The organism is Streptomyces sp. NPDC045431 (assembly GCF_040646655.1).
GTDB lineage: Bacteria > Actinomycetota > Actinomycetes > Streptomycetales > Streptomycetaceae > Streptomyces.
Genome location: NZ_JBEZAQ010000023.1, coordinates 1 through 57,055, shown reverse-complemented (window position 1 = coordinate 57,055; position 57,055 = coordinate 1). Strand labels below are relative to the sequence as shown.

At 71.7% G+C, this 57,055-nt stretch carries 49 protein-coding genes (1 of these 49 cut by a window edge); 32 read left to right on the top strand and 17 right to left on the bottom strand.

The features are described from left to right. Window positions 1-648 carry the 3' portion of a hypothetical protein gene (locus AB0A69_RS30480; protein WP_361428729.1) on the top strand. The gene continues 330 nt to the left of window position 1, outside the view, so only the last 648 of its 978 coding nucleotides appear in the window; its start codon lies beyond the left edge, outside the window; it ends in the stop codon at window positions 646-648. Beyond that, the gene (locus AB0A69_RS30475) at window positions 645-1,496 is read left to right on the top strand and encodes a hypothetical protein (protein WP_361428727.1); all 852 of its coding nucleotides are present in this window, start codon (window positions 645-647) and stop codon (window positions 1,494-1,496) included. Before AB0A69_RS30480 ends, AB0A69_RS30475 begins: the two co-directional genes overlap by 4 nt. 114 nt (window positions 1,497-1,610) lie before the next feature. On the opposite strand, the gene AB0A69_RS30470 is transcribed toward AB0A69_RS30475, so the two are convergent. The 3 genes from AB0A69_RS30470 to AB0A69_RS30460 are packed head-to-tail and all read right to left on the bottom strand — an operon-like array spanning window position 1,611 to window position 4,130. Then, window positions 1,611-2,402 carry an ABC transporter permease gene (locus AB0A69_RS30470; protein WP_355362237.1) on the bottom strand — a complete coding sequence of 264 codons (792 nt, stop codon included), beginning with the start codon at window positions 2,400-2,402 and terminating at the stop codon, window positions 1,611-1,613. Then, the gene (locus AB0A69_RS30465) at window positions 2,399-3,397 is read right to left on the bottom strand and encodes an ATP-binding cassette domain-containing protein (protein WP_361428724.1); all 999 of its coding nucleotides are present in this window, start codon (window positions 3,395-3,397) and stop codon (window positions 2,399-2,401) included. Before AB0A69_RS30465 ends, AB0A69_RS30470 begins: the two co-directional genes overlap by 4 nt. Window positions 3,398-3,455: 58 nt before the next feature. Next, on the bottom strand, window positions 3,456-4,130 hold the full coding sequence (locus tag AB0A69_RS30460; protein WP_361428722.1) for a DUF4097 family beta strand repeat-containing protein: 675 nt from the start codon (window positions 4,128-4,130) through the stop codon (window positions 3,456-3,458). A gap of 228 nt (window positions 4,131-4,358) precedes the next feature. On the opposite strand from AB0A69_RS30460, the gene AB0A69_RS30455 reads away from it, so the two are divergent. The 8 genes from AB0A69_RS30455 to AB0A69_RS30420 all read left to right on the top strand — a co-directional run bounded on the left by AB0A69_RS30455 (window position 4,359) and on the right by AB0A69_RS30420 (window position 12,072). Then, complete coding sequence (locus AB0A69_RS30455) at window positions 4,359-5,102, top strand: helix-turn-helix domain-containing protein (protein WP_361428720.1); 744 nt, start codon at window positions 4,359-4,361, stop codon at window positions 5,100-5,102. Window positions 5,103-5,460: 358 nt separating this feature from the next. Further along, the gene (locus tag AB0A69_RS30450; protein WP_355362245.1) at window positions 5,461-5,751 is read left to right on the top strand and encodes a hypothetical protein; all 291 of its coding nucleotides are present in this window, start codon (window positions 5,461-5,463) and stop codon (window positions 5,749-5,751) included. A gap of 4 nt (window positions 5,752-5,755) precedes the next feature. Continuing rightward, window positions 5,756-6,112 (top strand): hypothetical protein, encoded by a 357-nt coding sequence (locus AB0A69_RS30445; protein ID WP_361428718.1) that lies wholly within the window; start codon window positions 5,756-5,758, stop codon window positions 6,110-6,112. 186 nt (window positions 6,113-6,298) lie between these two features. Next, window positions 6,299-6,592 (top strand): lactococcin 972 family bacteriocin, encoded by a 294-nt coding sequence (locus AB0A69_RS30440; RefSeq protein WP_355362249.1) that lies wholly within the window; start codon window positions 6,299-6,301, stop codon window positions 6,590-6,592. 122 nt (window positions 6,593-6,714) lie between these two features. Continuing rightward, a complete protein-coding gene (locus tag AB0A69_RS30435; RefSeq protein ID WP_361428716.1) occupies window positions 6,715-8,910 on the top strand; it encodes a hypothetical protein in 2,196 nt (731 codons plus the stop codon). Between the two features lie 55 nt (window positions 8,911-8,965). Beyond that, window positions 8,966-9,643, top strand: coding sequence for an ATP-binding cassette domain-containing protein (locus tag AB0A69_RS30430; RefSeq protein ID WP_361428714.1), 678 nt, complete (start codon window positions 8,966-8,968; stop codon window positions 9,641-9,643). After that, entirely contained in the window at window positions 9,640-11,106 is a 1,467-nt protein-coding gene (locus AB0A69_RS30425) for a glycosyltransferase family 39 protein (RefSeq protein ID WP_361428712.1), read from the top strand. The genes AB0A69_RS30430 and AB0A69_RS30425 overlap by 4 nt, the downstream gene beginning before the upstream one ends. Window positions 11,107-11,205: 99 nt before the next feature. After that, a complete protein-coding gene (locus AB0A69_RS30420; RefSeq protein WP_361428710.1) occupies window positions 11,206-12,072 on the top strand; it encodes a GNAT family N-acetyltransferase in 867 nt (288 codons plus the stop codon). Window positions 12,073-12,185: 113 nt separating this feature from the next. Here AB0A69_RS30420 and AB0A69_RS30415 read toward each other — a convergent pair whose 3' ends face one another. Both AB0A69_RS30415 and AB0A69_RS30410 read right to left on the bottom strand, forming a co-directional pair. Beyond that, window positions 12,186-13,058 (bottom strand): helix-turn-helix domain-containing protein, encoded by an 873-nt coding sequence (locus AB0A69_RS30415; protein WP_361428708.1) that lies wholly within the window; start codon window positions 13,056-13,058, stop codon window positions 12,186-12,188. Between the two features lie 281 nt (window positions 13,059-13,339). After that, the gene (locus tag AB0A69_RS30410) at window positions 13,340-13,780 is read right to left on the bottom strand and encodes an ATP-binding protein (RefSeq protein ID WP_361428706.1); all 441 of its coding nucleotides are present in this window, start codon (window positions 13,778-13,780) and stop codon (window positions 13,340-13,342) included. A 144-nt stretch (window positions 13,781-13,924) separates the two neighbouring features. Between AB0A69_RS30410 and AB0A69_RS30405 the strand changes: the two genes are divergently transcribed. From AB0A69_RS30405 to AB0A69_RS30395, 3 genes are read left to right on the top strand one after another with little or no spacing between them, the layout of a single operon-like run. After that, the gene (locus AB0A69_RS30405; RefSeq protein WP_361428704.1) at window positions 13,925-14,764 is read left to right on the top strand and encodes a helix-turn-helix transcriptional regulator; all 840 of its coding nucleotides are present in this window, start codon (window positions 13,925-13,927) and stop codon (window positions 14,762-14,764) included. Continuing rightward, on the top strand, window positions 14,761-14,967 hold the full coding sequence (locus AB0A69_RS30400) for a DUF397 domain-containing protein (protein ID WP_361428702.1): 207 nt from the start codon (window positions 14,761-14,763) through the stop codon (window positions 14,965-14,967). The genes AB0A69_RS30405 and AB0A69_RS30400 overlap by 4 nt, the downstream gene beginning before the upstream one ends. Window position 14,968: 1 nt before the next feature. Continuing rightward, window positions 14,969-15,148 (top strand): DUF397 domain-containing protein, encoded by a 180-nt coding sequence (locus AB0A69_RS30395; protein WP_361428700.1) that lies wholly within the window; start codon window positions 14,969-14,971, stop codon window positions 15,146-15,148. A 33-nt stretch (window positions 15,149-15,181) separates the two neighbouring features. Here the strand turns inward: AB0A69_RS30395 and AB0A69_RS30390 are convergent, their stop codons facing one another. Beyond that, window positions 15,182-16,477, bottom strand: a complete 1,296-nt coding sequence (locus tag AB0A69_RS30390; RefSeq protein ID WP_361428698.1) for an LCP family protein — start codon at window positions 16,475-16,477, stop codon at window positions 15,182-15,184. 118 nt (window positions 16,478-16,595) lie between these two features. Between AB0A69_RS30390 and AB0A69_RS30385 the strand changes: the two genes are divergently transcribed. After that, window positions 16,596-17,144, top strand: coding sequence for an acyl-CoA thioesterase (locus AB0A69_RS30385; protein WP_355362269.1), 549 nt, complete (start codon window positions 16,596-16,598; stop codon window positions 17,142-17,144). 56 nt (window positions 17,145-17,200) lie between these two features. On the opposite strand, the gene AB0A69_RS30380 is transcribed toward AB0A69_RS30385, so the two are convergent. Then, window positions 17,201-17,404, bottom strand: a complete 204-nt coding sequence (locus tag AB0A69_RS30380) for a hypothetical protein (protein ID WP_361428696.1) — start codon at window positions 17,402-17,404, stop codon at window positions 17,201-17,203. A gap of 410 nt (window positions 17,405-17,814) precedes the next feature. Here AB0A69_RS30380 and AB0A69_RS30375 point away from each other — a divergent pair, with 410 nt between their 5' ends. Both AB0A69_RS30375 and AB0A69_RS30370 read left to right on the top strand, forming a co-directional pair. Continuing rightward, on the top strand, window positions 17,815-21,279 hold the full coding sequence (locus AB0A69_RS30375; protein WP_361428694.1) for an RHS repeat-associated core domain-containing protein: 3,465 nt from the start codon (window positions 17,815-17,817) through the stop codon (window positions 21,277-21,279). 605 nt (window positions 21,280-21,884) lie between these two features. After that, on the top strand, window positions 21,885-22,028 hold the full coding sequence (locus tag AB0A69_RS30370; RefSeq protein ID WP_361428692.1) for a hypothetical protein: 144 nt from the start codon (window positions 21,885-21,887) through the stop codon (window positions 22,026-22,028). A 19-nt stretch (window positions 22,029-22,047) separates the two neighbouring features. Here the strand turns inward: AB0A69_RS30370 and AB0A69_RS30365 are convergent, their stop codons facing one another. Then, window positions 22,048-23,415 (bottom strand): LCP family protein, encoded by a 1,368-nt coding sequence (locus tag AB0A69_RS30365; protein WP_361428690.1) that lies wholly within the window; start codon window positions 23,413-23,415, stop codon window positions 22,048-22,050. Between the two features lie 236 nt (window positions 23,416-23,651). Between AB0A69_RS30365 and AB0A69_RS30360 the strand changes: the two genes are divergently transcribed. Beyond that, on the top strand, window positions 23,652-24,668 hold the full coding sequence (locus tag AB0A69_RS30360; RefSeq protein WP_361428688.1) for a glycosyltransferase family 2 protein: 1,017 nt from the start codon (window positions 23,652-23,654) through the stop codon (window positions 24,666-24,668). 72 nt (window positions 24,669-24,740) lie between these two features. Here the strand turns inward: AB0A69_RS30360 and AB0A69_RS30355 are convergent, their stop codons facing one another. The 4 genes from AB0A69_RS30355 to AB0A69_RS30340 form a co-directional block, all read right to left on the bottom strand. Beyond that, window positions 24,741-26,474 carry an LCP family protein gene (locus tag AB0A69_RS30355; protein ID WP_361428686.1) on the bottom strand — a complete coding sequence of 578 codons (1,734 nt, stop codon included), beginning with the start codon at window positions 26,472-26,474 and terminating at the stop codon, window positions 24,741-24,743. 30 nt (window positions 26,475-26,504) lie between these two features. Next, window positions 26,505-28,340: an LCP family protein gene (locus tag AB0A69_RS30350; protein ID WP_361428684.1), complete on the bottom strand. Its 1,836-nt coding sequence runs from the start codon at window positions 28,338-28,340 to the stop codon at window positions 26,505-26,507. A 199-nt stretch (window positions 28,341-28,539) separates the two neighbouring features. Further along, window positions 28,540-29,922, bottom strand: coding sequence for an LCP family protein (locus tag AB0A69_RS30345; protein WP_361428682.1), 1,383 nt, complete (start codon window positions 29,920-29,922; stop codon window positions 28,540-28,542). A gap of 213 nt (window positions 29,923-30,135) precedes the next feature. Then, complete coding sequence (locus tag AB0A69_RS30340) at window positions 30,136-30,888, bottom strand: TIGR03089 family protein (protein ID WP_361428680.1); 753 nt, start codon at window positions 30,886-30,888, stop codon at window positions 30,136-30,138. 138 nt (window positions 30,889-31,026) lie between these two features. Between AB0A69_RS30340 and AB0A69_RS30335 the strand changes: the two genes are divergently transcribed. The 3 genes from AB0A69_RS30335 to AB0A69_RS30325 all read left to right on the top strand — a co-directional run bounded on the left by AB0A69_RS30335 (window position 31,027) and on the right by AB0A69_RS30325 (window position 34,736). Further along, on the top strand, window positions 31,027-32,517 hold the full coding sequence (locus AB0A69_RS30335) for a peptidoglycan recognition protein (protein ID WP_361428678.1): 1,491 nt from the start codon (window positions 31,027-31,029) through the stop codon (window positions 32,515-32,517). Between the two features lie 110 nt (window positions 32,518-32,627). Continuing rightward, complete coding sequence (locus tag AB0A69_RS30330) at window positions 32,628-33,710, top strand: NDP-sugar synthase (protein ID WP_361428676.1); 1,083 nt, start codon at window positions 32,628-32,630, stop codon at window positions 33,708-33,710. A 54-nt stretch (window positions 33,711-33,764) separates the two neighbouring features. Beyond that, complete coding sequence (locus tag AB0A69_RS30325; protein WP_361428674.1) at window positions 33,765-34,736, top strand: DNA-3-methyladenine glycosylase 2 family protein; 972 nt, start codon at window positions 33,765-33,767, stop codon at window positions 34,734-34,736. 458 nt (window positions 34,737-35,194) lie between these two features. Here AB0A69_RS30325 and AB0A69_RS30320 read toward each other — a convergent pair whose 3' ends face one another. The 3 genes from AB0A69_RS30320 to AB0A69_RS30310 are packed head-to-tail and all read right to left on the bottom strand — an operon-like array spanning window position 35,195 to window position 38,056. Beyond that, a complete protein-coding gene (locus AB0A69_RS30320) occupies window positions 35,195-36,553 on the bottom strand; it encodes a coenzyme F420-0:L-glutamate ligase (RefSeq protein WP_361428783.1) in 1,359 nt (452 codons plus the stop codon). Window positions 36,554-36,555: 2 nt separating this feature from the next. Next, window positions 36,556-37,512, bottom strand: coding sequence for a 2-phospho-L-lactate transferase (cofD, locus tag AB0A69_RS30315; protein ID WP_361428672.1), 957 nt, complete (start codon window positions 37,510-37,512; stop codon window positions 36,556-36,558). Between the two features lie 13 nt (window positions 37,513-37,525). Further along, on the bottom strand, window positions 37,526-38,056 hold the full coding sequence (locus AB0A69_RS30310) for a cysteine dioxygenase family protein (RefSeq protein WP_361428670.1): 531 nt from the start codon (window positions 38,054-38,056) through the stop codon (window positions 37,526-37,528). 683 nt (window positions 38,057-38,739) lie between these two features. Here AB0A69_RS30310 and AB0A69_RS30305 point away from each other — a divergent pair. The 3 genes from AB0A69_RS30305 (at window position 38,740) to AB0A69_RS30295 (ending at window position 44,705) form a co-directional block, all read left to right on the top strand. Further along, complete coding sequence (locus tag AB0A69_RS30305; protein WP_023588371.1) at window positions 38,740-39,003, top strand: WhiB family transcriptional regulator; 264 nt, start codon at window positions 38,740-38,742, stop codon at window positions 39,001-39,003. A gap of 462 nt (window positions 39,004-39,465) precedes the next feature. After that, window positions 39,466-43,137, top strand: coding sequence for a glycosyltransferase family 2 protein (locus AB0A69_RS30300; protein ID WP_361428668.1), 3,672 nt, complete (start codon window positions 39,466-39,468; stop codon window positions 43,135-43,137). Next, complete coding sequence (locus tag AB0A69_RS30295) at window positions 43,134-44,705, top strand: DUF5719 family protein (RefSeq protein ID WP_361428666.1); 1,572 nt, start codon at window positions 43,134-43,136, stop codon at window positions 44,703-44,705. The genes AB0A69_RS30300 and AB0A69_RS30295 overlap by 4 nt, the downstream gene beginning before the upstream one ends. A 55-nt stretch (window positions 44,706-44,760) precedes the next feature. Here AB0A69_RS30295 and AB0A69_RS30290 read toward each other — a convergent pair whose 3' ends face one another. Continuing rightward, the gene (locus tag AB0A69_RS30290; protein ID WP_361428781.1) at window positions 44,761-45,168 is read right to left on the bottom strand and encodes a metallopeptidase family protein; all 408 of its coding nucleotides are present in this window, start codon (window positions 45,166-45,168) and stop codon (window positions 44,761-44,763) included. Between the two features lie 242 nt (window positions 45,169-45,410). Here AB0A69_RS30290 and AB0A69_RS30285 point away from each other — a divergent pair, with 242 nt between their 5' ends. The 8 genes from AB0A69_RS30285 to AB0A69_RS30250 all read left to right on the top strand — a co-directional run bounded on the left by AB0A69_RS30285 (window position 45,411) and on the right by AB0A69_RS30250 (window position 54,628). Next, the gene (locus tag AB0A69_RS30285; RefSeq protein WP_361428779.1) at window positions 45,411-45,851 is read left to right on the top strand and encodes a DUF3499 domain-containing protein; all 441 of its coding nucleotides are present in this window, start codon (window positions 45,411-45,413) and stop codon (window positions 45,849-45,851) included. Window positions 45,852-45,896: 45 nt separating this feature from the next. Further along, on the top strand, window positions 45,897-47,285 hold the full coding sequence (locus AB0A69_RS30280) for a phosphomannomutase/phosphoglucomutase (protein ID WP_361428664.1): 1,389 nt from the start codon (window positions 45,897-45,899) through the stop codon (window positions 47,283-47,285). Between the two features lie 813 nt (window positions 47,286-48,098). Further along, entirely contained in the window at window positions 48,099-48,281 is a 183-nt protein-coding gene (locus AB0A69_RS30275; protein ID WP_361428662.1) for a Trm112 family protein, read from the top strand. Window positions 48,282-48,374: 93 nt separating this feature from the next. Continuing rightward, the gene (locus AB0A69_RS30270) at window positions 48,375-49,511 is read left to right on the top strand and encodes an SIS domain-containing protein (RefSeq protein WP_361428660.1); all 1,137 of its coding nucleotides are present in this window, start codon (window positions 48,375-48,377) and stop codon (window positions 49,509-49,511) included. 200 nt (window positions 49,512-49,711) lie between these two features. Further along, entirely contained in the window at window positions 49,712-50,950 is a 1,239-nt protein-coding gene (manA, locus tag AB0A69_RS30265) for a mannose-6-phosphate isomerase, class I (RefSeq protein ID WP_361428658.1), read from the top strand. An 87-nt stretch (window positions 50,951-51,037) separates the two neighbouring features. Continuing rightward, a complete protein-coding gene (locus AB0A69_RS30260) occupies window positions 51,038-52,009 on the top strand; it encodes a cation transporter (RefSeq protein WP_361428656.1) in 972 nt (323 codons plus the stop codon). 328 nt (window positions 52,010-52,337) lie between these two features. Beyond that, the gene (gene ahcY / locus AB0A69_RS30255; RefSeq protein ID WP_361428654.1) at window positions 52,338-53,795 is read left to right on the top strand and encodes an adenosylhomocysteinase; all 1,458 of its coding nucleotides are present in this window, start codon (window positions 52,338-52,340) and stop codon (window positions 53,793-53,795) included. 218 nt (window positions 53,796-54,013) lie between these two features. After that, entirely contained in the window at window positions 54,014-54,628 is a 615-nt protein-coding gene (locus AB0A69_RS30250) for a hypothetical protein (RefSeq protein ID WP_361428652.1), read from the top strand. Between the two features lie 7 nt (window positions 54,629-54,635). Here AB0A69_RS30250 and AB0A69_RS30245 read toward each other — a convergent pair whose 3' ends face one another. Then, window positions 54,636-55,556 (bottom strand): RDD family protein, encoded by a 921-nt coding sequence (locus tag AB0A69_RS30245; RefSeq protein ID WP_361428650.1) that lies wholly within the window; start codon window positions 55,554-55,556, stop codon window positions 54,636-54,638. Window positions 55,557-55,686: 130 nt separating this feature from the next. Between AB0A69_RS30245 and AB0A69_RS30240 the strand changes: the two genes are divergently transcribed. Then, window positions 55,687-56,694: a stage II sporulation protein M gene (locus AB0A69_RS30240; protein ID WP_361428648.1), complete on the top strand. Its 1,008-nt coding sequence runs from the start codon at window positions 55,687-55,689 to the stop codon at window positions 56,692-56,694. Window positions 56,695-57,055: the final 361 nt, after the last annotated feature.

The following is a 57,055-nucleotide window of genomic DNA, read 5'->3' as shown; positions in this document are numbered from 1 at the left end:
GCCTTCGGGTGGGCGGCCCAGGCCCTCGGGACAGCCCCCGGGCTGGTCCTGATGCTGACGCTCGCCGCCGTACACACGGCAGGCGAATGGCGGCGGCGTACGGCGACGGGGCTTCTGCTGGCCGATCCCGACGTACGCCGTCACATCGCGGCCAAGACGCTCGCAGTCTGGTCGACGGTAGTCGCGACCCTGGTCGCCTCAGGCCTGAGCGTCTACGTCTTCGCGCTGCTGAAGGGCCGCAGGAGCTATCCGCTGCACGAGCTGTACCTGCCCCGAGGTGCGGCGTGGGTCGACGCCGCGAGCATGGTGGCCGGGGCTCTGGCCATCGCCGCGGTGTGGTCGCTGGCCGCCGTGTCTCTTGCCGTGGCAACGCGAAGCCGGGCCCGGACGCTCGTGTACGGAGGAGCGCTGCTGCTCGCGCTCACGTGGAGTTCCGCGCTGCCCGTCTGGTCGTGGCTGCCGGGCGGAGTCCTCGCCGAAGCCATGGACGTCTCGTCCGCGTGGGTGATGTGGAACGCCTGGTGGCCCGACCCGTCCCCTGACGCGGGGGCGCCGTTCGCGGTGCGAGCGGTGTTGGTGTCGGTTGCTGCCGGCCTCGCGTGCTGGTGGCTGGTCCGGCGCGCTCGTACCCGGGCGGAGGCGCTGTGACGGGGCGTGGGCGTGGGGGTGGGCGCGGCCTGGCCTGGCGGGCGGAGCTGACCAAAGCGCTGTCCCCGACCGTCGTCGTCACCATGGCCGTCGCGCTCGCGGTCGCCATGGCGATGGAATGGTACGGCTACCGCGAGGCCTACTCCCGCTTCCGTGACAGCGATCCCGTCACGGCACCGGGTACGGTCGCGGGGGCGCTGTGGGCGGCGTCGCAGCAGTCGGGCACCCTCCTCGGGCTCGTGGTCATCGCGGCGTTGGCCGCCGCCCTGTACGCCACGGAGTCCGAATCCGGCACGTGGCCCCTCCTTCTGGTGGCGCGCCCGGGGCTTGCTCGGCTCCTCGCACGGAAGCTCCTGTGCGCGCTGGCGGTGAGCATCGCGTTCACCGCGGCTGTCGCCCTCGCTCTCTTCGTATCCGCGTATGCCGCGGAGGCGGCGGCAGGGGATACGGGCGCCCTCGCCGGGCGGGCCAGTTGGGATCCGCAGAGCCGGACCACGTGGGGGGACGCGGTCGAGGGCTTCGCACGGTCCCTTGTCGTCCAGGCCGTGTTCGCGGTGGTCGCGTTCGCCATGGCCGCCGTGACGCGTGACACGGTGATGACCTTCGCCGCCACCCTCGCTCCCGTTCTGGTCGCGGCACCCCTCGTCGGCATAGCGGGCCTCACGGCGTTCCACCCGCAGGCCTGGGCCGCCACCTGGCTGCACCTGTCGGACGAGGCCCAGTACAGCCTGTACCTCTGGACCAGGGAGCCCGCCTCGACCGCGACTCCAGGACTGGGGGGCCTGCTCGGGCTGGCCGCGGCCTACGCCCTGGCGCTCGCCTACTGCAGCCGCCCGCAACGCCTCTGACGCCCCCACACACGCCAACAGGGCGGCGTACGCCGACACTCGCGTCGGTGTACGCCGCCCTCGGTACGGGTGGTGGGACGAGCTGCGGGCCGGGGGCCCGCGGGGGCATCGGGGTTACCTCGGGTCCTGCTGGAACTTCGAGGTCGACCAGACGTAGCCGAGTACCGCGAGGCCCAGGCACCACCCCACCGCGAGCCATCCGTTGTGGCCGATCTCGGTGCCGAGCAGCAGGCCGCGCAGGGTCTCGATGGCGGGCGTGAAGGGCTGGTACGCGGCGATCGGCTGGAACCAGCCGGGCATCGCGTCGAGCGGTACGAAGGCGCTGGAGAGCAGCGGCAGCAGGATCAGGGGCAGCGCGTTGTTGCTGGCCGCCTCGGCGTTGGGGCTGATGAGGCCCATGCCGACGGCGATCCAGGTGAGCGCCAGGGCGAAGAGCACGAGCAGTCCGAAGGCCGCCAGCCACTCCAGGGCGGTGGCGTCGGTGGAGCGGAAGCCGATGGCCACGCCGACGGCGCCGACGAGGACCACGCTGACGATCGCCTGCAGCACGCTGCCGATGACGTGCCCGACGAGCACCGAAGCGCGGTGGATCGCCATCGTGCGGAAGCGGGCGATGATGCCCTCGGTCATGTCGTTGGAGACGGAGACCGCGGTGCCGACCACCGTGCTGCCGATGGTCATCAGCAGCAGCCCCGGGACGATGTACGCGACGTACTGGGAGCGGTCCGGAACGCCGCCGCCTATGCCCGCGCTCATCGTGTCGCCGAAGACGTAGACGAAGAGCAGCAGCAGCATGATCGGCGTGAGCAGCAGGTTCAGCGTGAGGGACGGGTAGCGCCGGGCGTGCAGGAGGTTGCGGCGCAGCATCGTGGAGGAATCGCGTACGGCGAGGGCGAAGGAGCTCATCGGACAGCCTCCTTGGGCTGGTGCGGCTGGTGCGGCTGGTGCGGCTGGAGGGACTGCTGAGGGGAGACGCCGCCGCCCGTCAGGGCGAAGAACACGTCGTCGAGGTCGGGGGTGTGCACGGTCAGCTCGTCCGCCTCGACGGCGGCCGAGTCAAGCCGGTCGAGGAGGGAGCGCAGCGCGCGCTGGCTGCCGTCGCTCGGGATCTGCAGGGCGAGGGCCTCGTCGTCCGGGGCCGCCCCGCGCAGTGCGGAGGCGGCGCTCCGGTACGCGGCCGGGTCGGTGAAGCGGAGCCGGACGTGTCCGCCGGGGACGAGCCGCTTCAGCTCCTCGGCGGTGCCCTCGGCGGCGATCCCGCCGTCGTTGAGCACGGCGATCCGGTCGGCGAGTTCGTCGGCCTCCTCCAGGTACTGGGTGGTGAGGAAGACGGTGACGCCGCCCGTGACCAGCTCGCGGATGATCTGCCACATGTTGTGCCGGGAGCGGGGGTCGAGGCCGGTGGTCGGCTCGTCGAGGAAGATGATCCGCGGGTCGCCGACCAGGGTCATGGCGATGTCGAGGCGGCGCTTCATGCCGCCGGAGTAGGTGGAGGCGGGCTTCTTCGCCGCCGCGGTGAGGTCGAAGCGCTCCAGCAGCTCGGCGGCGACCCGGCGGCCCTTCCGCCGGGAGAGGTGGTGCAGGTCCGCCATGAGGAGCATGTTCTCCTCACCGGTGATCAGGCCGTCGACGGCGGAGAACTGCCCGGTGACGCCGATCGCCGCGCGCACGGCCTGCGGGTCGGCCGCGAGGTCGTGGCCGCCGATGCGGACCGCGCCGGAGCCGGCGTCCGCCGTGATGAGCGTGGAGAGGATCTTCACGGCGGTGGTCTTGCCGGCGCCGTTCGGACCGAGCAGGGAGAAGATCGTTCCTTCGGGTACGGACAGGTCGACACCGTCGAGGACGACCTTGTCGCCGTAGGACTTGCGCAGCCCGTGCGCTGCGATGGCCAGGTTGGTCATGGTGGGGTGCTCCCTCTCTGCGAGATCTGCGAGATCTGCGAGCTCTGTGAGCCGCGGCTCAGATGCTGCGGGCGGCGATGTCGCCGTACGCGGTGGTCGCGTGGATGCTCAGAGGCGCGTCGTCGCCGCCGTCGGTGTTCTTCAGCGCGTTGTGGATCCGGCCGTACCCGGTGCCGGCGTCCAGGGCGGCGGAGACTCCCCGGGCGGCGCCGACCGCGATGTCGCCGTGCTCGGTGCGGAGCGTGACCTCGCCGCGTACGGCCTCGGTGATGCGGAGGTCGCCCTTCTGGGTGCGGATCTCCGCGGCGTCGCCCAGGCGGCCGACCGTGATGTCGCCGGCCTGGAGGACGAGGCGGGCGCCCGCGGTCTCGTCGAGCTTGACCGTGCCGTGCGCGGCCTCGAAGGTGACGTCCCCGAGCCGCCCGACGCCGCGGAGTTCGGCGCTGGCCGCCTGCACCTCGACGCGGGAGCCGGCGGGCAGCTGGACCGTCACCTCGACGGACCCGGAGGAGCCGAACAGCTGGTTCTTCGCCTCCGGGGCCTCGATCCGCAGGACGCCGTCACCGTACGAGACCCGGGTCTGCTCCGCGGCCTTCACGTCGCGGCTCTTGGAGGCGTCCGCGGGCAGGACCTCGACGGTGGTGTCGGCCCGGTCGGCCGCGATGAACCGGATGTGCCCGGCCGGGATGTCCAGGACGGCGGAGACCGGGGCGGGGGTGGTGAACGTCTGCATCGTGCGCTCCTTGGTGTCGCTGCGTTGTTTCCGACGAGAGAAACGCTACGTTGCATTCGTGGAACCGGCAACGACAGCGTTGCGACGAAACAAGAAAAGCGCAGGTCAGAGTAGCGAAATCGTTGCAATGGTTGAGAAAGTAACGCAACGTCACACCTACTGCACGTTGCAATGGGCTGGAAGTGAACGCTATGCTGGAGACCTCAAGGACCACACAAGGAGGCCGCGATGCCGGGAGGCAGGCTCACCGAGCAGGAACGCCAGCAGATCGCGCTGGGGCTGGCCGACGGCCTCGCGTACGCGGAGATCGCCAGGCGCCTCGACCGCCCGACGTCGACCATCACGCGCGAGGTCATGCGTAACGGCGGCCCCACCGCCTACCGCGCCGACCTCGCCCACCGCGCCACCGAACGCCGCGCGCACCGCCGCAGGCCGGCCGCCCCCCGAGGGGCAGGGGCGCCCGAGCAGAGCCCCGGGCGGGATATCGATGCCGTGCGCGAGTACGAGGAGGGGTTCACCACGCTCCTCATGCAGCAGGGCGTACCGAAGATGATGGCCCGGGTGCTGACCTGCCTGTTCACCACCGACGCCGGAAGCCTCACCGCGTCCGAACTGGTCCAGCACCTCCAGGTCAGCCCGGCGTCCATCTCCAAGTCGGTCGCGTTCCTCGAGGCGCAGGGCCTCATCCGCCGGGAACGTGACGAGCGCCGCCGCGAGCGCTACTTCGTCGACGACGGGGTCTGGTACCAGTCGATGATCTCGGCCGCCCAGTCCAACGCGCAGCTCGCCGCGACGGCCCGGGAGGGCGTCGGCGTCCTCGGGTCCGGCACCCCGGCGGCCGTCCGCCTGGAGAACGTCGCCCGCTTCCTCGACTTCGTCTCCGAGAGCATCCTCCGTGCTGCCGACCAGGCCCGCGACGTCCTCTACGCGAAGCCCCCGGCGGCCTCGGAGGGTACGGAGAAGGCGCCTTAGCCACCCTGGCGGCCCCCGAACGTGATCGCGCGCATCCAGGACAGGGCGACAGGGCGACAGAACGACAAAACGCCCATGTTGTAGGTTCAACGTTCCATCCGCGCGCGGTGATCGTGTTCACGTCTTTCCGCCTGGCGGAAGATCGTCGGAGTGGCGTAAATTCGCCATGTCCACCCGGTCGGCTGACCTCCGAAGCGGGTGGCTCACGGGGGAAGGTGAGCGGCACGCGGATCGCCTCGGCCATACGGCCAGGACGTCATCCGGTGTTTCGCGGCGGTGGCGGGTGAATGCGAAGACGGCATCACCCGACCCGCCCACCCCCGGACAGAGGACGTATCGATCCCTGGGGGACCACTCAATGCGCAAGTTGCGGGCCGTCGGCCCTCTCCTCACCACCGCTGTCGCGGCGGCGCTTCTCTCCGCCGGCATCGCCGCTCCCGCGGAGGCGGCGGGGCGCGGATGGCATGCGCACGTGCAGTGCACCAAGATGCGCATCTCGGACGACACCGCCCATGGCTTCGTACAGGGCCACGGTATCTCCGAGACGAAGCCGAACGCGTGGAAGGCCGCCATCAAGAACGCCAACGACCAGATGCCCACCGGCTACCGTGCGAAGCACTGCACGAAGAAGTCGATCAAGAGGGCGTGAGTCGATGAGGACGCGCACACTGACGTTCGGTCTGTACGCGGACGAGCAGGGGCTGGCATGGGTCAGGCGACTCGTCCAGGAGGCCGCGGCCTCCCGCAGCGCCCGGATCGTCCGGGAGACCGTCGCGCACACGCTCCCCGGGAGCGAGCTGTCGACCGCTGACGTGTACGGCATGCTGGCGGAGCAGTGGGCCTGGGAGCACCCCGGCCAGAGCGGCGGCGCACGGGAACCGGTCGAGCTGCGCGTCCACGTGGTGTGCTCCCTGCGGACGTGGCGGGCGATCCGCAAGACGGTGATCAGGAACATGTGCCCTGAAGGCACGGCGCCCCACGTGTGCCGTGTCCCGTGGATCGCTGCCTGAACCGCAACCGCCCCGTTCACAGATTCAGCGACCGGCACACCACCGCACCCACACACCACCACACCAGTAAACCAACAGCCTGGTCACGTCCCACGAAGACGAACAGACCACCGGCTGTCGCTGCGCCGCGCCCTGAGACCGGTGCGTCGCCAGCTCCGTCATCCCACACAGGAAAGTGAGTCAACCATGACCATACGAAACGGACTCAAGGCCGTCGCCGCCGCCGGTGTCATCGTCATGGCCGCCACCGCTCCGGCGCTGGCCAAGTCGGTCGACGTCAGCGGCGGTAGGTGGAGCTACGACGTCGGCGCCAACTACGCCTACTCGAACTTCTACCACAAGGTCAACTGGCACTCCTCCTCCGTCCACGGCAGGAGCTGGGCCTACAGCGGCTGCACCGAGAACAAGAAGTGGTCCAAGGCCTCGGTGGAGAAGTCGAGCATCCACCCCAACACCGCGCACTACGACGCCTCCTGCTGACGAGGCATCGGTCACCATCGCCCCGGTCGCGGGAGAACTCCTCTCCCGCGGCCGGTGCCGTGCATTCCCCGCCAACGTCCGACGAGACACGCGCTCCCCGAGCGCCCGGAACCAGGTAGCCGATGCTCCACCGAGGTATCAAGTTCGTCCACGCCGCCGTGTTGGCCGTCTCCGCGGTCATGGCCTTCCTCTTCGTACGCGGCCTGGACGAGGAGCTGGTGCTGGGCAATTCGGCCCAGGTCTGGGTCTTCGACTCCGATGACGCGGTGAGCGGCGCCGACATCGCCCGCGCGATCGCCTCCTTCTCGGACGATCACGGGGTCACGGTCGCCCGCGAGCTGCCCGACCTGAAGAACCCCGACCGCCTGCGGCACCTGTATCTGGCCCCCGGCGGCCCCGGGTCCGAGGCGGCGTCCTGGCTGGACGAGGGATATCCCCGGTTCGGCAGGCAGGTCGAGACGGACGTGCACCCGATCGCCGAGGTCGGACAGCGCGACCCGCGCGGCTACTACTACGTCTTCGGCCCGCCCGAGGCGGCGGGCGCACTGGCGGACGAGCTCTCCGAACTCGGCCTCCGCGTGAGCGTGCAGCACCCTCTCGCACCCGCGAACCTGCCCCTCCTCTTCTCGGGCGGAGACCTCTTCGGCTCGTTCTGGGTGGTCGCCCTCGCCGCGGTGACGATGACGGGCGCGAGCGTGCTGCTCGGCGCGAGGGCCTACGGGGTGCTGCGCCTCCAGGGCAAGTCCTTCATGGACCTCCTCCTCCGGGACCTCCGACAGGTGGCGCTGTTCTGGTCGGTCGCGGCCGGTGCCGTGGCGGCGGCGGCGCTCGGCTTCCTCCACCTCTACAACGGCCTCGCCTGGCTGGGACTGTTCGCCGCGGTGACCGCGTGCCTCGCCGGCCTGCTCGTCCTGTTCGTCCTGGCCGCCCACGCGGCCGCGCTCGCCCTGACCTTCAGGGTCGACGTGCTGCGCGCGCTCAAGGGCCGCCTGCCCGCGCGGGCCGCGTTCGTCGGGACGTACCTGGTGCGTGTCCCGGCGTTGCTGCTCGCCCTCGGCGTCGCCATGGACGTGGCCCTGACGGGACAGCACGTGCTGGCGCGCCAGGAAAGCCAGGACACCTACGCCCGGGCGGGAGACGCCGTGACCCTCCGCCTCAACGGCAGCCTGGTGGGCGAGGAGAAGCGGATGATCACCCAGGTGGGCGGGTGGCTGCGCCGCGCCGACGCGGCGGGCCAGGTCATCGTCGCCGGGCGCCGGGACCTCCAAAGCGTCTCCTCCGACGCGCCCCTGCCGCCGGGCGAGATACTCGTCGTCAACGACGCCTTCCTCGCGGCACAGCCGGTCCTCGACCCGAAGGGACACCGGTACGCACCGGCGGCACCCCGGCCCACAGCGCAAGGCGCGCGCCCGCAAGCCGCGCACCCGCAAGCCGCTCACGCGCAAGCCGCTCATGCGCAAGCCGCGAAACCCTGTGCTGCAGCCTGTGCGGTCCGGCTCATCGTCCCCGAGTCCCTCTCCGCCCACGCCCCCGCCCTCAGCGCGGCGGTCCCCGGCGTCTTCGGCCGCCTGGATCCGGACCTCCGCCGACGGCTCACGGTCGAGACGCTCCCGGCCAAGAGCGGCCAGCGCCTCTTCGGCTACAACTCCGGCAGCCTCAGCCCCAACACCGCCCACACCCCGGACGACGACCGGTCCCTGGTACGCGACCCGGTGCTCGTGGTGGTCCCCAACGGCTCGAAGATCCTCACCGACGACACCTATACCGCGTTCGCCACCCAGGACGGCATCGTCTTCCCCGACCCCGACGACGCCCTGAACGCCCTCGCGGCCGACAAGGACGACCTGCACACGTACGTGACGGCCGTGCGCCCGGTCCGGCACAGCGCCGCCCTGGCGCTGAGGGAGGCCGTCAACGACTTCCGGCTTCGGCTCTTCAACCTCGTCGCGGCCGTGGCCGTCCTCCTCATCACCGGCGTCGGAGTCTGCGTCATCCACGCCCGCAAGCACGCCCAGGCCATCTTCGCGCAGCACATCAGCGGTTGGAGGTTCACCAGGATCCACCGCCAGGTCCTCGCCGTCGAGGCGCTCCTCGCGGTCTTCCTCGCCGCGTGGGTGCCCTTCCAGGTGTGGCAGCAGAACCAGGACCTCGCGGAGTTCACCTCCCAGGGCATCCCCGCACCCTTCCCGCCCGTCCGGATCACCGCCTTGGACACCGGCGTCATCGCCGGACTGGTCACCGCCGAGGTCTGCGCCGTGCTCCTCGCGCTCGCGGTGTTCCACCGGCGCGTCGTCAAGGAGGGGGTGGCCGGGACGTGAGCCCCGAGCCCGTACCGCTGTCGCCGTATCTTCTCCACCCCGCAGGAGCACTGTCGTGATCGATATCGTGAAGCTCTCGAAGTCCTTCGGCACCCGGACCCTGTGGTCCGACGTCACCGCCACCGTCAGCCGCGGCGAGATGCTCGCGCTCGTCGGTCCCAGCGGATCGGGGAAGTCCACCCTCCTCAACTGCCTCGGCCTCCTCGACAAGCCGACCTCGGGGGCGATCCGCCACGACGGCAAGGACATCACCCGGTTCGGCGGACGCGAGACGCGCCTGTACCGTCGCGACGTTCTCGGTTACCTCTTCCAGAACTACGCCCTGATCGAGGAGTCGACCGTCGCCGCCAACCTGGAGATCGCCATCAGGCCACAGCGGACCACCCGGGGCGATACCCGTGCCGTCATCGCCGACGCCCTCGACCGTGTCGGGCTGGCGGGGCGGGAGGCGGAGAGGATCCACCACCTCAGCGGCGGAGAGCAGCAGCGTGTGGCGCTCGCCCGGCTCATCGTCAAGCAACCGGCGCTCGTCCTGGCCGACGAACCCACCGGCGCCCTCGACCGCGCCCACACCACAGCGGTCATGGACATCCTCCGCGAGATGAGCGAGGGCGGATGCGCCGTCGTCATCGCCACCCATGACGAGTACGTCCGCGACCGCTGCGACGCGGTCCTCACCGTCGGTGAGGACGCCGCGCTCACCGCCACCTCCACCACCCGAATACCTTCATGACCTCCCACATAGCCCCTGCCGACAGCAGCAGCCGCCGCCGCCCGCCCCTCTGGGCCGTTCCCGTCCTGTGGACCCTCGCCCTCGGCGCCTGGGGGCTGTCCCGGCAGCACAGCGTGTGGCGGGACGAGGCCGCGACCTGGCAGGTGGCCCAGCGGTCCACCGGCGAGATCTGGCACATGCTGGGCCAGGTCGACGTCGTACACGGCCTGTACTACCTGCTGATGCACGGCCTCTTCGCCACCTTCGGCGCCGGCACCACGACCCTCCGGCTTCCCTCCGTGCTGGCCATGGCGGTGGCGGCGGGCTGTGTGACGGTCATCGGCCGCCGACTGGCCGGGCCCTGGGTGGGCCTCGGGGCGGGGCTGGCGCTCGGACTGCTGCCGGCCGTGCAGTTCTACCTCCAGGAGGGGCGCCCGTACGCGCTCGTCGCCGCCGGCGCCGGGATCGCGACGCTGCTGCTGGTGACGGCCCTGCAAGGGCGGGCCTCGGCGGCGCACTGGACGGCGTACGGCGGCGCCGTCCTGCTGTGCGCGCTGCTGAACTGGCTCTCGCTGCTGATGCTGCCCGCCCACGCGGCGACCCTCGCCTGGACCCGGGCCGGGCGCGGCACCTGGGCGCGCTGGGCGGCGGCCTCGTCGTTCGCCATGGCGGGGGCGCTGCCGCTGATCCTGTTCAGCCGGACCCAGTCGGGCCAGGTGTCCTGGATCCCGCCGCTGACCTGGCACATGCTGATCGGCCCGGCGGTCCTGCTCGCGATCGGCGCCCTCGGCGCCCTCGCGGACCGGCCCTCCCACCCGGGCGGCCGCCTGTCGGTGGCGGCCGTCGGACTGCCGTTGCTCGCGGTGCCACAACTCGGCCTGATCGGCCTGTCCCTGTTCCAGCCGCTCTTCCTCGACCGGTACGTGCTCTTCAGCATGCTGGGGCTGGCGCTGCTGATCGGTACGGCGCTGGGCGCGGCCGTCCGCGCGCTCACGCCCCGGTTCCCGCGCGCGTCGTCGTGGCTCGTCCCGGTCGCGGTCACGGTGGCGGTGGTGGCGCTGCTGCCGCAGTCGCTGAGCAAGCGGTCCCCGGCCAGCCGCGTGGACGACGTCCTGGCGGTGTCGGCCGACGTGCGGCGGCTCAAGCACCCCGGAGACGCGGTGCTCTTCGTCCCGGCGGCCCGCCGCGACACCGCGCTCGTCTCCCCGGACGACTTCGCCGGCCTGAGCGACATAGCGCTTGCGGCGACCCCGGTCGCCTCCGGCACCCTGAAGGGCGAGGAGGCCGACCCGGCCCGGATACGCACCGCGATGCTGGCCCAGCACCGGATACTCCTGGTCACGGACGCGGCCAAGGTGGCCCGGCCGGTCTCGGCGGAACGGGACAGGGTGAAGACGGCCGTGCTGAAGGAGCACTTCCGCGCCGTGTCGGACGAGCAGGTCCGGGGACGCCGGGTGACGGTGTACGAGCGGCGCTCCGGCTAGGGCGTGCGTGTCCTGTCGGTCTGACCGGCTGAGACCGGCTGAGACCGGCTGAGTAAAACCAGGTGCGGCCGGTCGCCGCGATGGTGTGCGATGCGGGACATGACGATCGTTCTGAACGAGCCCGGCGTCGACGGGCTGACCGGGGCCGTGGACGCCCTCCGCGCATGGCAGGACGACCGCACGCCGCTGCAACTCCATCCGGGAGACCTCGGCTGGGCCTGGGCGCTGGGCGCGGAGAGGCTGGCCGCGGCCGTCCGCACCTGGAGCGTGGACGGACGGATCATTGCCGTCGGATACCTGGACGCCCCTGATCTGCTGCGCCTGACGACCGCACCGGACCTGCGACAGGACGGTGATCTGGCGCGCCAACTGCTGGCGGACCTCGATGATCCGGAGCGCAGGGTCCTGCCGCCCGGGAAGGTCGGCCTCGAAATCCCCAACGGCGCCCTGCTCCGCGAGGTCCTCTTGGAGGCGGGCTGGCATCTGGACGAGCCGTGGACGCCCCTGCGCCGCGACCTCGCCGAGCCGGTGACGGCCGCCGGCCTGCGGGTCGAGGTAGCCGGTCCGGAGACGGCGGGGGTGCGGACCGCGGTGCACCGCTCGGCGTTCGGCAGCCCGAGGTTCACCGAGGAGATCTGGCACGTCCTCGCGGCCGGGCCGGTCTACGCCGACGCCCGCTGCCTGATCGGCTACGACGACCAGGACAACGCGGTGGCCGCAGCGACGGTCTGGTCGGCCGGGCCCGGCAAGCCCGGCCTGCTGGAGCCGGTGGGCGTGCACGCCGACCATCGCGGTCGCGGCTACGGGACGGCGATCAGCGTCGCCGCTGCGGCGGCGCTGCGTGAACTGGGTGCGTCAAGCGCGCTCGTCAGCACCCCCAGCTCGAACGTTGCCGCCGTCGCCGCCTACAGGGCAGCTGGATACGAGCCGTTGCCCGAACGGCTGGACGTCAGCCGAGCCGCCTGAAAATGATCGGGCGGCGGTATCGGGCAGGCCGCGTCGCTGCCCCTGGCTGCGGCCGCACGCCCTTTGAGCGACAGGACACGCCTAGGCCGAGGGGTACCGGGGGAGGCCCCCGGTCAGGCCGCATTGGCGAAGCGCGTTCTGCACCCGGGGCAGTCGCCCGGCTCCGGGGAGCGGAAGGCGCGGTCGCAGGTGTCGCAGTTCTGGAGCGGGTCGGGGCGGTTGGGCCCCGGTGGCGCGGCGGGCAGCGGTGGCGGCAGCAGCGCCGTGAGCCGGTGGGCGAGGAGCCCGGCGGGCTGTTTCAGCTGCGCGGGCAGGTTGGCCGTCAGCGCCTGCCGTACGGCGTCGGGGTCGGCGTCCCGCTCCAACCAGGCCGCCACGGCGGGCGCCAGGCGCCGTACGTCCTGCTCGGCGAGCAACAGCCGGGGCTCGTGGCGCCGCAACCCGGCGAGGAGGTCGGTGGCCAGGCGGTGGCGCTCCAGGTCGTGGGCCTGGGGCTGAGGAAGCGGCGGCGGAGGAGCTTTTACGGGCGCGGGCTCGGGCGCGGGCGCGGGCTCCGATTCGGGTTCCGGTTCCGGTTCCGGTACAGGCGGCACCGGCTCAGGCTCCTGGGGTGCCGACACCGCACGCGGCTGGTTGTACGAGACCGTCCGCGTGACCAGCTTGCCGCTGGGCAGCCGCACCCGCGTGCGCTCCAGGTAGCCGAACTCCTCCAGCTCCCGCAGCGTCTCCGCGATCCGGGCTTCGCTGTCCGGGAAGCGTTCCGCCAGCGCCTTGATGCCGACCTTCGCCCCTTCGGGCAGCGACTGGATGTGAACCGCCAGCCCGATCGCGGCCATCGACATCTCGCGGTGCTGGGCGAGGTGGTTGCCCACGACGGTGAAGCGGCTGCGGTGCACGGTCTTGACGTGGGTCACCCCGAAGGCGGCGATGCGTCCGGGAACACGGGACGACGCGCGCGAGGGCGCGCTAACCTGCGCAGTATCCATCGGGAAGGTGCTACTTCCTTGGTGGCCAGGCCCTCGATCGGGATGCCACTCCCGGCCGGGGGCCGACGCATGTCGGTGGGTTGTCGCGGCGAGCATATGCCCGCCAACCCGCCTTAAATCCAGCCGAATCCGGAAACCTCACCCGTGTGAGTGAGCCGGGGGCAGGGTGGGGTGGGGAGGGTTTTTCCCGGTCCTTTTCGAGGGCCTTAAAAGCTTTTGCGTCGTGCGCCACCGCGTCGCGCTCCACCGGGTCGTGGAAAACCGCGACCCGGTGAAGCCGGTCACGGTAGGAGGTCGAGTTCGGCCCAGACGGTCTTGCGCGGCACGGGCCCCAGCGCCACGCCCCACCGGTCCGCGAGCGCCTCCACGATCAGGAGCCCCCGCCCCGCCTCCGAGTCACTGGCCGGTACGGCGACGGCCCCGGGCCCGGGCGGCAGACGGTCACTCCGGGTGTCGGTGACCTCGATGCGCAGGCGCTTGCCCTCGCCCTCGACCGCCAGGTCCAACCGGAAGTCCCTGCCGGGCACGCGGCCGTGGACGGTGGCGTTGGTGGCGAGCTCCGCGACGATCTGCGCGGCCGCCTCCGACTCCACGCCCCAGTCGCTCAGTTGCGCCGATGTCAGGAGCCGGGCGAGCCGGGCGCCTCGGCGAGTGGGGGAGAGCAGCACGGTGAACTGCCGTGCGGTAGCGGAACGTTCAGTTCGGGTGATTTCCAGATTCACGTGACTCAGAGTGGCGGGTTGGCGCTTACGCTGAAAGAAGCGACGCCTGTACGGAGAGTGACTGTCCAGGTGAGGTACGACCATGTCCAACCTGTACGGCGTCGCGCGGAGGCACGGCACGGACACGGGTGAAGGTGGTGTCGTATGACGGATGAACCGGACCAGGACGTCGACCTGGAGGACGACGACTCGGGCGCGGTGATCGCGGCAGTCGGCCGCCAGATCCGACTTTGGCGCGAGGCCGCGGGCATGAGCGCGGCGGAGCTCGGCAGGGCGATCGGCTACAGCGAGAACCTGGTCTACAAGGTGGAGGGGGGCAAGCGGATCCCGCAACCGGAGTTCCTGGACAAGGTGGACGAGGTCCTGAACGCGGGCGGCAGGATCGCCGCGATGAAGAAGGACGTGGCGGAGGCGAGGTACCCGAAGAAAGTCCGAGACCTCGCGAAGCTGGAGGCGGACGCCATCGAGATCGGTGCGTACGCAAGCGTCGTAATCGACGGTCTTCTCCAGACGGAGGAGTACGCGCGTGCGCTGTACCGGGAGCGCCGACCGGCGTTCTCTGAGGACCAGGTGGAGCGGCTGGTAGCCGCCCGCATGGCCCGGCAGGCGGTCTTCGAGCGAGAGCCCGCGCCCCTCCTGACCTTTGTCCAGGAAGAGGCGACGCTGAGGCGGCCCACCGGCGGCAAAATGGTGTTGCGTCGCCAGCTCGAACGCCTGCTAGAACTGAGCGCGTTGAGGCACGTCGAGATCCAGGTCATGCCGATCGAGACGGAGGAACATGCGGGTCTGGGCGGTCCTCACAACGTGCTTAAGCTCAGGGACGGTACAGCTGTGGCGCATAGCCAGGCGCAGCTCCACAGCCGACTGATCACGGATCCCAGGGAGGTCCAGATCCTTGAGATGCGGTATGGCTTGATCAGGTCGCAGGCACTCACGCCTCGGCTGTCGCGGACGTTCATCGAGAAATTGCTGGGAGAGACATGAGAGTGCAGCCCTCGACCGGAGACCCTTCCGAGCTGACGTGGGTCAAGAGCAGCTACAGCACCAACGACGGCCCCGCCTGTGTCGAGGTGGCGGCCACGACCAGCGCGGTCCACGTCCGGGACTCCAAGAACATTCCCGGCCCCCGGCTCGGCTTCACGCCCACCACCTGGGCGGACTTCGTCACCTACGCCACTGGAGGCTGACATGACTGACCTGACCTGGGTCAAGAGCAGCTACAGCAGCAACGACGGCCCCGAGTGCGTCGAGGTCGCCGCCGCGCCCCAGGCGGTCCACGTCCGGGACTCCAAGAACGTCCCGGGGCCGAAGCTCCGCTTCACGCCCACCGCGTGGGCGGACTTCGTGACGCACGCGAGCGCGAGCTGAACCGCGCCCCGGGCCGGGCCGGGGCGCGAGGCTCTACTTCTCGGTGACGGTCACCTTCTCGTCGTTCTGGATCTGCTTCACCAGCTGCTGCACCTTCGCCTTGTCCCAGACGAGGTTGCCGCCACGGCTGCCGTTGATGGGCATGTTCATCGACGTGCCCTCGCCGCCGCTGATGCCCTTCATCGCGAAGAACATCTCGCCGAGGTCGAAGAGCGACATGTCCTTGTCGACGATGAGGGTGTCCAGTCCCGCGCCCAGCGTCGGGTAGAGCTTGAACGGGTTGAGGATGGTGCCCGGGGTGGCGGCCTGGCTGGCGAGGGCCGACAGGAACTTCTGCTGGTTCTTCGTACGGGCGAGGTCCGACTCGGCGAAGGCGTACCGGGTGCGGACGAAGGCGAGGGCCTGCTCGCCGTTGAGGGTCTGCTTGCCGGCCTGGAAGTCGGCGCCGGACTTCTTGTCCTTGAAGCCCTTCTCGATGTTCATCTCGACGCCGCCGAGCGAGTCGACGATGTTGGCGAAACCGGCGAAGCCGATCTCCGCGTAGTGGTCGATGCGCAGCCCGGTGTTGTGCTCGACGGTGCGGACGAGCAGCTCGGGGCCGTCCTCGGCGTACGCGGCGTTCAGCTTCACGCGGCGGCCCTGGGCGGGGAAGGTCTTGCCGGACTGGGAGCCGACGAAGGACGGGATCTCCACGTCCGAGTCGCGCGGCAGCGAGATCATGGTGTTGCCGCTGGAGCAGGCCGCCAGGATCATCATCGAGTCGGTGCGCTTGCCGTCGGCGGAGCCGGTGTGCAGCCGCTTCTTGTCGTCGGCGGTCATGCCCTCGCGGCTGTCGGAGCCGACGATCAGGTACGTGGTGCAGTCGCCCTCCGCCGGGCGGTCGATGACCTTGGCGAGGTCGACCTCGCGGCGCATCTTGCCGTCGGCCCAGAAGTACGTGCCGATGGTGGTGCCGAGGACGGCCACCAGGACCACGATGGAGCCGACCTTGATCCGACGGCGCCAGTCGGGCGCCGGGCCCGGGGCGCGTACGGAGCCACGGTCGGGGACGCGGGGCCCGCCGCCGCGGGGGCCGCCGGGCCGGGGGCCCTGCGGGGTGCCGTAGACCTGGCCTGTGTTGTAACCGCTGTCGTACGCCGCCGGTGCCTGCGGCGGCACGGCGGCAGCGTGCGGGGCCCCCGCCGGCTGCGGCGGGACCGCTTGCGGCGGCACCGCCGGGCGGCGCCGCACGTGCGGCATGGACCGTACGCCCTCGGGCTGGGCATCGGCGCTGCCACGGCCGTAACGGGCGTTGCGGTCGTCGGACCATCCTTCAGGCCAGTCATTCATGCGGACCAGTGTGCAGGCCGCCCAGGTCAGGCCGACAGGGCGGGTGGGATTCCGCAGCGGGGCTGTAGCGAAGCTGATGCAATGAAGCCGTAACGTACTCGGGCATAGGGTGGAGGGCATGACAGATCAGGCCCCGCCGCAGGGCGTCCAGCTGGAGGGAAAGCCCACGTCGGCCTCCCGTACGACCCTCAGCCACATCATGACCGGCAGTGACACCAATCTCCTCGGGACGGTGCACGGCGGCGTGATCATGAAGTTGGTGGACGACGCGGCGGGCGCCGTCGCGGGCCGGCACTCCGGCGGCCCGGCCGTGACCGCGTCCATGGACGAGATGGTGTTCCTGGAGCCGGTCCGCGTAGGTGACCTTGTTCACGTCAAGGCCCAGGTCAACTGGACCGGGCGGTCCTCGATGGAGGTCGGCGTCCGCGTCCTGGCCGAGCGCTGGAACGAGTCCACCCCGGCGACCCAGGTCGGCTCGGCGTACCTCGTCTTCGCGGCCGTCGACGCGGACGGCAAGCCCCGCCCCGTACCGCCGGTCATACCGGAGACGGAGCGTGACAAGCGTCGCTACCAGGAGGCCCAGATCCGCCGCACGCACCGCCTGGCACGCCGCCGCGCGATCAAGGAACTGCGCGAGAAGCGCGCGGCGGAGGGCATCGAGGACTGACCCCCCGGGACCCGTCGGCCCTGAGCCTGTCACCGCCGTTCTGGTCCCGCCTGCCGTTAACCGAACAAGTGGCTGATTCCGCCTTGGCCGTCTGCTCCGTTCCACACCACGGCCCCCAACCAGATGGGGAACCAGAACACCTGCTCCGGCAGGACGGTGCCGGCGATCAACCAGACGACCGGCAGGGCGGCGAACACCAGGCAGCAGCAGAAGCGACTCCTGCCGGAAGCGGACGACTGTCGTGTGGGATGTGTAGGCACGTCGCGAAGGTAGGCGGTACTCGCGATCCATGCATGAGTACCCGTACTTACGGCGTCAAGCCGCAGGGGCGAAGCGGTGGTTTGGTCAGCCGGCTCCGGCATGCAACGGCCCAACGAGGTGGGGCGCGCTCACGGCCCGCCACCGCTGCTGTGACGCACGACTCGGCCGAATGATTCAAGCCGTCTTCGGGCACGCGTACCCGCCCGAAAACCGCCGCGATCCCAGCCTCCGAGGGGGGTTCGCCCCATATCGGGCCGTATGGGCGCCGAAGCGGTAGGACTCATTCCACCCCACATACGTTCGAATTTTGGGGGCAGCGGGCCGCTCCCCTTCAACAACGCGTGGCAACTTATGGGCGCCCGGTGACCACTGGGGTCATCGTGGCGACTCTTCCTGTGGGGGGAAGTTGATGCGTTCACGTGCTTCTGGCACGTCTCTTCGGCGTGCCCGCAGATCCACCGTCACCTCTCGCTACACCCTCACGGCGGCCATCACCGCCGTCTCCCTCGTCGTGGCCGGCGCCCCGGCCTTCGCCGCCCCGACGCCCGCTGCCGAGCTGCCGCAGGCCACCACGCCGTGGACGACTCCGGGCAAGGCGGCGAGCGCGCCGCCCGTTCCGCCCGGCGTGACCAAGGCCCCGGCGTCGGTGCCGGAGGCCGAGCCCTCCGCCGACGTGGCGGCGTGGCGGGCGGCGCAGAAGGCGCGCGCCACCGGTGCCACCGGCACCACCACGCGCAGCGCCGCCGCGCCTTCGGCGGTCGCCGCCGCCGAGACCACCACGTACGTACCCGAGGGCCAAGGCCAGGTCCCCTGGCACGAGTTCTCGGACACGCGCCTGAGCGATGCGCTCGTGGCGCGGGTGAACCTGTCCAACGGCAACCTGATGCTCGCCGCGACCGACTTCGACATCGCCGGGGTCGGGCAGAAGCTCCAGCTGACGCGCACGTACAACTCCCTAGACGCGCCCTGGGGGAAGGTCTCCCAGCGGTGGTGGCAGGGGTACGAGCGCTACGCGCAGATCCTCGACACCGAGGTCGTCGTGTACGACGCGACCGGCGACGCCGTCCGCTTCGCCAAGAACGCCGACGGCACGTACACCACGCCGACCGGCTACTCCAAGGACCTGAAGAAGAACGCGGACGGCACCTACACCCTGACCGACCGCAAGTCCGGCTCCAAGGACACGTACAACGGCCACGGCACGCTGACGAAGGTCACCGACAAGAACAACGGCACCATCACCGTCGACCAGCACGACGAGACCGGTGAGCACAGGGGCTTCAAGCTGACCGAGAGCCGTTCGGGCCGGTGGATCGACCTGGTGAAGACGGACGCCTCGCAGTGGCAGGCCAAGGACCACACCGGCCGCACGGCCGTCTTCGACCTCAACCCGGCCGGCGACATCGCCCGTTCGACCGACACCGCCGGGAAGACGACGGCGTACGAGTACGACTCCTCGCGGCGGGTGACGAAGGTGACCACGCCCGAGGGCACGGTCACGCTGTTCACCTACGACGCGCACAACCGGGTCACCTCGGTGAAGCGGGCGACCGGTACGGACGCCACCGGCCACACCGGGCCGACCTGGCGCTACGACCACTCCGGCGCGACCCCGTCCGACGCGGGGACGACGACGGTGACCGACCCCGACGGCGACAAGACCGTGCACACGCACAACGCCGACAACGAGATCACCAAGGTGACCGACCCGCTGGGCCACGCGCGTTCGAAGTCGTACAAGGGCCATCTGGTCCAGACGGCGACGGACGCGATGGGCACGGGGACGGATGGCACGGGCGGGAACGTCACCACCTACGGGTGGGACGCGCGCAACAACCCCTCCTCCGCCAAGCTGCCCACCGGCGCGACCGCGGCCGTCTCGGCGTACCAGACCATCGCGGGCACCGACCTGCCCCGGGACTTCAGCAGCGCCGACGGGCAGAAGGACGACTTCGCCTACGACACCAACGGCAACACCCTGTCGGTGACCACCACCGGCACCGCGGGCGGCACCCGCTCCTACACGTACAACCCCGCCACGCCGACCTGCGGCGGCTTCGAGGGCCAGCGGTGCACCGCCAAGGACGCCAACGGCAAGGTGACGTCCTTCACGTACGACGCCAAGGGCAACCTGTCGAAGGTGACGCCGCCCGCCCCGCTCGGCGCCGTCACGTACACGTACGACGCCCTGGGCCGGGTGGAGACCGTCACCGACGGGCGCGGCATCAAGAGCGTGTACGTCTACGACACCCGTGACCGCGTCACCAAGGTGTCCTCCACCAACACGACCGTCACCTACACCTACGACGGGGACGGCAACCTCACCTCGCGCACCGACGCCACCGGCACCACGGTCTGGACGTTCGACAAGCTCAACCGCGAGGCGACCCGCACGCTCCAGCACGGCGCGCAGACCGTCCTCGCCTACACCCCGGGCGGCGAGGTCGACCACTACACCGACCCCAACGGCAAGACGGACTACACCTGGGACGCCGCCGGACGCCTGGACTTCCTGATCGACCCGGCCGGGAAGAAGACCGACTTCGACTACGACAACAACGACAAGCGCACCAAGACCGTCTACCCCGGCGGCACCACGCAGACCGTCACCCTCGACCAGTCCAGCCGACCCAAGGCGGTCAAGACCACCTCCGGCACCACCACGCTCGTGGACCTGGCCTACACCTACGGCTACACGTCCGGCACGACGGCCAAGGACGGCACCAAGATCCGTACGCGTACGGACAACGCCGCCAAGCTGACCACCAGCTACACCTACGACTCGCAGGGCCGGCTGTCCTACGCCAAGGAAGCCGACACCGCCGGTGTCCGCAAGGCGTCCTGGCTGTACTGCTACGACAAGGCGGGCAACCTCACGCACTACGACTCCACGGCCGCCACCTGCCCCACCACGCCGACGTACGGCTACAACGACGCCTCCCAGCTCATCTCCGCGGGCGGCTCGACCACGGGCTGGTCCTACGACAAGTCCGGCAACGAACTCGCCGGCGACCCCACCTCCGGCTACGCCCGCTCCGGCGAGACCTGGAGCGACCACAGCCAGCTGAAGACCATCACCACCGGTGGCACCGCCCGTGACGCCTCCCACGCCGGCACCGACAACAGCGAGCGCACCAAGCTCGGCGACACCTGGTTCCACCACACGGCGCTCGGCCTGACCGGGACCACCACGGCCGGTACCGACACCGGATTCGTCCGCGAACCCGCGGGCACACTCAACTCCATGCGCACCGGCGGGAAGAGCTACTACTACCTCACCGACGCGACGGGCAATGTCCTCGGCCTCGTCGACGAGACCGGTGCCCGCACCCACACCTACGCCTACAACCCCACCGGCCGCGCCCGCACCACCACCGAAACCATCCCCCAGCCCTACCGCTTCGCCGGCGCCTACGCCGACCCGACGGGCCTGTACAAGATGGGCGCCCGCTACTACGACCCCAACACCGGCCGCTTCACCCAGCCCGACCCCTCGGGCCAGGAGACGAACCCGTACCTGTACGCAGCCGGTGACCCGGTCAACCGGACCGACCCCACGGGGCTGCTCTCCCTTTCCGGCGCTCTTGAGGTAGCGGGTATCGGCCTGACGCTTGGAGCGCTCGCTGCTTCGGGGCCACTGGGTATAGGTCTCGGTGTCGCGGCGGCTGCTGCCGACATCGGGGGCGCTGCAGCGAGCGGTGCGTCGGGCTCTCAGATCGCCGGAGTCGCTGTCGTGAGTGCCTTCACCCTCGGAGTCGGCGGTGGTGCCAAAGCGCTCGCCAAGGGCAGTGGCTTGGCAGGGCGAGCGGCGACAGGAGCGGACGTCGGCTACGCAGCGCTCGGCTACGCAGGGAATAAGTTGATAACGAGCTGAAGGAGGCCGATGATGCTTTCCGGCGTCGCTGCAGGCGGTGCCAGTTCCGGGAACGCAACGTTGAGTATTGCGCTCGGTGCGATATTCATCCTGGGCCTGGTAGCGATTTTGATCTTCAAGGGAAGGCGACGTTGACGGGCCCGCGGCCTTTCGGGGCTGGAGCTGACGCCCTCGTTGCCCACTCGGGAGAGCGACGTCCTGCCCTCTGGACGTCGTGGCTTGCTCGACCTTGACATGGGGATCCAGTAGGAGCATGCGCCCGCCGGGTTGCCCGGTGGGCGCATGTGCTTCCCGGAGAGATGCGAGGTGAACGATGGATTCGGCAGTCCTGACGGGGACCTCCCCTGCTGCCGGAGGCTACATCTGGATAGTCATCATCGGGTTTCTTCTGGTGCTCGCGATCATCCTCTACGTTGCGGCCAAGAAAAGGTGAGCGTCGCCGACAGGCCCTCGACCTGACCGGCACCACCTGGGAAAGGAGAAGCCATGGACCTCGCACGGTCCGGATTCGCGAGTCTGCCCACCGCCTTGGCTGTCGCGGTCCTCGTCATAGGCCTGGCGATCGGCCTACTCCTTGTCATCAGGGGCAGAAAGAGGGGAGGCCGATGATGCTCTCCGACATCGCCGTCGGCGGTGCCAGTCCGCTGGCCTACAAGGGGCTCGACGGCATCCCCCTCTGGGTGCTGTTCGGGATCGCCGTCCTGGCTTTCGTCATCCTCGGAGTCGTACAGGCCAGGAAAAGGAAGTAGCCGGCTGACGCCCAGCCCCCTACCCGCAGATCACCTGGTCCCCCGTCACCACGCCGAACTCGCCCTGGAAGGCGTTCTCCGCCCGTACCGGCACCACGCCCGTGAAGTTCGCGCCCGCCGTCACCTTCAGCAGGGCGCCCTGGCCCGGGACCGGGCGGAGTTCCGCGCCCGGGAGGGCCGTGGCGAGGGAGCGGGCCGAGCGGTCCCAGCGGGGGTCGAACCAGACGATGGTGCGGTGGACGTCGCGCCGCGCCCAGTTCAGCGGCGTACGGGTCGTGCGGAAACCCGTCCCCCGCAGCGCCGAGTCGACGCGCGCGCCCAGGCCGTGCACGCGGGTGCCGTTGTAGACCTGCACCCGGATCTGCTGGGGCGAGACCTCCACGAGTTTCTTGCGCACCGAGCTGCGGGCCGCGTACGGCGCGAGCGGCTTGTCCTCGCGCAGCGCCCGGAACAGCTTCTTCGACTTCACCGGGTCCCACCGCACCGTCGAGCCGAGCCCCCTCACCGGGAAGCTCGCCTGCGCGACCGGCACGGACGTGAACTCCGACGACGCCGCCTTGAAGCCGCGCATCGCCTTCGCCAGCGCCAGCATCTCCTCCGTACGGAACCCCTCGTCCGCTCGTACGGAGCTGAGGACCGAGCCCACGACCTCCTGGAAGCGCACCGGGTTCAGCAGCACGCCCTCGCTCGTCGCCCGGTCGATCAGCGCCGCCAGGAACCGCTGCTGGCGCTGCATCCGGCCCAGGTCGGAGGCGCCGTCGATGTGGCGGGAGCGTACGTACTGCAGGGCCTGGCCGCCGTTCAGCTCGTGCGTGCCGGCGGGCAGGGCGAGGCCGGTGTAGGCGTCCTTCATCGGCTTGGCGGTGCAGATCCGCACCCCGCCGACCGCGTCGACGGTCCGCATGAAGCTGGTGAAGTCCACCTCCAGGTAGTGGTCGACCTTCACGCCGGTCATGTGCTCCACGGTCCGTACGGTCAGCTGTGGCCCGCCCTCCGCGTACGCCGCGTTCAGCTTCACCGGGTGCTTGGGGTGCCGCTCACCGGTGCGGGCGTCGGTGTGCTCGGGGATCTCGGCGTACGAGTCGCGGGGCAGCGAGACCGTGCTGGCGCGCTTCCGGTCGGCGGAGATGTGGACGAGCATGATCGTGTCGGTGCAGCGGCACCCGGCACCGCCCAGCCGATACCGCTGCTTCTCGGCCGGGGTGATCTTGTCGCGGCCGTCGGTGCCGACGACGAGGATGTTCGTGCCGTGGCCGGGCGCGGGGCGGTTCTTCATGTCGCGGAACGGGTCCACCCGGCCGATGCCGGTGTCGAGGCTGGTCACGACGGCGTGGCCGATCCCGCCGACGCCCAGCACCAGCACCGAGAGGGTCGTCACCATCCGCATGCCCCACCGGGGCCGCGGCACCGGCCGCGGCGGCGGCGCCGGCTCCGGCCGTCGCGGTCGCCCGGGCACGGGAGGCCTGGGGCCGGCAGGACGGCGGGGCGGCGTGGGCACGAAGGACACCTCCGCGGGCGTACAGGGGGATCATGAGCACAGTAGGCCCATACGATCAGCGCCCGCCCGCATCGCCCGGGCGGCGCGCACCGGTGTCCCCCGTTCGCGGTAACGTGGCGGGCGATATGAACGCCACGCCTCCGCCCCCGGTTTCCGTGATCATGCCGGTCCTCAATGAGGAGCGGCATCTGCGCACCTCGGTCCGTCACATCCTCGAGCAGGAGTACGACGGAGAGATGGAGGTGGTGATCGCCCTCGGCCCGTCCACGGACCGCACGGACGAGATCGCCGCCGAGCTCGTACGGGAAGACCCCCGCGTCCACACCGTGCCGAACCCCACCGGGCGCACCCCCGCGGCCCTCAACGCCGCGATCAAGGCGTCCCGCCACCCCATCGTGGTGCGCGTCGACGGGCACGGCATGCTCTCGCCGAACTACATCGCGACCGCCGTCCGCCTCCTGGAGGAGACCGGCGCGCAGAACGTCGGCGGCATCATGCACGCCGAGGGCGAGAACGACTGGGAGCACGCGGTCGCCGCCGCCATGACGTCGAAGATCGGCGTGGGCAACGCCGCCTTCCACACCGGCGGCGAGGCGGGCCCCGCCGAGACCGTCTACCTCGGTGTCTTCCGCCGCGAGGCGCTCGAACAGCAGGGCGGCTACAACGAGGAGTTCATCCGCGCCCAGGACTGGGAGCTGAACTTCCGCATCCGCGAGGCCGGCGGCCTGATCTGGTTCTCGCCGGAGCTCAAGGTCAGCTACCGCCCCCGCCCCTCGGTGCGCGCGCTGGCGAAGCAGTACAAGGACTACGGCCGCTGGCGCCACGTCGTCGCCCGCTACCACCAGGGCTCCATCAACCTGCGCTACCTCGCCCCGCCGACGGCCGTCTGCGCCATCGCGGCGGGTGTCGTCGTCGGCGCGACCCTCACCCCGCTGGGCTTCGTCATCCCCGGCGGCTACCTCGCGGCGATCGTCGCGGGCTCCCTCCCGGCGGGCCGCGGCCTGCCGCTGAAGGCCCGCCTCCAGATCCCGGTGGCGCTGGCGACGATGCACATGTCGTGGGGGTACGGCTTCCTGACCAGCCCGCGCTCGCTGGCGAAGAAGGTCATCGCGAGCCGCCGCCCGGCGGTGCTCGCACGCTAGTCCCCATAGGTCGGTGGTACGGCGAAGGGCCCCGGAGCAGTCGCCCCGGGGCCCTTCGCCGTGCCGGTCGCCCTACCAGGTGAAGTTCGGGTCGACCTCCATGCACTTCGTCGTGTCGCCCGCGCTGAGCGGGTTCGCCGACTGCGGGGTCTTGCCCTCCGCGGCGCCCGCCGACTTCGGGTAGGTGTCGCCCTCCCGCCAGTCCGCGCCCACGACGAGCGTGATGCGCGTGACGTCGGCGGACTTCTTCACCGCGGAGGCCGGGATGCCGAGCGCCTTCGCGAGTGCCTGCGCGTCACCCTCCAGCTCCGCGCTCGGGAACCGCACGAGCGTCTTCGCCTGCGGATTGGTCGCCGCGTCCGCCTTCGCCCGCGTGTAGCCCTTGCCGGACAGCACCCCGGCGATCTCGGTCGCGCGCCCCTTCGACGATCCCAGCTGCGGGGTGTAGGTGCCGTTCTGCACCATCACCTCCGTCTCGCCGACCGGCGCCGCCGGGTCCTTGGAGGCGGCCGGCTTCTTGCGCTTGGAGGCCTTGCCGTCCAGCGGGATGTCCTCGCGGATCATCTCGAAGATCTGCTCGGCCTCGCCCGGCTTGGGCTCGACCTTGCCCCGTAGGCGCGTCGAGTAGACGTTGGGCATCGTCGTCATCGTGATGCGCTCGGTGGGGACGCTCTTGAGCTCCTGCCCCAGGTCGTACAGCTTGGTGATGGTGCCGAGGCCCTCGTCCACGGTGAGCGCCTCGGTCGCCGCCTCGGCGAGCTTGCGCAGCTTGTTCGGGTCGGTCAGCTTGGCGTTGGCGCGCAGCTCCCGGACCATCGAGTTCATGTACATGTGCTGGGCGCGCGCCCGGTACAGGTCGCTGCCGTCGCCGAAGCCGTACCGCGTACGCAGCCACTGCAGCGCCTGCTCGCCCTGGATGGGGTGGGTGCCCTTCGGGAGCTTCAGACCGGAGCCCTTGCCGTCCCGCGTACGCGAGTGGATGTTCTTGTCCACGCACACCGGTACGCCGCCGACGGCGTCCGCCATCGACACCACACCCGCGAAGTCGATCATCATGAAGTGGTCGATGGTGATGCCGGTCAGCTCGTACCAGGTGGCCACCGTGCAGCCGGGGCCGCCGCGGCCGAGCGACTCGTTCGTCTGCGCCCACTGCCGCGCCGGGTACACCTTGCCGGTCTCGGGGTCGGTGCACTCCGGGATCTTCAGCATGGTGTCGCGCGGCATGCTGATCACGGAGACGTTGCTGCGGTCGGCGGAGAGGTGGATGAGCATCTGCACGTCGGCGAGCGGGGGGCTGTTGAAGGTGTCCCTGGCCCCGCCCAGCGCCTGGTTCTCCTTGGAGTCGCGGGCGTCGGAGCCGATGAGCAGGATGTTGAGCGGGGTCTGGCCCGCGGCGTTCACCTTGTGCTCGGCCATCTTGTTCTTGCCGAGGTTGAGCTTGTCCTTCTTGATGTTGCTGTTGAGGTGCTCGTAGTACACGTAACCGGCGCCGGCCGTGCCGAGTATCAGCAGCGCCAGCACGGCGGCCACCCAGCGCCCGACGCGCCGCTTCCCCGTGCTCTTGCCCGTGCCCGTGCCCGTGGCCTTGGCCTTCGCCGTCCCCGTCTTCTCGCCCTGCTGGGCGGCAGGGGAGGACCCGGGCGCGCCGTCGCCGTCACCGGCGGGGGCACCGGCGGCACCGGTGGCTCCGGGGGCGCCCTCCTTCCTCGTCCCGTCCTCCTCGTAGAGGCTGTCGTCCCAGCCGAGGTCACGGGCGTGCGGTACGCGGTGTCGTGTCCCCTCCCCGCGTACGCGGCTCTGTCCCACCCCAGGTCCCCCTGTCACGTCAGGTACGCGTCACTGAGCGCATACCTGCTTGTCCGCCTCTACCTTTTCCACGTCCGGCACCTTCGTCGGAGCGGCGATGGGCACCCCTGCGCCCTTGAAGTCGCCGCCGAGCGTCAGCACCATCGCCTGAAGCCCCTGCGCGTCCTGCGTCCCCTGCTTCAGCGCCGTGGCGGGCAGCCCCATCAAGTCCGCGAGCTTGCGGGCCTGATCGGCCTGGTTCGGAGCGAACTCCAGTGTCGTCTTGGCGATCTTCTCAGGTGCGTTGCTCTTGTTCGTCGACTTGAGCACGCCCTGACTGTTCTGCAGCCAGAGCAGCGTCGACTGCGCGGCACCGTAGGTCTCGCTGCCGTTGTAGATGTCGACGCGTACGTCGGAAGCCTCGGCCCGGGGGCCGTTGAGCAGCGCGGCCTGCTTGCTCTTGGCCTCCGCGGCCTTCTCCTTCTCCTTCTTCTTCACCTCGGTGAAGGAGACGTCATTCTGCAGCATGCGGAAGACGTCGGGCGCCTTGGTCTCGTCGAGGACCACGGTCGCCTTCACCGTCTCAGCCGGGTTGTCCTTCACCGGGACCGTCATGAACGAGATGTTCTTGAGGTTGATCCCGCCGAGCTCCTTGGCGAGGGTTGTCAGCTTCGGGATGTCGCCGATGCCGCTGTCCACCGTGAGCGCCTTGGTCGCCGCGTCCGCGAGGTCCAGCATCTTCTTCGGGCTGCCTAGGGTGTCTTCCTTCATCTTCCGGATCATCGACGCGACGAACTGCTGCTGCATCTTGATCCGGTCGAGGTCGCTCTCGTTGCCGAGCCCGTGCCGGTTGCGGAGGAAGGCGAGGGCCTGCTCGCCCTGGAGGGTGTGCTTCCCCTCGGACAGGTCCAGCTGGGAGTAGTCCTTGTCCTTGATGGGCTTCGTCAGACAGACGTCCACGCCGCCGATCGCGGTGGTGAGCGTCTTGACCGCGTTGAAGTCGGCCATCATGAAGTGGTCGATCGGCACCCCGGTGATCTGCTTCACCGTACGCATCGTGCAGCCCGGGTCACGGCCGTTGACGCCGTAACTCTCGTTGAACTTCGTGTCCGGCGACCCCGGGATCACCTTGGTCGAGCCGTCCGGCTGCTTCGTCGGGCAGTCCGGGATGTCGATCTTCAGGTCGCGGGGAATGCTTATCGCCGCCGCGTTGGTGCGGTCCTCGGAGACGTGGAAGAGGAACGTCGTGTCGGCGTGACCGGTGGTGTTCTCCCGGTTGCCGTAGCTCTCGTTGCCCTCACCGGTGCGCACGTCGGACCCGATGAGCAGGATGTTGAGCGGCCCGTCCTTCAGGGAGCCGCCGCTGGCCGCGTCCCCGACGTCCACCGTGTTGAGGTTGCCGTTGAGGCGGTCGTAGATGAGGTACACGCCGACCGACGCCCCGACGACGACGACGCCCATGACGCCCGCCGTCCACAGCAGCGCCTTCTTCTTGCCGGACTGCTTCTGCTTGCGCTTGCGGCGGCCACTGCCGCCGCCGTCCGCGGCGTTGGCGCTGCGTCGGCCGCGCTGGCCCGGAACCGAGCGGCCGGGGGCGGTTGAGGTCGCCGAACCCGGGGAAGTGGAGGAGGAGGCTCCTCGGGAACCACGAGAACCACGGGAGCCGCTGGAGCTACTGGAGCCACTGGTTCCGCTGGTGGTGCCGGAGGCTCCGGCACCGCGGGCGCTGCCGGAGCCGCGCGAGCCACGCGAGCCACGGGGCTGGGCCACCTTGGCTTGCTCTGTGGATTCGCCCAGTCGCAGTTCGTAGTTGCCGGTGTCGGGGTTGAGTACCCACTGGTCTGCGGGGTCGATGTCGTCCACCCGCCCACGGCTCTGCGCATCCACGGTTGCTTGAGTCCTCCGTCGGTGCCACTCGAGACGCCCCTCCCCCGGAAAGGAGACGCTCGGCTCGAAAAACCGGTTGTGCGCGACCTCGCGGTCTGTCTCACCAACCGGATCGCGTCACACTATCCGCTCAGTTCAGCGCCGGGCGACGCCCGTGACAAATTCCACGGCCCTTACAACCGGGCATTCCGCCCAATCGTCATAGACCGCCGCCCCCGTTGCCCCCACTTTTGCCCACTCCCTTGCCTGTTCTTTGCCCACAGGCCCCGGTGGCCGCGTTCGTCCCCGCGAACGTCGGCGTCGCGGACGGGCTCGACGACTTGTCCTCGTCCCCGTCGCCCTGCCCGCGGCCCGACCGCCGGTCGGAGGGGACCACCACGACCGGCGCGTCGTCGCGCAGCCGCTTGAAGAGGGTGTCGGCCTTCGGCTGGACGAGCATGTCGCGGTTCGGGTCGGCGCTGTACGGCTGCCGAGGCACGGTCAGGAACTGCACCTTCTCCGTCGGTACGCTCCGCAGGGCGCGCGCCAGGTCGTACAGGTCCTTCAGGGAGTCCAGCCCCGGATCGGTCGTGATCGACTTGGTGGCGGCGTCCAGCACCGGGTAGAGCCGCGCCGGATTGAGCAGAACGCCGTTGCTCTGCACCTTGTTCACCAGCGCCCCCAGGAACTGCTGCTGGCGGTCCATGCGTTCGGTGTCGCTGCCGTTGCCCAGCGATTTGCGGGCCCGTACGTAGCCGAGGGCCTGCTCACCTCGGAGCGTCCGGGCGCCGGGCTTCAGCGTGATGCGGGCGTCCGGGTCGTCGATCGGCTCCGTGACGCAGACGCGCACGCCGCCGACGGCGTCCACCATGTCCTTGAACCCGCGGAAGTCGATCACCATGTGGTGGTCGATGCGGATGCGGGTCATCTTCTCGACGGTGCGGATCGTGCACGCCGTACCGCCGAGCTGGTACGCCCAGTTGAACTGCGCGAACTGCGGCCGCGTGCGCGTACCGTTCCGCTTGCCGCAGGCGGGGATGTCCACCATGAGGTCGCGCGGGAGCGAAACGGCGGTCACCCCCCGCCCGTTGGCCGCCAGGTGCAGCAGGATCGTGGTGTCGGAGCGCTGGCCGTCCTTGTCGTTGCCGTACTCGTCGTTGCCGTCGCCGACGCGGGTGTCGGAGCCGATGAGCAGGATGTTCCGCGCCCCGCGCACGAGGGAGGAGGGCCGCTCCCGCTCGTACCGCTCCAGCTCGGCGGCGGCGGAGGTGTCGGTGGTGATGTTGCCGTCCAGCTTCTGGTACAGCCACCAGCCGCCCCCTGCCGCCCCCAGCACCAGGAGCGCGGCCCCGAAGGCGCCGCAGCGCAACCAGCGGCGGACCGGGCCCCCGGTGGGGGGCGGCGGCGCGGCGGGCGCGGCGGGTGCGGTGGACGCGGCGGACGCGGTGGACGCGGCGGACGCGGTGGACGCGGTGGACGTGACCGGTGCGACAGCGGCGCGCGGGCGCTTCTTCCTGCGCTTCTTCGACGGGGCACTGGCACGCGGCGGCTCGGATCCGCCCCGGCGGGGCGGTTCGGCGGGCGTGCCAGTGCTGTCCGTCACGTCGTGGTCCGTCCTTCGTGCCGTCGGGCCGATCGATGGAGGATCGAGGTGGATCGCGGTGGAGCCAGGTGGAGCGAGTTCCTCTGTGACGATCATCCATCGGAGTCGGCCCCGGGACCCGGGGGAGCGGGCGCACCGTGCGCCGGACGGGTGCACTTCCGACGTATTCGGCAGGATCCGACGTATTCGGCAGGATCCGGCGTACGCGGTGGGTCAGAGGGCGCGGTGCGTGATGCGCTCGCTCTCGACGCGCTTCTCCAGCGCGTCCGCCGCCAACCGGTCGAGGTTCCGGCACAGCACGACCGACGCGCCCGCCGCCAGCGGCGCGTACAGCCCCGCCGACACGCCCTCCCAGGTGTCGTACCCGAGTCCGGACAGCAGCCGGGACCCCGCCCGCAGCCCGAACTGCCGTGCGTCGGCGAGCGCCCGCTCCACGATGTCGCTGCCCGTCAGCTCCGCGCCGGCGACGGTCAGCGCGGGCGCGTCCGCGTCGACGGGCGCGTACGGACGGAAGACGTCGCCCTGCGTCGGGACCTCGACGGCGTAGTCGTCGTACCCCTCCGGCGCCGTCGGGAAGCGGCGGCCGAGCGGGGCCAGGGACAGCGCGAGCCGCTCGCCGCGGCAGGCGCGCCCGTCGTCGAGCCGGTCGGGCCCGGCGACCACGTGGTCGGCGGCCGCGGGGTCGCCGTCCAGATCGGCGACGACGCCGACCGACGCGCAGGCGAGCAGCCACACCGCGGTCTGCCAGTGCGCGGGCAGCAGCAGCGCGACGCGCTCACCGGGCTCGGCGGAGAGCCCGTCCTGGAGCAGGTTCGCTGTCTTGGCCACCCAATTGGCGAAGGTGGCGACGGACAATTCGACGCGCTCACCAGTGGCGTCGTCGTAGTACGTGACCAAGGGGCGTGCCGGGTCCGCGGCGAGCGCGGAACGCAGCAGGTCGGCGGGGGTACGGTCGCTTGCGTTCACCCGCGTTAGCGTACGCGCGCGGCACCCGGGTGTGCGGCCGTCCCGGTGACACCGTCCATCGTCCGGACCGATGGACCGTCACTTTTCAGGGTGTTTCCCCGAGAAGCGCATCACGCCGGGAATGTCCACGATCAGCTCATGCGTGCCTTCCTTGCATCCTCGATCGGCGTCGCGTGCGCCGCCGCCGCCCTCGTACTGCCCCCGCTGTCGGGCGACGCCCGCGCCGACGACGCGTCCCTGCCCGGCTCCACCCAGTCCCTCCCCCTGGTGCCCCTCACCGCCGAACGGGCCCCGGGCGTGCCCCAGCAAGGGCTGCTGAAACGGGACGTCAGACCGTTCTCGCTGGTCGGCGTGGTCTGGGACGACCCCGACGACGAACTGCACGGCACCGTCCAGGTCCGCACCCGCGCCACCAGCACCGGACAGTGGTCCGGCTGGCAGGCGGTGGAGACGCACAACCACGCCCACGCCGCCGACCTCGGCACACCGGAGCGCGAGGCGGCCTCGGTGCGCGGTTCCACCGCGCCGCTGTGGGTGGGCGACTCGGACGGCGTGGAGGTCCGCGTACGGTCCGAGGCGCCCCGCGCAGGCGGTTCGGCGGCGCCGCTGCCGAGGGGCCTGCGCATCGAGCTCGTCGACCCGGGCGACGACCCGCCGCCCGCCCCGGCCACCCCGGCCCCCGGCCCGGAGAACCCCGGCACCGGTACGGGCACGGGTACGGGCACGGGCACCGGCACCACCCCGAACCCCGGCACCGGCACCGGCACAGACACGGGCACAGACACGGGCACAGACACCGGAACGCCCACCACCGACACCGGCACGGGCGCCGGCACAGCCAACGGCGCCGACCCCAACCAGGACCAGACCTCCGGCTCCGTCCTCACCCCCGAAGAGGCCGCCAGCTCCGCCGTCAACGCCGACCTCGCCGCCATCGGCGCCCTCGAAATCCCCGAGCTCACCAAGGAGGAGACCGAGGCGAGCCTCGACACCGGCACCGACGCCGACGTCGTGGCGAAGCCGTTCATCGGCCCGCGCCCCCGCATCATCACCCGCAAGGGCTGGGGCGCCGACGAGAAGCTGCGCGAACGCGACTTCGTCTACACCAAGTCCGTCCAGGCGGCGTTCCTGCACCACAGCGCCACCGGCAACAACTACACCTGCAAGGAGGCGCCCTCCGTCCTCCGCAGTATCTACCGCTACCACGTCGTGAGCAGCGGATGGCGTGACATCGGCTACAACTTCGCCATCGACAAGTGCGGAAACATCTACGAAGGCCGGGCAGGAGGCGTGGCCAAGCCGGTGATGGGCGCGCACACCCTGGGCTTCAACAGCAACAGCATGGGCATCGCCGTGCTCGGCACGTACAGTTCCAGCACGCCGCCCGCCGCCTCGGTGACGGCCGTCGCCCGGCTCACGGCGTGGAAGCTCGGCCTCCACGGCAAGGACCCACGGGCCAAGACGACACTGACGTCCGGCGGCGGAAACCTCTATCCGAAGGGAACCAAAGTCAAGCTGAACGTCATCTCCGGGCACAGAGACGGGTTCTCGACCGACTGCCCGGGTGACCGCCTCTACAGCAAGCTCGGCACGGCCCGGGCCTCGTCGGCCAAGTACCAGGGCCGCTGACGAACCGGGGACGGCTGTACCGAACGGTCTGCATACACTGTGCGGTCGTATCGGTCATATGACCGGTGTTCCCTCCATCGACCGGCCCCAGCAGGAAGCAGAGACGACTGGTGACAGAAGCGATCCTCCTGGTCGGTGGCAAAGGAACCCGGCTGAGGCCGATGACCGTCCACACACCCAAGCCGATGGTCCCGGCGGCCGGCGTGCCGTTCCTCACGCACCAGCTGGCCCGCGCGCGGGCGGCCGGCGTCGAACACATCGTGCTGGCGACCTCGTACCTCGCCGAGGTGTTCGAGCCGTACTTCGGCGACGGTTCGTCGCTCGGCCTGCACATCGAGTACGTCACCGAACGGGAGCCGCTCGGCACGGGCGGAGCCATCCGCAACGTCGCCTCGCGCCTCCACTCGGGGCCGGACGAGCCGGTCCTCATCTTCAACGGCGACATCCTGACGGGCCTGGACATCCGGGCGCTGGTGGACACCCACCGGTCGTCGGGCGCGGACATCTCGCTGCACCTCACCCGCGTCGAGGACCCGCGCGCCTTCGGGCTCGTACCGACCGACCCGACCGGGCGCGTCACGGCCTTCCTGGAGAAGCCGCAGACGCCCGAGGAAATCGTCACGGACCAGATCAACGCGGGCGCGTACGTCTTCCGGCGCTCCGTCATCGACACCATCCCGACCGGGCGTCCCGTCTCGGTCGAGCGCGAGACCTTCCCGGACCTGCTGGCGGAGGGCGCGCACCTCCAGGGCATGGTGGACAGCACGTACTGGCTGGACCTCGGCACCCCGCAGGCGTTCGTGCGCGGCTCCGCCGACCTGGTGCTGGGGCGCGCCCCGTCGCCGGCCGTGCCGGGCCGCTGCGGCGACCGGCTGGTGCTGCCGACGGCGACGGTCGCCACGGACGCCAAGCTGACCGGCGGCACCGTCGTCGGCGCGGGCGCGACGGTCGGGGCGGGTGCCCGGATCGACGGCAGCGCGGTGCTGGACGGCGCGGTCGTGGAGGACGGTGCGGTCGTCACGGACTCGCTGATCGGCGAGGGCGCGCGGATCGGGGCGCGCACGGTGCTGCACGGCGCGGTCATCGGCGACGGCGCGCACGTGGGCGCGGACAACGAGCTGCGCGACGGCGTACGGGTGTGGTGCGCGGCACACATCCCGGACGGTTCGATCCGCTTCTCGTCGGACCAGTAGCGGCGGCCGGGGGGCTAGTCTCGAAGGGCACCCAACCCCCGAAGGACTCTCCCCGTGGCCGGCCGATACGCCCCCCGCCCGCGCAGCCCGATCCCCGCCCAGGCGTCCGGCCCGCGCTCCGTGGCCCGGACGCGTACCTGGACGCCGCCGTGGCCGCTGGACGTGCCGCTGGTGCTGTCCCCGCTGCGGCGGGGCCCGGGCGACCCCACGTTCCGCACGTCACCGGACGGCGCGGTCTGGCGGGCCAGCCGCACCCCGGCGGGCCCCGGCACGCTGAAGGTCGCGGTACGGGGCGGCCGCGTGGAGGCGGAGGCGTGGGGCCCGGGCGCGGACTGGCTCCTCGACGGCCTCCCGTCGCTCCTCGGCGCCGACGACGACCCGTCGCTCTTCACCCCCAGGCACCGCCTCCTCGCCGCGACGCTCCGCCGCCGCCCGGGCCTGCGGCTGGGGCGCTCCGGCCTGGTCCTGGAGTCGCTGATCCCGTCGATCCTGGAGCAGAAGGTCACCACGGACGAGGCGTACGGCTCCTGGCGCGTCCTGGTCCGCCGCTTCGGCGAGCCGGCCCCGGGCCCGAACGACCGGCTGTACGTCATGCCGGAGCCCCGCACCTGGGCGCTCATCCCGTCCTGGGAGTGGCACCGCGCGAACGTCGACGCCAAGCGCTCCGCCACCATCCTGCGCGCGGTCCGCGTGGCCCGCCGCCTGGAGGAAGCGGCGACCATGCCCCCCGACCAGGCCCAGCAGCGCCTCGAACTGATCCCGGGCATCGGCCCCTGGACCTCCGCCGAGGTCGTCCAACGCACCAACGGAGCCCCCGACGCGGTCACGGTGGGCGACTACCACCTGCCGAGCATCGTGGGCCACGCCCTGGCGGACAACCGCGCCGCCGACGACGCGGCCATGCTGGAACTCCTCACCCCCTACGCCGGCCAACGCCACCGCGCCACCCGCCTCATCCTCCTGAGCGGCCACACCCCACCACGCCGCGCCCCAAGGATGACGCCGAGGAACATCACGACCCTGTGAGGCAGGGCCCCTGTGCGGCCCCCGGGGGGCGAAGGGCCTGCGCCCCTACCGCGCCGCACCTGCGGCGCTGCGATGCTCGCTTCGCGGCGGGACCGCGCCTGCTGCCGGACCTCCTCGCCGCCCTCGCGGCGCGAAGCCGCCGCGGGGCCGGGCCTCAGCTGCCCTCGCGGCGCGAAGCCGCCGCGTGCCGGGCCCGCCGGGCCGTGCCTCCGCGGCGCCGGGCCCCCGAGGGGGACCGCCGCATGGCGCGGCTCACTGCTCCGGGGCCCGCCGGGCCGTGCATCCGCGGCGCCGGGCCCCAGCCGCCCTCGCGGCGCGAAGCCGCCGCGCACGGGGCCGTGGGGGCGTCAGCCCCCACATCCCTGACACCCAGGGGGCCCGGGGGCGAAGCCCCCGGTTTCGGGAAATGGGGGGGTCCTCCACGCCCCTGGGCGTAGGGGGAGGGGTGGGGGAAAGCCTCACCGCACCTCCACGAACGCCCCCACCTCCCGCTCCCCCCGCTCCCGCGGCACCCCCGCCGCCCGCCCGACAGCCACCGCCCCCATCGGATCCCACGCCCCCGGCAACCCCAGCACCTCCCGCACCACCTCACGGCAGAACATCGTCGACGACACCCACGCCGACCCCAGCCCCTCACCCGCCAACGCGACGAGGAAGTTCTGCACCCCCGCCCCCGCCGCGACCACGAACATCTCGCGCTCCGCCGCGTCCCGCCGCGCGTCGCCGTACGTATGGGCGCCGTCCGTCACGAGGCACGGCACCACCAGGTACGGCGCCCGGCGCAGCACGTCGCCGCGCCGCACCCGCCGGGCTATCGCCTCCTCGCCGAGGCCGTCCGCGCGCAGGTCCGCGACCCAGGCGTCCCGCATCGCGTCCAGCAGCCGCAGCCGCGACTCGGCCGACTCCAGCAGGACGAAGCGCCACGGCGTGGTGTGGTGCGGCGCGGGCGCCGTCAGGGCCGCGGCGACCGCGCGCCGCACGGCGCCCGGGTCCACGGGGGCGTCCGTGAACTCCCGCACCGTGCGCCGAAGCGTCACCGCCTCCCGTACCGCCTCGGACGTGCCGAGCCGGAACATGTCGCTCTCGGCGTCCCGCACCAGCGCCCGCGCACCGTCAGCCGCGTCGCCCACCAGGTGCGGCAGGCCGCGCACCACCGCGACCGGCAGCCCGGCCGCCTTGCCCTTCACCAGGTCACCCGCCGCGGCGAGTTCGTCGGCGCTGGCGACGACCGTCGCCACCAGCGGGTTGCCGTACGCATCGGTGCCGCCGCGCAGGTCGTCCAGCACCCGCACCCCCGCCGCGCCGATCGCGACGTCGGTCAGCCCGCTGCGCCAGGGACGGCCGAAGGTGTCGGTGACGACGACACCCACGTCGACGCCGAGGGCGTCCCGCAGCCCGTCCCGGATGGCGCGCGCCGACGCGTCCGGGTCCTCGGGCAGCAACAGCACCGTCCCGGGGGGCGTGTTGGACGCGTCGACGCCCGCCGCGGCCATGACGAGCCCCTGCCGGTTCTGCACGATCCGCAGGGTGCCGCGCCGCGCCACCACCCGTACCGTCTCGGCGTCGATCGCGGCCTCACGGTCCTCGGCGGTGACGACCCGCCCCTCCGCCTTGGAGACGATCTTCGACGTGACGATCACCACGTCCCCGTCGGCCAGCCCCGGCTCCGCCGCCGCGATCAGCCCGGCGAGGTCGTCCCCCCGCCGGACCTCCGGCAGCCCCGGCACGGCCCACACCCGATACGACGGCGACGAGGGCGACGGCGACGAGGGCGACGGCGAGGAGGGCGATGGCGAGGGCGGCGACGAGGGCCTCACGCTCACGCCCGCACCTCCTCGGCGAGGTCCAGCGCCTCGCGCGCCATCCGCGCCGCCGCGTCCACGTCGGTCATCATCAGCGGCACCGCCCGGCAGCGGATCCCCGCCGCCTCGACCTCCGCGACCGCGCCCGCGTCCACGGTGTCGACGAGCCAGCCGTCGAGCAGCCCGGAGCCGTAGTGCTCGGCGACCGCCGCGGCCGTCGCCTCGACACCCACCGCCGCCAGCACCTTGTCGGCCATGCCGCGCACGGGCGCGCCCCCGACGATGGGGGAGAGGCCCACGACGGGCACGCCCGCGTCGGCGATGGCCTCGCGGATACCGGGCACGGCGAGGATGGTGCCGATGGAGACGACCGGGTTGGACGGCGGGAAGAGCACCACGTCGGCCTCCCCGATGGCGTCCAGCACCCCGGGTGCCGGCTTGGCCTGCTCGGCGCCGACGGGCACGATCGCCTGCGCGTCGACGGAGGCGCGCAGCTTCACCCAGTACTCCTGGAAGTGGACCGCCTTGCGCTGCCCGTCGACCTCGACGGCGACATGGGTCTCGACCCGGTCGTCGGACATCGGCAGCAGCCGCACGCCCGGCTGCCACCGCGCGCACAGCGCCTCGGTGACGGCGCTCAGCGGATAGCCGGCGCCCAGCATCTGCGTCCGGACGATGTGGGTCGCGAAGTCGCGGTCGCCGAGCCCGAACCACTCGGGCCCCACCCCGTACGCGGCGAGCTCTCCCTTGACCGTGAAGGTCTCGTCCGCCCGCCCCCAGCCCTGCTCTTCGTTGATGCCACCGCCCAGGGTGTACATCACCGTGTCGAGGTCGGGGCAGACCTTCAGCCCGAACAGATGGATGTCGTCACCGGTGTTGCCGACGACCGTGATGTCCGCGTCCGGCGCGGCCTGCTTGAGGCCGCGCAGGAAACGGGCACCGCCGATGCCACCGGCCAGAGCCACAATGCGCATGCACAGCAGTCTGTCAGGCGGGTACGACACCCCGTGTCGCCGGGGAGCACGACCGGCTCGCCTGCGGCGCATGCATCGGCATCTCGGTCAGGCCCGGGTAGTAGACGTGCAGGCTGACGGCCGGTTCGAGCGAGTCGTTGACGACCTCGTGCGCGTACCCGGGCGCGAAAATCCGCTGGGCGCCCTGCGACAGCTTCCGCGCGCCCCCCTCCGCAAGCCCCGCGCGCTCCGTACGCTCCGTCAGCTCGCCCGCCAGGACGGTCAGTACGCCGGAGGAGCCGCCGTGGTCGTGGAGCCCGGTGCCCTGCCCGGGCACCCAGGACAGGAGCCACACCTCGTACCCGGGCCCGGTGCGGAGCCGGTGGTACCAGCGGGTCGTGGCGTCGTACCGGACGAGCGGCTCCCACTGCGCGCGGTCGGCGGCGATGGAGCGGGCGAGCCCGGCGAACTCGGCCACGGTGGAGGGGTGGGCCTTGGCGGGCTGGAGCAGGTGCTGGACGGCGAGGATGTCGCCGGCGATCTGGAGGTCGCTGTCGCTGTTCATGGAGTGGGGTGGTCCCTCGGCATAAAGAAGCGGTACGCAAAGACGGCGGAGCACGCGCGAGAACGCGGGGGAAGGCAGTGGCTGGAGCGCTACGGCATCAACAGCAACAGGAACGGCGACAGCGACAGAGCGCGCTCAGGCGCGTCGGGGCAGCGCTGCGGAGCCCACGGGCGTGGGTCGCGGAAGGCGCTGTGGTCGCTGGCATGCGTCAAAGGTGACCGGCCCGATATCCCGCTGTCAACCCAATGCCCGGTTTGGGTGCAATGTTTCACCTCATCCGGTTACTCCGTCCGGAGAAAGGTTTGTGCGCCCGCGAAGCAGGAGACATGGCGCAGCAACCGCCCGCGCAAACGTCGTCGCGGTCTCGTGACCTGACTGTGATCCGGGTCGCTTCATCGTCTCGATCGCAACAAGATCGAAGCCGTGGACGTCCTCCCTTGATGAGGGGCGCAGACGTGCCGAAAGACAAGGGTGCGGGCGCGGAGGCGGCATGTGTCTCATTTTTGCTGATTTGAACACTTTCCGCATAGCTTTGGTTCCGCCGAGTGAATACCGGGCTCAATAGCAGATCTCGGCTTGACTGGCCCGGAGCACCGCACTTGTAATTTCACCCGTGTCGTTCGCCCGAAAACGGGAAAGCGGGGCGACATACGCGGGGACGCAATGACAGACGAGGGGCGCACATGACCGAGTTGTTCCAGGAACTGCTGGTCGAGGACGCGGACGAGGAACTCGGCTGGCAGGAGCGCGCGTTGTGCGCCCAGACCGATCCGGAGTCCTTCTTCCCCGAGAAGGGCGGTTCCACGCGCGAGGCGAAGAAGGTGTGCCTCGCCTGCGAAGTCCGTTCGGAATGCCTTGAGTACGCGCTCGCCAATGACGAAAGATTCGGAATCTGGGGCGGGCTGTCCGAGCGCGAGCGCCGACGGCTGAAGAAAGCCGCTGTCTGAGCGCCGCTCGGCCTCTACCGATCGCATCACGACCAGTACGACCAGTACGACCAGAACGCGTCCAGAACGCGACAGACGTTGACCAGATCTCACCGCATCCCGACCGCGTCGCGACGACGCACGGGCCGTACCGAGCCGCGATCCGGCCGCGCGGCCGCGGGACCCGGCCACCCGAGCCGGCCGCGGGACCCGGCCGCCGCAGGACCGGCCGCGAGGCCCGTCGTACGACCGCGCGGCGCACACGCGTCCGCAAAGTCGCAAAGAGAGACGTCAAGCGAGACGCGAAGTGACGTGCCGCGCGGCCGGGGAAAAGGCCGACGCGAAGACGTGAGGAACGGTCCGCCGCCCGTGCTCTGTCCACAGGCGGCGGACCGCTGACGTGTCAGCCATTAGTGTGGGCCTCCGTCCGAGACGCTCCCACGCCCCCAGCGGGCGACCCCCGGCCGGAGGGCCCGTACCTCGATGTCCGCCACCACAGCCGCGTTTTCCCCCGCTTCCGCCGCATCCGCCGCCTCGGCGTCGGGCGGGCCGGAGTTCCCGCGCCACGTCGTCACCGCCGTGCTCGTCTCCCACGACGGCGCGCGCTGGCTGCCGGACGTCCTCGCCGGGCTGCTCGGCCAGGAACGCCCCGTACAGAACGTCATCGCCGCCGACACCGGCAGCGCCGACGACTCCGCACGGCTGGTCACCGAGGCCATCGGCGACGAGCGGGTGCTGCACCTCGCCCGCCGCACCGGATTCGGCGCCGCCGTGGAGGAAGCCGCCCGTACGGCCCCCGTCCTCGGCCCCGACGACCTGCCCTACCTGAAGCGGCCCAGCGGCTGGGACCCGGTCAGCCGGACCTGGCGCGACGACGCGTACGACCTGCCGGAGCTCCCGCACGGCGAGCCCGTCCAGTGGCTGTGGCTCCTCCACGACGACTCCGCCCCCGACCCCGACGCCCTCGCCGAGCTGCTGCGCGTGGCCGACGGCGACGAGCACGCCGCGATCGTCGGACCCAAGCTGCGCGGCTGGTACGACCGCAGGCAGCTGCTCGAAGTGGGCGTCTCCATCGCCAACAGCGGCCGCCGCTGGACCGGCCTCGACCGGCGCGAACAGGACCAGGGCCAGCACGACCAGGTCCGCTCCGTCCTGTCCGTCTCCAGCGCCGGCATGCTCATCCGCCGCGACGTCTTCGAGCGGCTCGGCGGCTTCGACCGGCGCCTGCCCCTGATGCGCGACGACGTCGACCTGTGCTGGCGCGCCCACGCCGCCGGCCACCGCGTCCTCGTCGCCCCCGACGCCGTCCTGCGCCACGCCGAGGCCTCCGCCCGCGAGCGCCGCACCGTCGACTGCGTCGGCCGCTCCGTCGCCAGCCCCCACCGCGTCGACAAGGCGGGCGCCGTCTACACCCTGCTCGCCAACGCGCGCGGCGCCGCCTTCCCATACGTCCTGCTCCGGCTCGTCGTCGGCACCCTCCTCCGTACCCTCGCCTACATCCTGGGCAAGGCGCCCGGCCAGGCCGTCGACGAAGTGATGGGCCTGTTCGGCACGCTGCTGCGGCCGGAGCGGATCGTCGCCGCCCGCCGCAGGAGGAAGAACAGGGCCGTCGAACCGGCCGAACTGAGGCCGCTGTTCCCGCCGCCCGGCGCGACGGTCCGCGCGACCGTCGAACAGGTCATGTCCAACTTCGGCGGCGCGGACGCCGATTCGGGCGGCTCCCGGCACGGCGCCGTCGAGTCCGGACCGGGCGGCGACGACGCCGACTACCTGGAGATCGAGCAGTTCGCCCGCCTGAAGAAGATCGCCCGCAAGCCCGGCCCGGTCCTCTTCGCACTCCTCCTGCTCGTCTCCGTCGTCGCCTGCCGCGGCCTGTTCGGCGGCGGCTCCCTGGCGGGCGGCGCCCTGCTGCCCGCCCCCGACGGAGTCGGGGAGCTGTGGAGCCGGTACGCCGACGCCTGGCACCCGCTCTCCACCGGCGGCACCCAGACCGCGCCCCCGTACCTGGCGGTGCTCGCCGCGCTCTCCGGGCTGTTCCTCGGCTCCACCGGCCTCGCGCTCACCGTGCTGCTCGTCTGCTCCGTGCCGCTGGCCGGCATCACCGCGTACTTCGCCTCCCGCTCGCTCGTCGAGTCCCGGCTGCTCCGCGCCTGGGGCGCCATCGCGTACGCCTTCCTACCCGCCGCGACCGGCGCCCTGGCGACCGGACGCCTCGGCACCGCCGTCCTCGCCGTCGTGCTGCCGCTGCTCGCGCGCGCCGCCGTCGCCGCCCACGGGCTGCGCGGCGGCGGCCCCGGCGCGCCGCGCGGCAGCTGGCGCGGGACCTGGGCGTACGCCCTCCTGCTCACCATCACGATGGCCTTCACGCCCGTCGTGTGGCCGCTCGCCGTCGTCCTCGGACTCGTCGTGCTCGCCCTGCGACGCGACGACTTCTTCGCGTACGCCCTCCGCTTCCTGGCGGCCGTCGGCACCCCGCTGCTGGCGCTGGCCCCCTGGTCGCTGTCGCTGCTGACCGACCCGACCGCCCTCCTCCGGGAAGCCGGCATGGACGTCCGTACGGGGACGGCGACGGCGCTCGACCTGCTCGGCGCCAGCCCGGGCGGCCCGAAGACCGTCGGCGGACTCGTCCTGATCGGCCTGGTCCTGGCGGCGCTGGCGGCCCTGCTGCGCGCGGAGCGGCAGTTCGCCGTCCGTACGGCCTGGGTGGCGGCGCTCGTCGGCCTGGTCACCGCCGTCCTCTCCAACGGCTCCGGCCCGGCCGGCTCCGGCTGGGCCGGTCCCGCGACCCTCGTGTACGGCGGCGCCCTGATCGCCGCCGGCATGCTCGGCGCCGAGGGCGGCCGCACACGCGTCGCCGCGCAGAGCTTCGGCTGGCGCCAGCCCGTCGCCGTCCTGATCGCGCTCGCCGCCGCCGTCGGGCCGGTCCTCTCCGCAGCCGGCTGGATGCTCGGCGGCGCGGCCGGGCCCCTGGAGCGGCGCGACCCGGTGCAGGTCCCGGCGTTCGTCGCCGAGGAATCCGACACGCGCGACCAGCCCCGCACGCTGATCCTCGGCGGCACGTCGCCGGGCGAGGTCTCGTACACCCTGGTCCGCGGCTCCGGCGGCCGTCTCGGCGACGCCGAGCTGACGGAGGCCGGCGGCGGCGACGCCCGGCTCGACAAGGTCGTCGCGCACCTCGTGGCGGGCTCCGGCGCCGACCAGTCCGACCAGCTGAGCGGCTTCGCCATCCGGTACGTGCTCGTGCGGGACGGGGCGCCGCGCCAGATGAGCCGCGTCCTGGACGCCACGCCCGGCCTGAGCCGCCTCAGCCAGCTGGACGGCAGCGCCCTGTGGCGGGTCGACCGCCAGGTCGCGCGCGCCACCATCGTCCCGGCCGGCAAGGGCGAGCGGCTCCCGGTCGCCTCCGGGCCGGTCGAGGCGCACACCGAGATCCCGGCCGGCGGCTCCGGCCGCGTGCTGCGGATCGCCGACCGCGCGGACGACGGCTGGCAGGCCACCCTCGACGGCCAGGCCCTGAAGAAGACCACCGTCGACGGCTGGGCCCAGGGCTTCGAACTGCCCGCCGAGGGCGGCCGCCTCGACCTGACGTACGAGGCCCCGCTCACCCACCGGGCGTGGATCTGGGGCCAGTGCTTCCTCGCCGTCGTGCTCCTGATCCTGGCCCTGCCGGGGCGTCGCCGTGACGTCGACGACGACCTTCCGGAGGAGCCCGTCGCGATCCCGGCGCAGGACGTCACGGGCGACGGCCGCCGGGCGCGCCGCCTGCGGGCGGCGGCGGAGGCGGCGGAAACGGAGGCCGCGGAGGCCGCGGAGGCCGCGTCTCAGGAGCCGGAGCCCGTGCCCGCGCCCGTACCGGACACGGATACGAATCCGGTTCAGGCTCCGGTTCCGGATCCGTACCAGTACGCGCAGCCGGATCAGCAGTACGACCCGTACCAGCAGCAGCCGTACGACCCGTACCAGCAGCAGTACCCGCAGCAACAGCAGTACGAGCAGCAGCAGCCGTACGACCCGTACGGCCAGGGCGCCTACGACCCGGGCCCATACCAGCAGAACCAGTACGGCGGCGCGTATGACCCGGCGTACGGCTACGCGTACGAGAACGAGCACCAGCACGAGCACGAGCAGCGTCCCGACGGGAGTGGCAACCAGTGAACCGGACGACCCTCTCCCTCTTCGCGGCCGCCACCGCCCTCGCCGCCGTCACCGGCTTCGCCGTGCTCACCGAGCCCGACGGGGGCGACGCCCCCGCCGCGGTCGTGAAGGCCCCGACACGGCTGCCCGTGGAGCGCTCCACCCTGCTGTGCCCGGCCCCCAGCACCTCGGAGGTGGCGGAGACGGTGTACACGTCGTTCACGCCGGCGGGTTCCACTTCGGGTTCCGCTTCGGGAGACGCGGCGGGCCGGGCGGAGCTGAAGCCGGCGACGGCGTCGGCGGCCGACGACACGACGGCGACACCGAAGAAGAAGGACGAGGAGGCCGCGGAGGGCGCGGAGGGCGCGAAGAAGCCGGCCGCCGCCGACAAGCCCGTGGTCGCCCTCGCCCAGCCCGGCAAGCCGGTCTCCGCCGAGGCGAACGGCGGCGACGCCCCCGCCCTGGTCGGCACCGCCTCCGGCCGCCTCGCCCCGGGCTGGACCACCCAGCAGACCACCGCGGTCCCGGCGGGCGGCGCGCGCGGCCTGCTCGGCGTCGGCTGTACGCCCCCGGACACCGACTTCTGGTTCCCCGGCGCCTCCACCGCCAAGGAGCGCCAGGACTACGTCCACCTGACCAACCCGGACGACACGGCCGTCGTCGCCGACATCGAGCTGTTCGGCCCGAACGGCGCCCTGAAGTCCCAGCTCGCCGAGGGCATCCCGGTCCCGGCCCGGTCCAGCGTCCCCGTGCTGCTGTCCACCCTGACGACGGACCCGGCCGCCCCCGACGTCACCGTCCACGTCACCACCCGCAGCGGCCGGGTCGGCGCGGTGGTGCGCTCGGCCGACGAGACCGCCGGCAGCGACTGGCTGCCCGCCTCCACCGACCCGGCGGCCACGCTGGTGCTGCCGGGCATCCCGGCGGACGCCACGTCCGTACGGCTGGTGGCGTACGCACCCGGCGAGGACGACGCCGACCTGAAGGTCCAGCTCGCGACGGGGACGGGCACGATCGTCCCGGCCGCCGCCCGCGAACTGCACGTCAAGTCGGGGATGACCGCCTCCGTCGACCTCAAGGACGTCACGCGCGGCGAGGCCGGCGCGCTGATCCTGTCGCCCGCTCAGAAGGGCCGGGCGACGCCCGTGGTCGCGGCGCTGCGCGTCGTACGCGGCAAGGGGGACAAGCAGGAGGTCGCGTTCATCCCGGCGACCGGCCCGGTCGGGCAGCGGGCGACCGTCGCCGACAACCGCGCCGAGGGCACCACCCTCTCGCTCACCGCGCCGACCGCGACGGCCCAGGTCAAGGTGACGGCGTCGGCGGGCACCGAGGGCGGCACGCCGGCGAGCAAGACGTACACGGTCAAGGCCGGTACGACGCTCCCGGTCGAGCCGCCGGTGCCGGCCGGCCTGAAGGGCTCGTACGCCCTGACGGTCGAGACGGTGTCGGGCGGCCCGGTCCACGCGGCGCGGACGCTCACGGTGCCGGACGACGGCGTTCCGATGTTCACCGTGCAGACGCTGGCGGACGACCGGGGCACGGTCGAGGTCCCGGCGGCCCGCCAGGACCTGTCGGTCCTGGAGGACTGAACCGCTCTGCCGGTCTGCCGGTTTGGCGATCTGCCGGTTTGGCGGTCTGCCGGTCTCAGTCCTGGCCGTACCGGGGGTCGACCGACTCCGGGGCGAGCCCGAGCAGATCGGCCACCTGCTCGACCACGACCTCGTGGACGAGCAGGGCCCGCTCGTCGCGGCTCTTGGCGCGCAGTTCGACCGGCCGCCGGTAGACGACGATCCGGGCGGGCCGGTCGCGGCCGGCCGGGAGCGAGACCCCCAGCGGTACGGAGTCCTCCGGGGACTCCGGCACCTCCAGGACGTGGAAGTCGACCTCGGCCAGCTGGGGCCAGCGCCGCTCCAGCCGCTCGACGGAGTCCTGCACCAGATCCCGGAAGGTGTCCGCGCGCGTGGCGGAGAGCGGAACCTGGGGCGGGGCGACGGGCCCGCGCATGCCGCGGCCGTGTCGATCGCGGCGGCGGGGTGGTACGGAACTGTCCATCACTCACGCAGGGTAGCTCCCTCGTCGCCCCTGTCGCTTATTGAACATTCCGGCCAAGCTCGAGATCGATTCGGCACGGCGGAACGGCCGTGATGAGGCCGGTATTGACTACATTCGTTCCGGCTCTCGTCGGCCGACTCGGTCGCGCCGATCCGGGCCGTTCCCCCTCCCACGCAGGTCAGCGGAGCCGCCGCACAGGGCCCTGTGCCGGACGTCACACCGCGACACGGGCGAGTGACGTGGTGGAGAGTCGTCGCGGCCCGCTCAAGAGTGCGGTACCGTCCAACATCGTGAGCCCTGTACGTCGCTGTTCGCGCACCGCGTGCGGCCGCCCTGCCGTCGCGACACTGACGTACGTCTATGCCGATTCGACCGCGGTCCTCGGCCCGCTCGCCACCTACGCCGAGCCCCACTGCTACGACCTGTGCGCCGAGCACAGCGAGCGCCTGACCGCGCCGCGCGGCTGGGAGGTCGTCCGCCTCTCGGACGGCTCCACGCCCACCCGCCCCAGCGGTGACGACCTCGAAGCACTCGCCAACGCCGTACGGGAAGCGGCCCGCCCCCACGAACGGGAGCGCGCCGCCCAGGCCCAGGCCGGCGGCAAGCCCGGTGGCCGGGCGGGCGACCCGGTGGAAGTGGGCCGCCGAGGCCACCTCCGCGTGCTGCGCTCGCCCGACTCCTAGGTAGGTTGTTCCTCCTCATCAAAGGCTTGCAGGAGGGTTGGGGCAGTGACTGCTGCTGATCTGTCACGGATCGTGAAGGCGTACGACGTCCGCGGGGTGGTGCCGGATCAGTGGGACGAGGAGCTGGCCGAGCTGTTCGGCGCGGCGTTCGTCCGGGTGACGGCCGCCGAGGCCATCGTCGTCGGACACGACATGCGCCCCTCCTCGCCGGGCCTGTCCGGCGCCTTTGCCCGGGGCGCGGCGGCCCAGGGAGCCGACGTCACCCTGATCGGCCTCTGCTCCACCGACCAGCTGTACTTCGCGTCGGGGCTGCTCGACCTGCCGGGCGCGATGTTCACGGCGTCGCACAACCCCGCCCAGTACAACGGCATCAAGCTGTGCCGCGCGGGCGCGGCGCCGGTCGGCCAGGACACGGGCCTCGCCGAGATCCGCGAGCTCGTCGAGTCCTGGCTGTCGGCGGGCGCCCCGGCCCCCGTCCCCGCGACGCCCGGGACCGTCGGCACCCCCGGCACGCTCACCGAGCGCGACACGCTCACCGACTACGCCGCCCACCTCAAGTCCCTGGTGGACCTGACGTCCATCCGCCCCCTGAAGGTCGTGGTGGACGCGGGCAACGGCATGGGCGGCCACACGGTCCCCACCGTCTTCGAGGGCCTGCCCCTCACCCTCGTACCGATGTACTTCGAGCTGGACGGCACCTTCCCCAACCACGAGGCGAACCCGCTCGACCCGGCGAACCTCGTGGACCTCCAGGCCCGCGTCGTCGCGGAGGGCGCCGACCTGGGCCTCGCCTTCGACGGTGACGCCGACCGGTGCTTCGTGGTCGACGAGCGGGGCGAGCCGGTGTCCCCGTCGGCGATCACGGCCCTGGTGGCAGCGCGCGAGCTCGCCAAGCACCCGGGCGGCACGGTCATCCACAACCTGATCACGTCGTGGTCCGTCCCCGAGGTCGTCCGCGAGAACGGCGGCACGCCGGTACGTACGCGGGTGGGCCACTCCTTCATCAAGGCGGAGATGGCCCGCACCGGCGCGATCTTCGGCGGCGAGCACTCCGCCCACTACTACTTCCGCGACTTCTGGAACGCGGACACCGGCATGCTGGCCGCCCTCCACGTCCTGGCGGCCCTGGGCGGCCAGGACGGCACGCTGTCGGCGCTGGTCTCGTCGTACGACCGCTACGCGGGCTCCGGCGAGATCAACTCCACGGTCCCGGACCAGGCCGCCCGCACCGCCGCGGTCCGCGAGTCCTTCGCCGCCCGCCCGGACGTCACCCTCGACGACCTCGACGGCCTCACGGTGACCTCCTCGGACTGGTGGTTCAACCTCCGCCCCTCCAACACGGAGCCCCTGCTCCGCCTGAACGTGGAGGCGAGGGACGAGCCGACGATGACGAAGCTCCGCGACGAGGTCCTGGCCCTGATCCGCAGCGCCTGACCACTGCGGCGTGGCCGCCTGCGGAGCCGCGGCTCCGCCGCGAGCGCGCCGCGCGGGGTCAGGGACTCCGGCTGCTGCCCCGCCGACCCGCTGGCCGCGGGCCGGGGTTCAGGGTCCGGGCTGTGCCTCCTCGGGCGTTCCGCGTGGTGGCCGGTAGCGGCCCGGGGTGCGTCCGGGGCGCGCTGGCGGTGGGCCGGGGCTCCGGGTTGTGCCTCGGGCGTTCCGCGTGGTGCGCGGTACCGGCCCGGGGGCGCGCCGACCGCACCAGGAGCGCGCGGTGACGCGGCGCCGCGTCGACACGCGGGGCGGGGCCGGGCCCGGGCCCAAGGCTTTCCCGCCGATCGGGCCTCGGCTCGATGCCGACGCACGGGCCGCTGAGCCTCGACGCCCGCAGGCCCGCAGGCCCGCAGGCCCGCTGAGCCCGCAGGCCCGCTGAGCCCGCAGGCCCGCTGGGCCGGGCCGGGTCCCGGCAGCTTCCGTGCCCCCACGCCCGCAGGGCGCGGGGCGGCGTCCGGCGTGGGGCCGGTGCACGTGTCGGAGCCGGGGCCGGAGCCCTGCTCCCCGCGCCCGCAGGGCCGAAGGGGGAGCGCCGCCGTCCGCGGCGGACCGGGGGCCGGGGGCTTGCCCCCGGTTTCGGGAAGGGGCGGGGTGGGGGAAGACCCCCGCCCCCACCACACCGCCCCCGCCGCCCCGCCAACCCGCGCCCCCCGCTCCCCCAGCGGTAGGCTGACGTGGCGTTGCCGCACAGCCGCCGCACACCCTGCGGCCACCACCACGACCACCACGTTCGACACGCTCGAAGGGACCCACCCCATGCCGCTCGAAGCCGGCCTCCTCGAGATCCTCGCCTGCCCCGCCTGCCACGCCCCGCTCAGCGACCGCACGGCGGACGAGACCCCCGAGCTGATCTGCACCGGCGAGGACTGCGGCCTGGCGTACCCCGTACGGGACGGCATCCCGGTGCTGCTGGTCGACGAGGCCCGCCGCCCCGCCTGACGGCGTAGCCCCGGGCGTTGCCTCGCCTGACGGCGCCGCCATCCCGCCCGGCACCCGCCCCACCCACCGCACGGCGATCGGAGGCCCCACCCCATGCTCGACGAGTCGCTGCTCGACGACCCGGACGCTCTGGCCCGCATCGACAGCCGCAGCTTCCTGCGCGGGGCCGCCGAAGCCGGCGCCCGGGTACGTACCGCCGCGCGCCACGCCGCCGAGGCAGGCGTCACCGAGCTGCAGCCCGAGGGCCGCCCGCGTGCCGTGCTCGTCGCCGGCCCCGGCACCGCCGCCACCGGCGTCGCGGACCTGGTCGCCGCCCTCGCCGGCGCCTCCGCGCCCGTCGCCCACCTGCGCTCCACCGGCGTGGCGCCCGCCGCGGGCGCCCTGCGCTGGGCACTCCCGGGCTGGGCCGGCTCCGTCGACCTGCTCCTGATCGTCACCGCCGACGGCAGCGAGCCCGGCCTCGCGCTCCTCGCCGAGCAGGCGTACCGCCGTGGCCTCACCGTCGTGGCCGTCGCCCCGCAGAGCTCTCCACTGTCCGAGGCCGTGGACGGCCGGCACGGCCTCGTCGTCCCGATGGCGACCGCGCCCCACGAGCTGTCCGAGGAGACGCACGCGGCGAGCCCGAGTGCGCTGTGGGCCCTGTTCACACCGCTCCTCGCGCTCCTCGACCGCGTCGGCCTGATCACCGCCCCCGCGGACGCCGTCCAGAAGGTCGCCGACCGCCTCGACACCATCGCCGAACGCTGCGGTCCGGCCGTCGCCACGTACAGCAACCCCGCCAAGACGCTCGCCACCGAGCTCGTCGACACGCTGCCCCTCATCTGGACCGAGGGGCCGGCCGCCGCCCCGGTCGGCCGCCGCTTCGCCGCCGTACTGTCCGAGCTCGCCGGTCGCCCCGCCATCGCCGCCGAGCTCCCCGAGGCGCTCCCGGCCCACGGCGTCCTCCTGGAGGGCGACTACGCCGCCGGTGCCGACCTCGACGACTTCTTCCGCGACCGCGTGGAGGAGGCACAGGCCCTGCGCGCGCGGGTCGTGCTGCTGCGCGACCACTCCGTGGGCGGCCTCAGCGCCGCCCCGGCCGCCCGCGAACTCGCCCTCAGCCACGACACGGCCGTCAGCGAACTCGAACCGGAAGAGGGCACCGAGCTCGAAGCCCTGGCCGAGCTGCTCGCCGTGACGGACTTCGCGGCCGTCTACATGGCGCTGGCGTCGGGCCCTCCCACCCCCTAGGGGGTGTCTTGCCGATCTTGCCGGGCTCGCGCCGCCTGGCACCGCGCCTCGCCGCGTTGTCGTCGGTCGCCACTGCTCCGCAGTGGCTCCCTCCTCCGCCTTGCGATACACGGCACCAGACGCCGCTCCCTGATCCGGCCTGATCGACAAGACACCCCCTAGACCCGCAACCCACGCGACGGACGAGAAAAGCGAAGAATATGGACCGCCTCTCCAACACCGTCCGCCCCTACGCCTGGGGCTCCACGACGGCCATCCCGGAACTGCTCGGCACCGCCCCCACGGGCGAGCCCCAGGCCGAGGTGTGGATGGGCGCCCACCCCGGCGCCCCCTCCCGCGTCACCCGCAGCACGGGCAACAGCACGGGCAAGGGCACAGGCAATGGCACGAGCACCAGCACCACCGCCGGAGCCGGCACCAGCACCGGCGAACAGACGCTCTCCGCCCTCATCGACGCCGACCCGGAGCGCGAGCTCGGCCAGGCCACCGTCGCCAAGTTCGGCCCCCGCCTCCCCTTCCTCCTCAAGCTTCTCGCGGCCGCCGCCCCCCTCTCCCTCCAGGTCCACCCCGACCTCACCCAGGCCCAGGAGGGGTACGCCGCCGAAGAGCGCGCCGGAATCCCCCTCGACGCGTCGCACCGCAACTACAAGGACGCCAACCACAAGCCCGAGCTGCTCTGCGCCCTCACCCCCTTCGAGGGGCTGTGCGGCTTCCGCGACCCGGACCACACCGCCGAGCTCCTCGGCGCCCTCGGCGTCGACTCCCTCAAGCCGTACGTCGACCTCCTCCACGCCCACCCCGCGGACGCCGCCCTGCGCGAGGTCCTCACGGCGGTGCTGTCGGCCGACCGCACCGAGATGGCGGCCACCGTCGCCGAAGCCGCCGCCGCCTGCGCACGCCTCGGTGGCCCCCACGCCCCGTACGCCGCCCTCGCCCATCACTTCCCCGGCGACCCCGGCGTCATCGCGGCCATGCTGCTCAACCACGTACGGCTCCAGCCCGGCGAGGGCCTCTACCTCGGCGCCGGCGTCCCGCACGCGTACCTCAGCGGCCTCGGCGTCGAGATCATGGCCAACTCCGACAACGTTTTGCGCTGCGGCCTCACCCCCAAGCACGTCGACGTCCCGGAGCTCCTCCGCGTCGTCCGCTTCGAGGCCTGCGACCCCCTGATCCTGCGCCCGGAGGCGTCGCCCGTGTCCGGCGAGGAGGTCTACGAGACGCCGTTCGACGACTTCCGCCTCTCCCGTTACGTACGGGCCGAAGGCGCCGCCCCCGTCGACCTCACCACCCCCGCCCCGCAGATCCTGCTCGCCACCGCGGACGCCCCCCGGGCGAACGACCTCACCCTCGCCCCAGGCCAGTCCGTCTTCGTACCGGCGGGCGAAAAGACCCGACTGTCCGGTACGGGCACCATCTTCCGGGCCACGGTAGTGGCCTGACGCACCCTCCGCCCCGCCTGCTGCAACAATGTGCGGCCGTACGAACCACCACCCCCCTCAAGGAACAACGAAGGGACACCCGCACGCATGAGCGCGTCAGGCGGAACCAAGGCGATTGTGGCGGCGCTCGCCGCGAACCTCGCGATCGCCGTAGCCAAGTTCGTGGCATTCGTCTTCAGTGGTTCGTCGTCGATGCTGGCGGAGAGCGTCCACTCCCTCGCCGACTCCGGCAACCAGGGCCTGCTGCTCCTCGGCGGCAAGAAGGCGCAGCGCGAGGCCACCCCGCAGCACCCCTTCGGCTACGGCCGCGAACGCTACATCTACGCCTTCCTCGTCTCGATCGTCCTCTTCTCGGTCGGCGGCATGTTCGCCATCTACGAGGGCTACGAGAAGATCAAGGACCCGCACGAGATCGAGTCCTGGTACTGGCCGGTCGGCGTCCTCGTCTTCGCGATCATCGCCGAGACGTTCTCCTTCCGTACGGCCATCAAGGAGTCGAACCAGCTCCGCGGCAACCTGTCCTGGAAGCAGTTCGTCCGCCGCGCCAAGGCTCCCGAGCTGCCGGTCGTCCTCCTGGAGGACCTCGGCGCGCTGGTCGGTCTGATCCTGGCCCTGGTGGGCGTGAGCCTGGCGCTGGTGACCGGCGACGGCGTCTGGGACGGCATCGGCACGCTCTGCATCGGCATCCTGCTGATCCTGATCGCGATCATCCTGGCCGCCGAGACGAAGTCGCTGCTCCTCGGTGAGGCGGCCGGCGTCGACGAGGTGAAGAAGATCGAGGAGTCGCTGGTCGACGGCACCACCGTCACGGGCATCATCCACATGCGTACGCTCCACCTCGGCCCCGAGGAGCTGCTGGTCGCGGCGAAGATCGCCGTTCGGCACGACGACACCGCCGCCCAGGTCGCGGCGGCCATCGACGCCGCCGAGGAGCGGATCCGCGCCGCCGTCCCGATCGCGCGCGTGATCTACTTGGAGCCGGACATCTACAACGAGGCCGCCGCGGCGGCGGGCACCGACCCCGTCAAGCCCTCGGGCGGCCCGGCCGACGCCCACTGACCCCCGCCCCGGGAAAGCCCCCGGGTGCCCCCGGTAAGGCCCGCGAGGCCCCCGCACGCAGCCGCGCGCGGGGGCCTTCGGCGTCGGCCACGACCGGAAGTGGGCTGAATCCCACACCCATCCGGACTGTGGGACGCCGGAGCGATCGGTGTAGATTCGTGACACAGCCAGACGTCGCTGCTGATGGCGGTCGGGCGGTCCCCGACGGACCGTCCGAGGGAGAGAGGGCCTCCGACGACTGCACTGCGCGTGCCCGGGCATCCTTGTGCCCGTCACACGCAGAGCAAGCCGTACCCACCCTCGACCCAACACGAGGAGCAGCTCAACAATGACGACTGTCGCCAACCGACAGGACTTCAAGGTCGCCGACCTCTCCCTGGCCGAGTTCGGCCGCAAGGAGATCACGCTCGCCGAGCACGAGATGCCCGGCCTGATGGCGATCCGCGAGGAGTACGCCGAGGCCCAGCCGCTCGCCGGCGCGCGCATCACCGGCTCGCTGCACATGACCGTGCAGACCGCCGTGCTCATCGAGACCCTGGTCGCCCTCGGCGCGCAGGTCCGCTGGGCGTCCTGCAACATCTTCTCCACCCAGGACCACGCCGCCGCCGCCATCGCGGTCGGCCCGAACGGCACCCCGGACAACCCCCAGGGCATCCCGGTCTTCGCCTGGAAGGGCGAGACTCTCGAGGAGTACTGGTGGTGCACGGAGCAGGCGCTGACCTGGCCGGACGCCCCGACCGGCGGCCCGAACATGATCCTGGACGACGGCGGTGACGCCACCCTCCTCGTCCACAAGGGCGTCGAGTTCGAGAAGGCCGGCGAGGCCCCGGACCCGTCCACCGCGGACAGCGAGGAGTACGCCTGCATCCTGCGTCTCCTGAACCGCACCCTGGCGGAGAGCCCCCAGAAGTGGACCCGCCTCGCCTCGGAGATCCGCGGCGTGACGGAGGAGACCACCACCGGTGTCCACCGCCTGTACGAGATGCACCGCGACGGCACCCTCCTGTTCCCGGCGATCAACGTCAACGACGCGGTCACCAAGTCGAAGTTCGACAACAAGTACGGCTGCCGCCACTCGCTCGTCGACGGCATCAACCGCGCCACCGACGTCCTGATCGGCGGCAAGGTCGCGGTCGTCTGCGGCTACGGCGACGTCGGCAAGGGCTGCGCGGAGTCCCTGCGCGGCCAGGGCGCCCGCGTGATCGTCACGGAGATCGACCCGATCTGCGCGCTCCAGGCGGCGATGGACGGCTACCAGGTCACGACCCTCGACGAGGTCGTCGACAAGGCGGACATCTTCATCACCACGACCGGCAACCGCGACATCATCATGGCCTCGGACATGGCCAAGATGAAGCACCAGGCGATCGTCGGCAACATCGGCCACTTCGACAACGAGATCGACATGGCCGGCCTGGCCAAGATCCCGGGCATCGTCAAGGACGAAGTCAAGCCGCAGGTCCACACCTGGACCTTCCCGGACGGCAAGAAGATCATCGTGCTGTCCGAGGGCCGCCTGCTGAACCTGGGCAACGCGACCGGTCACCCGTCCTTCGTGATGTCCAACAGCTTCGCGGACCAGACCCTGGCCCAGATCGAGCTGTTCACGAAGCCCGAGGAGTACCCGACCGACGTCTACGTGCTGCCCAAGCACCTCGACGAGAAGGTCGCCCGTCTCCACCTCGACGCGCTCGGCGTGAAGCTCACCAAGCTCCGCCCCGAGCAGGCCGCCTACATCGGCGTCGAGGTCGACGGCCCCTTCAAGCCGGACCACTACCGCTACTGATCCCTGCTCCCCGGCCCACCGGCCACCGCCGACGACACCCGTGCACTGGTGTACATCGGCAGCGGCCGGGGGCAAGGAGCGGGGAGCAGGCAGCAGGGAGCGGCAGGCTCAGCCGGTAACAGCAGCAGCACGCACCAAGGCAGGCCCCCGCACCCCCGTGTCGGGGGCTTGCCTCGTACGCGGGCTCCTTAACGCCGACCCCAAGGACCCGAGGACCCATGCCCCGCGGCCGTTATTCGCTCCATGATCCGCACGATCACACCCCCCTCGGCGACGAGCACTTCCACTGCGCCCCCGGCCCTTCCGGCTGGCGCTACGTATCCCAGATCACCACCCCCTCCGGCGCTCACGCCGGCTCGGTCGACCTCGCCATCGACGACCTCGGCCGCCCCATCCGCCTTGAGCTGCACGCCGCGAGCTGGCAGATCCGCGGCGCCGCCCTCGACGGCGTCACCTGGGTCCGTACCGACCCCACCGGTACGCATGCCACCGAAGGCAATGTGCGCGCCCATGCCTTCACCGGCACCTCACCGGCGTTCCTCATCGCGATCTCGCGTCTTCTGCGCCTCACCCCTTCTTCCCCCGCGACCCGCGTCCGCCTCGTGGCGTTCACGGACCCGGTGCTCGCACCGCTCACCGTCGACCAGTCCTGGGCCCTGGTGAACAGTGAAGCGCACACCACTGACAACGGCCCCCTGACCGTGGACGCGTATCAGGTCAGCGCCCTCGACACGGGGGAGCAGCACATGATCCACATCGCCGGCGACGTGGTGCTCGCAGCCCCCGGCATCGAGCTGGAAGACCTCGACACCCCACCGTCGGTCTTCCCCTGACACCCGTCTACGCAGGCGGCGCGAACCCCGTCGCCCGTGTGACCTGCTCGCCGCCGCCTTCCGCGCCGCCTTCCGCGTCGCCTACGGCGCCCCGCACCTCGCGCCCGGCCCACGACCCCGTACCGGCGGCGCCCGCACTCGGATGCACCGCCACCCCCTCACCACCACCACCAACAGCAGGAGGCGCAAACGCCCGCCGCGCTTCCCGCGCCTGCCGCTCGTTCAGCACACCGGCGAGATAGTCCGCCGCGGGCACCCCCGGCGGCGGAGGCGTCCCCGTCCGCGCCACCAGGTCGTCGGCGAGCCGCTCCGCCAGCTCGCGCCCCACCTGCGGGTCGAGCTGCCGCATCCGCGTCAGGTACTGCCGGATCGCCAGCCACAGATCGTCAGGCACCGCGGACAGATCCAGCTGCGCGAACCGCCCCACCAGCCACGGCGGCGGCGGAGGCACGGCCGTCGCCCGCGCCGCCGGAACCCGTTCCCGTACGACCAGCGTCCCCGCGAAGACATCGCCGATCCGCCGCCCCCGCGCCGACACCAGCGAGGCGATACACGCGATGACCCCGAAGGTCATCAGGATCTCCACCACCGCCATCGCCCCGCGCACCAGCGCGTGCCGGAACCGGATCGGCCCCCCGTCGTCCCGCACCACCCGGAGCCCGCACGCCATCTTCCCCAGCGAGCGCCCATGCGTCAGCGTCTCCACCGCGATCGGCGCACCCACCAGCACCAGCAGGAACGTCGCTATCGACACGGCCATGAAAGCCGCCTCGTCCAGTGACGCCGTCGCGAACGCCAATCCCACGGATATGAGCAGATACGCCGCCCACACCACCACCAGATCGATGAGCAGGGCGAGCGCCCGGCTCGGCAGCCTGGCGGGCTGCAGTCCGAGTACGACGGCATCCCCCGTCACAACCCCGCTCATGGCGCCCACCCTTCTTCACCCTTCCCCGACCCCTTCGAACCCCAGTCTGCCAAGCTGACCATCAGCGCGCCGCCGCAGTAGAACCGCACGCACGCCCGTACGCACCGAGTGCCTGGAGCAGCAGCCGATCATGGACCTCGACGTCTACGTCACCGCCCACCGAGCCGAGTGGGACCGCCTGGACCAGCTCCTGCACCGCGGCAAGCACCTCACCGGCGCCGAGGCCGACGAACTCGTCGCCCTCTACCAGCGCACGGCGACCCATCTCTCCCTGATCCAGTCCAGTGCGCCCGACCCCATGCTCACGGCCCGGCTCACCCAGCTCGTGGCCCGCGCCCGCGCCACCGTCACCGGGACCCGCCGCGCCTCCTGGCGCGATGCCGTCCGCTTCCTCACGGCCGGGTTTCCGGCCGCGGTCTACCGCTCCCGCCACTGGTGGATCCCGACGGCCGTCCTCTCCACCCTCCTCGCGGCGGTCATCGGCTGGTGGATCGGCACCCACCCCGAGGTCCAGTCCGCCATCGCCGCCCCCGCCGAGCTGCGCGAGATGACCCGCCCTGGTGGCCAGTACGAGACGTACTACTCCAGCCACCCGGCCGCCTCCTTCGCCGCCCAGGTGTGGACGAACAACGCCCAGGCCGCCGCCATGTGCCTGGTCCTCGGCGCCTTCCTCTGTGTGCCGGTGCTCTGGATCCTGTTCCTGAACATGCTGAACCTCGGCGTCGGCATCGGCCTGATGTCCTCCGCCGGCCGCCTCGACACCTTCCTGGGCCTGGTCCTCCCGCACGGCCTGCTCGAACTCACCGCCGTTTTCGTCGCCGCCGGCACGGGCCTCCGCCTCGGCTGGACCCTCATCGATCCCGGCCCCCAGTCCCGCCGCACGGCCCTCGCCCAGCAAGGACGCGCCGCCGTCGGCATGGCCATCGGCCTGGCACTGGTCCTCTTCGTATCCGGCGTTATCGAGGGCTTCGTCACCCCTTCCGGGCTCCCGACCTGGGCCCGCATCACCATCGGCATCGCCGCTGAGCTGGCCTTCCTCCTGTACGTGTACGTCCTGGGCGGCCGCGCCGCCCGCGCCGGCGACACGGGCGACGTGGACACCGCCGAACGCAGCGCAGAGCTCCCCACCGCCGCCTGATGTGCGTAGGACCTGGCTGACCTGCTAGTCTCCTCTTCGCCCGCCAAACCCGTTGACACGGGAGAGGTGGGGAGGTAGATTTAAACGGTTGCGTGGAGCTGGACAAGCTCGAGCGCAGCAGCTAGTCTCCATCTCGCTCCACTCGGGAATGCGATTCCTGCGGAGCCACTCCGATTCCCTTTCGAATCACCAAGCCGATTAGGTCGGCCGAAATGATTCTGATAAAGTCGGAACAGCCGAAAGACAAAGGCCCTCCAACGGCCACCGGAAACTGAATCCGAACCGGAAACGGAACGGAAAAAGAATCTGGTAAGGTTGGAAACAACGAAGGGAAGCGCCCGGAGGAAAGCCCGAGAGGGTG

Coding starts and splice junctions, on each gene's coding strand:
- AB0A69_RS30470 (WP_355362237.1), bottom strand. CDS start 2,402: ATGAGCTCCTTCGCCCTCGCCGTACGCGATTCCTCCACGATGCTGCGC.
- AB0A69_RS30465 (WP_361428724.1), bottom strand. CDS start 3,397: ATGACCAACCTGGCCATCGCAGCGCACGGGCTGCGCAAGTCCTACGGC.
- AB0A69_RS30460 (WP_361428722.1), bottom strand. CDS start 4,130: ATGCAGACGTTCACCACCCCCGCCCCGGTCTCCGCCGTCCTGGACATC.
- AB0A69_RS30455 (WP_361428720.1), top strand. CDS start 4,359: ATGCCGGGAGGCAGGCTCACCGAGCAGGAACGCCAGCAGATCGCGCTG.
- AB0A69_RS30450 (WP_355362245.1), top strand. CDS start 5,461: ATGCGCAAGTTGCGGGCCGTCGGCCCTCTCCTCACCACCGCTGTCGCG.
- AB0A69_RS30445 (WP_361428718.1), top strand. CDS start 5,756: ATGAGGACGCGCACACTGACGTTCGGTCTGTACGCGGACGAGCAGGGG.
- AB0A69_RS30440 (WP_355362249.1), top strand. CDS start 6,299: ATGACCATACGAAACGGACTCAAGGCCGTCGCCGCCGCCGGTGTCATC.
- AB0A69_RS30435 (WP_361428716.1), top strand. CDS start 6,715: ATGCTCCACCGAGGTATCAAGTTCGTCCACGCCGCCGTGTTGGCCGTC.
- AB0A69_RS30425 (WP_361428712.1), top strand. CDS start 9,640: ATGACCTCCCACATAGCCCCTGCCGACAGCAGCAGCCGCCGCCGCCCG.
- AB0A69_RS30420 (WP_361428710.1), top strand. CDS start 11,206: ATGACGATCGTTCTGAACGAGCCCGGCGTCGACGGGCTGACCGGGGCC.
- AB0A69_RS30415 (WP_361428708.1), bottom strand. CDS start 13,058: ATGGATACTGCGCAGGTTAGCGCGCCCTCGCGCGCGTCGTCCCGTGTT.
- AB0A69_RS30405 (WP_361428704.1), top strand. CDS start 13,925: ATGACGGATGAACCGGACCAGGACGTCGACCTGGAGGACGACGACTCG.
- AB0A69_RS30400 (WP_361428702.1), top strand. CDS start 14,761: ATGAGAGTGCAGCCCTCGACCGGAGACCCTTCCGAGCTGACGTGGGTC.
- AB0A69_RS30395 (WP_361428700.1), top strand. CDS start 14,969: ATGACTGACCTGACCTGGGTCAAGAGCAGCTACAGCAGCAACGACGGC.
- AB0A69_RS30390 (WP_361428698.1), bottom strand. CDS start 16,477: ATGAATGACTGGCCTGAAGGATGGTCCGACGACCGCAACGCCCGTTAC.
- AB0A69_RS30385 (WP_355362269.1), top strand. CDS start 16,596: ATGACAGATCAGGCCCCGCCGCAGGGCGTCCAGCTGGAGGGAAAGCCC.
- AB0A69_RS30375 (WP_361428694.1), top strand. CDS start 17,815: ATGCGTTCACGTGCTTCTGGCACGTCTCTTCGGCGTGCCCGCAGATCC.
- AB0A69_RS30370 (WP_361428692.1), top strand. CDS start 21,885: ATGATGCTCTCCGACATCGCCGTCGGCGGTGCCAGTCCGCTGGCCTAC.
- AB0A69_RS30365 (WP_361428690.1), bottom strand. CDS start 23,415: ATGCGGATGGTGACGACCCTCTCGGTGCTGGTGCTGGGCGTCGGCGGG.
- AB0A69_RS30360 (WP_361428688.1), top strand. CDS start 23,652: ATGAACGCCACGCCTCCGCCCCCGGTTTCCGTGATCATGCCGGTCCTC.
- AB0A69_RS30335 (WP_361428678.1), top strand. CDS start 31,027: ATGCGTGCCTTCCTTGCATCCTCGATCGGCGTCGCGTGCGCCGCCGCC.
- cofD (WP_361428672.1), bottom strand. CDS start 37,512: ATGCGCATTGTGGCTCTGGCCGGTGGCATCGGCGGTGCCCGTTTCCTG.
- AB0A69_RS30310 (WP_361428670.1), bottom strand. CDS start 38,056: ATGAACAGCGACAGCGACCTCCAGATCGCCGGCGACATCCTCGCCGTC.
- AB0A69_RS30305 (WP_023588371.1), top strand. CDS start 38,740: ATGACCGAGTTGTTCCAGGAACTGCTGGTCGAGGACGCGGACGAGGAA.
- AB0A69_RS30300 (WP_361428668.1), top strand. CDS start 39,466: ATGTCCGCCACCACAGCCGCGTTTTCCCCCGCTTCCGCCGCATCCGCC.
- AB0A69_RS30290 (WP_361428781.1), bottom strand. CDS start 45,168: ATGGACAGTTCCGTACCACCCCGCCGCCGCGATCGACACGGCCGCGGC.
- AB0A69_RS30275 (WP_361428662.1), top strand. CDS start 48,099: ATGCCGCTCGAAGCCGGCCTCCTCGAGATCCTCGCCTGCCCCGCCTGC.
- AB0A69_RS30270 (WP_361428660.1), top strand. CDS start 48,375: ATGCTCGACGAGTCGCTGCTCGACGACCCGGACGCTCTGGCCCGCATC.
- manA (WP_361428658.1), top strand. CDS start 49,712: ATGGACCGCCTCTCCAACACCGTCCGCCCCTACGCCTGGGGCTCCACG.
- AB0A69_RS30260 (WP_361428656.1), top strand. CDS start 51,038: ATGAGCGCGTCAGGCGGAACCAAGGCGATTGTGGCGGCGCTCGCCGCG.
- ahcY (WP_361428654.1), top strand. CDS start 52,338: ATGACGACTGTCGCCAACCGACAGGACTTCAAGGTCGCCGACCTCTCC.
- AB0A69_RS30250 (WP_361428652.1), top strand. CDS start 54,014: ATGCCCCGCGGCCGTTATTCGCTCCATGATCCGCACGATCACACCCCC.
- AB0A69_RS30245 (WP_361428650.1), bottom strand. CDS start 55,556: ATGAGCGGGGTTGTGACGGGGGATGCCGTCGTACTCGGACTGCAGCCC.
- AB0A69_RS30240 (WP_361428648.1), top strand. CDS start 55,687: ATGGACCTCGACGTCTACGTCACCGCCCACCGAGCCGAGTGGGACCGC.